Raw genomic sequence first — 57268 nt, 5'->3', positions numbered from 1 at the left:
ATGTGTAATAAGAATCAATACTATTAACGCCCCTTTGCTTTCAGGTGTCTTTCCATGTTGTTGCACATTCCCGGCGTGTTCACGAAAGAAGAAGTGCAGCGCATTCGGGAGGCCCTGGCGCGGGCGGATTGGGCCGATGGCAAAATTACCGCCGGTTATCAGTCGGCGAAGGCCAAGCACAATCTGCAACTGCCTGAAGGACATCCGTTGACCAAGGAAATCGGTGCGGCGATGCTCGAACGGTTGTGGAAAAATCCGCAGTTCATGTCAGCGGCATTACCGCACAAGGTCTTCCCTCCGTTACTGAACTGTTACACGGCCGGTGGCAGTTTCGACTTCCACATCGACAACGCCGTGCGTCAGCCCAAGGGCAGCATCGAGCGGGTGCGCACCGACCTGTCGGCGACGCTGTTCTTCAGTGAGCCGGAGGATTACGACGGTGGCGAACTGGAAATCCAGGACACCTTCGGCACTCAGTGCGTGAAATTGCCGGCCGGCGATATGGTCCTGTATCCCGGCACCAGCCTGCACAAGGTCAACGCCGTCACGCGTGGAACCCGCTACGCATCGTTTTTCTGGACGCAAAGCCTGGTGCGTGAAGACAGCCAGCGCGCTTTGCTGTTCGAGATGGACGGGGCAATTCAGCAGCTGACCCAGGACTTGCCCGACCATCCTTCATTGATCCGCCTGACCGGTACTTACCACAACCTGTTGCGTCGCTGGGTCGAGGTATGAGTTATCAATTGCGCCGCGAGGAAGTCCTCGACGGTGATCGCCTCAAGGCCATGCTGGAGGAAAGCCCGGCGCGCGCAGCCCAGGCGATTCTGATCGCCGCCCGTGAAGGTGTGCTGGATGCCCAGGCCTTGCTGGGACAGATTTTGCTGGACGGGCGGGGTATCGAGCGGGATCAGCCGCTGGCGCGGCGCTGGTTCGAGATTGCGGCTCAGCGCGGGCACTTGATGGCGCGCAATATGCTCGGTCGTTGTCATGAGCATGGTTGGGGCTGTGTTGCCGATGCCTCGATAGCCGCGCGACATTATTGGATCGCAGCCGAAGCCGGGCTGGATTGGGCGATGTACAACTACGCCAACCTGCTGGCGACGGGGCGTGGGGTGATGGAAGATCAGTTGCAAGCGCTGAGGCTGTATCGGCAGGCGGCCGAACTGGGGCACGCGAAGTCTATGAATTTACTCGGCCGTTATTTGGAAGAAGGGCAGTTTTGTGAGGCCAGCCTTGTCGATGCTTTCGATTGGTATCGTCGTTCCGCAGAAGGTGGCGACTTCCGTGGACAATTCAGCTATGGCACTTGTTTGGTCGAAAGGGGGCAAATCGACCAAGCCTTGGTCTGGTTATATAAGGCGATATTGGCGGGTAATCCGAGTTTTCTACGAGGCGCAGCACAAACGTTGCGACAGTTCGGATTAACTGAACTGGCTGCAGCTTATCTGGACAAGTCCGAGAGTTCGAGCGACGGCTGTTGATCCAGAGTCTTTAAATCAAGGCAGTGTTTTCCGAGTTTGGTTCAACCCTCACGGCGCTTCGGCGTGTGAGGCTTTTGTCGTTTTTCTAATAAGCTGTTATTGGATTGTGCTGGATTTGTAAACTCTGATTGGTATTGTTTTTAATTGGTTTGCTGATGTGAATATTTTGACAGTCGTTCGGTAGTTGAATTAGTCTTTTTTCAGGCCATTGGAAGGCCTGATGTCAGGTGCATGTCACGTGTAAGTGAGTGCGTAGCTAGTAATCAAAGGAATGAATTCATGAGTTATGAGAAGTTACGAGATGAAGCGTTAAAAAATGCCGACTATGAAAAAGTTTCCGAGTTGGCTGTAGCGTTACCGAAAGCGTTCGCACTTGCCTCGATAGGGGGAGTGGATAATATGACTCGCAGTACCGGTTTGATATTAACCAAAGAGCAAATTATCAGCCTTAAAGAATACGTAGCCATCGGGTTGGCGTTTCCGGAAACCCTGGATGCTGTTATCGATTATCTGAATTATGGGCCTAACGATGATGGGGGGCGTGGGCTGAAGGCACAGGATTTTCTGTTGACGTTCCAGAATATACGCAGGCATGCCAGTTCATGGACACCACTGCGGCATCGAATCATGCTAACAGGCGAAGACCTGAAAAAGTTTGGCTCCAATATGCAGAGCTGGCGCAGCGGCATGGAGGCCGAGTGCAATAATGAGGCCGCCGTAAAATTGATTAAGGAGAACAATGTTAAAACGCTGGAGGATTTTAATAAGTTGAAACTTGGTTGGGAGGGTGTCTTTCCTGGTATTGAATTGGACCCGGGTACTGTCTCGGAGCTGGGTGAGTACCTGAAAGACATTCGTGACAGGATTGACGCTTATAAGAAGACAGCCAATGATATTAAGGCTGATTTGGATACCTTTGGCGATCAGCTTGAAAGTGTAGTGATTCCTGAAGTCAAGCGGAAACTGGTGTTGATCGGAAACAATAAGTACACCGGTGAGGTTGAAGCGCTTAATAAAAAAATTACCGAACGAGCACTGCGCATCGACGAGTTGGACTCCCAATATAAGGCGTTGGTGGTCAAATCCCTGGAGGCTGCGGCCGGCTTGAACATTTTTGGTCTGGGTATGGCCATCTATCACGGTGTGGAAGCTGAGAACATAAGGGCTACAAGACGTGCGGAAAATGAAGCACAAGATGCTGACCTTTTCAGTCTCAATAGCAAGGACAGAACGCTGGCTTCGTTGAAAGAGGTCGAGAAGGATTTACAGAATACCAAGCTGGTTGCTATTGATGCCGAAGTAGCAACAAATAATCTGAGGTATGTGTGGAACGTCATCGATTCGTACGTCAATGATTCCGAAGAAACCATGTCTGGAATAAAAGATGCCTTACGACTTGCGAGATTTATGACGAAGTTTGGACAGGTAGCCGATTCCTGGAAAGAAGTGGAGAGTGTGGCGGGCCAGCTGATTGATGTATTCGATCAAGCGGACAAGGAGTATCAGGCGAAATATGGAGTGAAAGTTATGGCTCGAAGGGTTGAGAGTTTTGCAGGTGTGTTTGAGCGTTATCCGCTCATCGATCTTAAGTTGTTGTCGCAGACCAAGAGCCAAATGCGTGACGATCGTGCGATTGCTGATGCCTTGTTTATTGTTTGGCAGTACCTTCCTAATGTGCATAAAAGTTTCGCGAGTTTGGTCGATAACGTGTTTATCAGTGCGCGTGCGTTACAATCATCGGCGTTCAATAGTAAGAATGAACTTGAGAAAGCCCGTAAGACGCTGAGCGAGCTAAAATCCGAGTTAGAAGGCGAAGTCAGTGATGGGGGGGATCAAGAGACGATTAATTCCATCATGGAAGAGATTGACGGAACGATGAAAGAGGCGTCTGAGTCAGTCAAGAAAAACGCCAATAAGAGCAAAGACAGTCTCCGTAATATCTCGATTGTTTTTGATAGGCGCGTGATGCTCGATTTTGTTTCTGGTCTAAATAAGGACATTCAAACTGCCGAGCAGCGCCAGACAGATCTGCAGGTGGAACTGGCCAAGCGACGTGCTGACCTGAAAGTCGTCTCTGACGCTATTAGCGCAATCGAAAAAAACGGACTGGATGATCTGAGTAAAAATATCAATCTGACGATCGATAAACTGAAAGCTCTGGGCATGGCGCCTTCGGAAATTCAATTGGTCATGTTTGCCGTCGAGCAGTTACAAAAGTCTATCGGTGATATTGCTAAAGGCATCAGCTTTTCTTTTATGCTGGCGGAGAGCAAGAAGCTAAGCGCGAAAATTGCGGAGGTACTCGGCAAGATTGCTATTGAAGTTACGCTTATTGAAGCGTCGAAAAAGAATGTTGAATTCATCGAAACTGTCAATTTAATTGATGATCAGAACAAGCTGTACTGTGCTGAATATGAGAAGGCGGTGGTGGCGTTTGATAAGTTCAATGCGGCGGTCGATAACAACTCTATTCCTGCTGATGAGCGCGTGTTGCAGTTTTTAGACGAGGTTAAAGCCTTCACGCTATTTCTTGCTCCGCTTTGCGAACCTAATCCTTGAATCAACCGGCCACAATGATAACGCCAAGCTATCGTTGATTGAAGTTCGGCTGTGTGATGTTGGCAAGCCGCGGCTTGCTGGCATCTTTATTTAATGTATTAAGGATTTTTTTTCGGTGCGCGATTATCTGTTGGAAGAGAGGAACTTTACCGCTCTCAAAGAGTACATAGATTTTTTAGACAATCTCCCGCCAGTGCTAAGGGAAATTCAAGGCTTTACCGAATCTTACAGTCGGCAGCATGCGATATTGACACCGCCCAATTCCAGGATGCTGATACAAACAGCCAAGGGGAATACGAATGCCTGGCAGGGCATTAGAATCGCGATACCGACGATGGGTGAGGTGAGTGGGAAGGCGGTACTCGATACTCGGACGTTTATTGAGGAGTTTCACAGCTTGAGCAAAACCTTCGTGGATCGTCGACTCAAGATCAATTCACTCGATATCAAAGGGTTCAGTCTGACCCGTTCCTCGGGGTGGGGGAATGCACCTCCCAAGGACGTGATTGACCTGATGCGTGAACTCTGGAATCGGCTGAATCAATGTGAAAGCGCAATCATGAGGTTTAGGAGTGCGGTCACAGCAATTGGTGAAACATTGCACAGCATTTTTGTTCGGTTTATCGAGTCCTTGACGTTGGCCTTGTGCAGTTGTGACGCTCCGATACCGAAAATCGAGGCGTATTACACGATTCGAAAGTTAGGGCTGCCAGGCATGCAATACGATCCTGAACTTGGACATTCTGAACAGGCGCGGCTAGAGCAAGCGCGCGACCACGTTACTCGATTGAAGAACATGCGTATCAGAGCTAACAGTGCCGTGGATAATCTCACTGACTTTTGCTATCGACTTCAATATTTTCTCGCCGACGCGCGATCCGAGTTACAGGCTAACCACCCTGCGCGGTCCCTTTCTCGTTCAGGGACGGGGCTGACAATGACTGACAGGTCGCTTGTGGAGGTCAAGGAGATGTCTGGACAGCTAATGAAGATGTCGCGCAAGCTCAACCAATAAAAAAAAGCCCATGACTCGTCATGGGCTTTTTAGTTGTCACGCTGGCAGGTTAAATCCTGCAAAGGCCTTTAAACGTAAAACGACTTCAGCGGCGGGAAGCCATTGAACTCAACGGCGCTGTAGCTGGTGGTGTACGCGCCGGTCGACAGCCAGTACAAACGATCACCGATCGCCAGGTTCAGCGGCAAACCGTACTTGTAGTTTTCGTACATGATGTCGGCGCTGTCGCAGGTCGGGCCGGCGATGACCACTTCTTCCATCTCGCCTTTCTTCTCGGTCCAGATCGGGAACTTGATGGCTTCGTCCATGGTTTCGATCAGGCCGGAGAACTTGCCCACATCCGTGTACACCCAACGCTCTACAGCGGTACGGGATTTACGCGCCACCAGTACCACTTCGCTGACCAGAATGCCGGCGTTGGCAATCAGCGAACGGCCCGGCTCCAGGATGATTTCCGGCAGGTCGTCGCCGAAGTCTTCCTTCAGGAAACGGATGATTTCTTCAGCGTAGGTTTCCAGGCTGTTGGTACGGGTGATGTAGTTGGCCGGGAAGCCGCCACCCATGTTGATCAGCTTCAGGTGGATGCCGTCTTCTTCTTTCAGGCGTTCGAAGATCACTTTGACCTTGGCGATTGCCGCGTCCCAGACGCTGATGTCGCGCTGTTGCGAACCGACGTGGAACGAGATGCCGTATGGCACCAGGCCCAGGTCACGAGCGAGGATCAGCAGGTCCATGGCCATGTCGGTCTGGCAGCCGAACTTGCGCGACAAAGGCCAGTCGGCAGTGGTCGAGCCTTCAGTCAGGATACGCACGTAGACTTTCGAGCCCGGAGCGGCCTTGGCGATGTTGCGCAGGTCGGCTTCGGAGTCGGTGGCGTACAGGCGAACGCCTTTTTCGTAGAAGTAACGAATGTCTTTGGACTTCTTGATGGTGTTGCCGTAGCTGATCTGGTCGGCGCTGACGCCACGGCTCAGCACTTTGTCCAGCTCATAGATCGAGGCGATGTCGAAGCTCGAGCCTTTCTCTTTGAGCAGGTCGATGATTTCCACGGCCGGGTTGGCCTTGACCGCGTAGTAGACCTTGGCAAATTCGAAACCGGCACGCAGGTCGTCATAAGCCTGGGCGATCATCGCGGTGTCGATCACCACGAACGGGGTTTCTTGTTTGTCGGCGAAGGCCTTCATTTTCTGGAAGGTTTCGCGCGCGAAATAGTCTTCGACGTTGATCGACATGCTGGGAACTCCTACTGGCAAACTGAAATTATCAATGGGTGCAAATGAACGCCCTCCGTATCCCCACTTTGGTTCGCCTACTTCCCAAGGCATGTCGCCGAAAGCAAAAAGGCCATGGGAGGCGGTGCTTCCCTTGGCCTTGCTGTCTCGTCGTCAGTACTTGAGCCGGATGGATCGTTTCCAGCATGGACGTTCGGCGCGAACTTTAGGGCGTGAGGGGCTTGAGATCAACAAAAAATGTCGCGTTTTTGCACGCTTCCGTCGTGCGGTCCCTGACAGCTACTGATGTAACCGACCTGCGTGACAGTGTGATGTTCCCCGAATGAGGAGTTTTGGAGGGATTTGCATTGCCTTTGTGGCGAGGGGGCTTGCCCCCGTTCGGCTGCGTAGCAGTCGTAGAACCAAAGTACTCGGTATATCAGAACAATTATGTTCTCTGGTTTCAGGGCCGCTTCGCGGCCCAACGGGGGCAAGCCCCCTCGCCACAGGGTCAGATCAGGCGACAGCAGTCTCGGCCGGTGAAACAATGCTGGTCTTGCCCCCACGGGACTTGCCGGAGCTCAAATATTCCGCAATCGATTCCTGAGTCACTTCCCCCAGAAACACCCGCTCCGCATCCATTACCGGCAGCCACGAGCGGTTGAACTCGTACATGCGTGACAGCAGGATGCGCAAATGCTCGTCGTACGCCGCGGTGGCGTTGAACTCGCGCAGGTATTGCGCGCAGGTGCCTGTCTGGCGATGCAGGTCGCGACGGCGCACGTAGCCCAAGGCCTTGTTCTCGGCACAGGTCACCACTACGTAGCGCCGGTCCAGTTCGTCCATCAATTCCAAGGCTTCGGCCACCGGGGTTTCCGGGCTCACCGACGGCGCGTTGTCCGCCGCATCTTCAGCCTTCACCAGCAGCAAGCGTTTGAGCGTGCTGTCCTGGCCGACGAAGTTGCTGACAAAATCGTCCGCCGGATGCGCGAGCAAGGTGTCCGGGTGGTCGATCTGCAACAGCTTGCCGGCGCGGAAAATCGCGATTTTGTCACCGAGCTTGATGGCTTCGTCGATGTCATGGCTGACCATGATCACGGTCTTGTTCAGCGCCCGTTGCATTTCGAAGAACTCGTTCTGGATCATTTCGCGGTTGATCGGGTCGACCGCGCCGAACGGTTCGTCCATCAACAACAGCGGCGCATCCGCCGCCAACGCACGAATCACACCGATCCGCTGTTGTTGGCCGCCGGACAATTCACGGGGGTAGCGAGTCAGGTATTGCTTGGGTTCAAGCTTGATCATGCTCATCAACTCGCGGGCGCGGTCGTGGCATTTCTGTTTGTCCCAGCCGAGCAGGCGCGGAACGATGGTGATGTTTTCCTCGATGGTCATGTTCGGGAACAGACCGATCTGCTGGATCACATAACCGATGTTGCGGCGCAGGGTCACTTCGTCGAGGTCGGTGGTGTCTTCGCCGTTGATCAGGATCTTGCCCGAAGTCGGTTTGATCAACCGGTTGATCATTTTCAGCGTGGTGCTCTTGCCGCAGCCCGATGGCCCGAGGAACACGCAGATCTCGCCTTCATTGACGGTCAGACTCACCGAGTCCACGGCTTTCACATCTTTGCCGTTGCTTTGGAAGGTCTTGCTGAGGTTTTGAAGCTCGATCATTTCAAGAGTCCTTTTGGGGTCAGCGTGCGTTGCAGCCATTGCAGAAGCAGGTCGGCGAAGATGGCCAGGAGACTGACCAGCACCGCGCCGACGATCAGCATCGACATGTCGCTGCGGCTGATGGAAGCGAGGATGAGTACACCGAGGCCACCGGCGCCGATGGTGGCGGCGATGGTCATCACGCCGATGTTCATTACTACGGCGGTGCGGACACCGGCGAGGATCACCGGCACGGCAATCGGCAGTTCGACCATGCGCAGGCGCTGACCGAAGGTCATGCCGATACCCCGGGCGGCTTCGCGAATGCCGGGTTCCACGCCGGTCAGCGCCAGGTAGGTGTTACGCATGATCGGCAGCAGCGAATAGAGAAACACGGCGGTGATTGCCGGCATCGGGCCCAGGCCCTGGCCGAACCTGGAATAGAACGGCAACAGCAGGCCGAATAGCGCAATCGACGGCACGGTCAGCAAAACCGTGGCGCTGGCTTGCAACGGGCCGGCCAATGTCGGGAAGCGGGTCATCAAGATGCCCAGCGGCACGCCGACCAGAATCGCCAGCGTTACCGCGATGCCAACCAGGGTGATGTGCTGCCAAGTCAGGTGCAGCACTAGCGGCCAATCGAGATGGGAAAAGGCGTTGAGAAATTCCATGTCTTTTTCTCCTCTGCCTTATTGAACAGACAGCAGTGGATGCTGGCGCAGGAAATCGGCGGCAACGGATGAAGGGCTTTCGTGATCGACATCGACCCGTGCGTTGAGCTGGCGCATGGTGGTGTCGTCGAACAGTTCGGCCAGTGGCTTGAGCTCTTCGGCGAGTTTCGGGTGGGCATCGAGGTAGGCCTGGCGCACCACCGGCGCGGCGGTGTAATCGGGGAAGTAATGCTTGTCGTCGTCGAGCAACTTGAGTTTGAAGGCGTTCAAGCGACCGTCGGTGGTGTAGACCAGGCCGGCGAACACCTGGCCGTTGCGCAGGGCGGTGTAGACCAGCCCGGCATCCATCTGGCGAATGTTATTGCGGGTCAGGTTCATGCCATAGAGATCAACCATGCCGCCCAGACCGTCGGAACGGTTGGCGAATTCGGTGTCCAAAGCGACGAGGTGATTAGTCTTCGCCTCGGCTTGCAACACCTCGTTCAACTGGCTGATGGTGTTGATCTGCGGGTAAGCCTTCGCGGTTTTTTCCGGCAGGGCCAGGGCGTAGGTGTTGCTGAATTTCGACGGAGTCAGCCAGATCAGGCCTTTTTTCTCGTCGAGTTCTTTCACCCGGGCGTAGGACTGCGCGCTGTCGAGTTTTTCAGTGACATGGTTGTAAGCCACCAGCGAGACGCCGGTGTATTCCCAGAGCATGTCCAGTTGGCCGCTTTCGTGAGCACTGCGGGCCAGATTGCTGCCCAGGCCGCCGGTTACCTGGGTGTCGTAACCCTTGGTGCGCAGGTATTGGGAGGTGATTTCCGCCAGCAGGGTTTGTTCGGTGAACACCCGGGCGCCAATGCGGATCACGGGTTTTTCAGCGGCTTGGGCGATTCCTGCGAACAGCAGAACGCAGCCTAGTAAAAAGCTTGATGTCTTCATGAGAATTCCTTTGCCGAGGCTTAAGACGGGCGCAGGCCGCGTTCGAGCCAGAGGCGGCTGGCGAGTGTCACCAGACCGTCGAGCAGCAAGGCCAGCAGGGCGGTGCAGGCCGCGCCGAGCAGCAGTTGCGGCTGATTGTTCAGGGCGATGCCGGGGAAAATCAGGCTGCCCAGACTGTTGGCGCCTATCAGGAACGCCAGCGGTGCGGTCCCGACGTTGATCGCCAGCGCCACACGCACGCCACCGATGATGATCGGCACGGCGTTCGGCAGTTCGACCCGGCATAGCACCTGAGTCGGGGTCATGCCGATGCCGACGGCGGCTTCCTTGAGCGAACCCTGAACGTTTTTCAGCCCTTCATAGGTGTTGCGCACGATCGGCAACAGCGAAGCCAGGAACAGAGCGAAGATTGCCGGACCGCTGCCGATGCCGAGGATGCCCAGGGCGATGGCCAGTACGGCGAGCGGCGGCACGGTATTGCCGATGTTGAAGATCTGCATGAAGCGTTCGGCGCGTCCAACCATGGTCGGGCGACTGAGGAAGATACCGGCGGGTATGCCCACAACAAGGGCGGCCAGCATGGAAGCGAGGACAAGAATCAGATGAGCTTGCAGGTAAAACAACAAATCGTCGCGGTACTGTTCGATCGTGTTGATGCCAATCCAGTGGACCAGCAGGGCCAGAAGAGCGACGACAACCGCACCTCCTGTCAGCCCTTTGCCATAGCGAATAGCCACAGGCAGACTCCTTTTTTCAGTCGGCGAACGCAGTCCCGTGTGGCATGCCATTCCTGGCTGCCGGGAAAATAACGTTCGCGAGAAGCAGCTCTTCATGCTGATAAAACCGCATGAAATCGAGCCATAAGCGCAGCCTCGTCAGGCTAACTTGCTGATTTTTCAGCCCCTGACGATGGGTCGTAACAGGGGAGTGGACGTCTCCAGCTTTTAAAAGGTTCCATAATCAGCAGCATTTAGCCACCCCGCATCTCGGTTTGCCCCTGTAGCAGCTGCCGAGCCTGCGAGGCTGCGTCCGGCGGCGCAGCCGTCGTCGAGTCGACGCACAGGGGCAGTCTGATGGACCGCAGAGGCTGGTTTTACGACGGCTTTGCCGCCGGACGCAGCCTCGCAGGCTCGGCAGCTGCCACACGGGTGAACGGTGGTCCGTAGATCACTTTTTAAGCTATACTCGCCGCCCTTTTTTGAATCACCGCCAGGCGATTTCCCATGACCAAACAGGCCGCCGAAGTCGCGAAACGCCGCACTTTCGCCATTATTTCCCACCCCGATGCCGGTAAGACCACCATCACCGAGAAGCTCTTGCTGATGGGCAAGGCGATTGCGGTTGCCGGCACGGTGAAATCTCGCAAGTCCGACCGCCATGCCACCTCCGACTGGATGGAAATGGAAAAACAACGGGGTATTTCCATTACCACGTCGGTCATGCAGTTCCCGTATCGCGACCACATGATCAACCTGCTCGACACCCCGGGCCACGAAGACTTCTCCGAAGATACTTACCGCACCCTGACTGCGGTGGACTCGGCATTGATGGTCCTCGACGGCGGTAAGGGTGTAGAACCACGGACCATCGCCCTGATGGACGTCTGCCGTCTGCGTGACACGCCGATCGTCAGCTTCATCAACAAACTGGACCGTGACATCCGCGACCCGATCGAACTGCTCGACGAAATCGAAGCGGTCCTGAAGATCAAGGCCGCGCCGATCACCTGGCCGATCGGTTGCTACCGCGACTTCAAGGGTGTTTATCACCTCGCCGACGACTACATCATCGTCTACACCGCCGGCCACGGTCATGAGCGCACCGAAACCAAAATCATCGAGAAGCTCGATTCCGATGAAGCGCGCGCGCACTTGGGTGACGAGTACGAGCGTTTCATCGAACAGCTGGAACTGGTGCAGGGCGCCTGCCACGAATTCAATCAACAGGAATTCCTCGACGGCCAACTGACCCCGGTATTCTTCGGTACCGCGCTGGGCAACTTCGGTGTCGATCACGTGCTCGACGCTGTGGTCGACTGGGCACCGCAACCACTGGCCCGTGTCGCCAACGAGCGCACCGTCGAGCCGGTGGAAGAGAAGTTCAGTGGCTTCGTGTTCAAGATCCAGGCGAACATGGACCCCAAACACCGCGACCGCATCGCCTTCATGCGCATTTGCTCCGGCAAGTACGAAAAAGGCATGAAGATGCGCCATGTGCGCACCGGCAAGGACGTGCGGATCGGCGACGCGCTGACCTTCTTCTCCTCCGAGCGTGAGCAACTGGAAGAAGCGTTCGCCGGCGACATCATCGGCCTGCACAACCACGGCACCATCCAGATCGGCGACACCTTCACCGAAGGCGAAGCCCTGGGTTTCACCGGCATCCCGCACTTCGCCCCGGAACTGTTCCGTCGCGTACGCCTGCGCGATCCACTGAAATCCAAGCAACTGCGTCAAGGCTTGCAGCAACTGGCCGAAGAAGGCGCCACCCAGGTGTTCTTCCCCGAGCGCAGCAACGACATCATTCTCGGCGCCGTCGGTGTGCTGCAGTTCGATGTGGTCGCCAGCCGTTTGAAAGAGGAATACAAGGTCGAGTGCTCCTACGAGCCGATCACCGTGTATTCCGCGCGCTGGATCGAGTCCGGCGACAAGAAGAAGCTTGAGGAATTCACCAACAAGGCCGTGGAAAACCTCGCCCTCGACGGCGGCGGTCACCTGACCTACCTGGCCCCGACCCGGGTCAACCTGGCACTGATGGAAGAACGCTGGCCGGACGTGAAATTCCGTGCGACGCGTGAGCATCACTAAGCGCTGAGTTACAAACCCCAAAGCCCCGATGCGCGAGTCTCGGGGCTTTTTATTGGCCGGGCTGTGTGCTGCACCGAAGCGACTCGGTTGTCCGGGCGCAACAGGGTTCTTCCTTCCGGGCTCGGCGAGCCCGCATCACTTAGTTGATCTGGTTATAGGCATTATTCGAAACCAATCTCCCTTCTCACGGCATTTCCCGACCTTCGTTAGCGTCCTGTCTGGAGAATCGCGCTAAATTTCTCTCTGCGCCATTCCGGCACCCATGCTTCACCCAAGAAAGGATGGAATCGGCTATGAGCATTATTCAACGCATAGTGTTGCTGCTGAAGGTTTTGGTGATGCTATCCCTCGGCACGTCAGCGGCGTGGGCGGAGTGCACGAACCATGATGAGCAGGCCTGGAGCGGGCAAGGCGTGCACAGCGAGCTGATGCTCGCCGCATCGGAATCGGGTAGCTCGAACGATGACGACTCGACCGACGACCCAGACAGCAACGAAGACGACACTTGAGTCTGAATGACAGGCAAAAGAAAACCCCGTCTGCCTGACTGATGCGCAATCGAGGCAGAAGGGGTTTGGTTAACTCAGCAAAAGCGCGCCCCGGCATCCGGGGCGCGTTTTTTTATGCCGCGCCGTCGAGGAATTGCTCGGCGTAGTGGCAAGCTACCTGGCGGGTGTCGAGCAGGCGCAGGAGCGGTTCTTCGATGGCACAGCGCTCGGTCGCGTACGGGCAACGCTTGTGGAAGGCGCAGCCGGACGGCGGGTTCAACGGGTTTGGCAGTTCGCCGACGATCTTGATTTTCGGCTTGTCCGGATCCGGGTGAATGGTCGGCGTCGCCGACAACAACGCCTGGGTGTACGGGTGCAGGGGACGGGTGTAGATGTCCTCTTTCGGGCCCATTTCCACTGGACGGCCGAGGTACATCACCATCACGTGATCGGCAACGTGGCGTACCACCGCCAGGTTGTGGGAGATGAACACGTAGGCGGTGTTGAACTCTTGCTGCAAATCCATGAACAGGTTGAGTACCTGCGCCTGAATCGACACGTCCAGCGCCGAGGTCGGTTCGTCCGCCACCAGCACTTTCGGTTGCAGCATCATCGCGCGGGCCAGGGCGATCCGTTGGCGCTGACCGCCGGAGAACATGTGCGGATAGCGCTGGTAGTGCTCGGGGCGCAAGCCCACCTGCTTCATCATCGCCTGGACTTTCTCGCGACGTTCGGCGGCGGATAGGTTGGTGTTGATCAATAGCGGTTCAGCCAGTTGATCACCGATTTTCTGCCGTGGATTCAACGACGCGTACGGGCTCTGGAACACCATCTGCACATCTTTGCGCAGTTGCTTGCGCTGAGCCTTGTCGGCGCCGGCGACTTCCTGCCCGGCGATTTTCAATGAGCCGGAGGATGGCTCTTCGATCAACGTCAGGGCACGGGCCAGGGTGGATTTGCCGCAACCGGACTCACCCACGACAGCGAGGGTCTTGCCGGCTTCCAGTTCGAACGACACACCGTTGAGGGCGCGTACGGTCGCATGACCCTTGAACAGGCCGCGAGACACTTCGTAGTGACGGGTCAGGTTGCGGGCGGTAAGTACGACGGCCATTACGCCACCTCCTGGTTCAACGGGTAGAAGCAGCGGGCGAGGCTGTTGCTTTTCTGGTCAAGGGCTGGACGCTGGGTGCGGCAATTGTCTTGCACGTACGGGCAGCGCGGCGACAGCAGGCAACCTTGCGGACGGTCGTAACGACCGGGAACGATGCCCGGTAGCGTCGACAGGCGCGCAGCACCCAGGCTGTGTTCTGGAATGGCCTTGAGCAGCGCTTCGCTGTACGGGTGCGCCGGAATGTCGAACAGTTGTGGCACCTGACCGACTTCAACCGCTTGGCCGGCGTACATCACGCACACGCGCTGGGCGGTTTCGGCCACGACCGCGAGGTCGTGGGTAATCAGCACCAGGCCCATGTTCTGTTCTTTCTGCAGGGCCAGCAGCAGGTCCATGATCTGCGCCTGGATCGTGACGTCGAGCGCGGTGGTCGGTTCGTCGGCGATCAGCAGTTTCGGTTCGCCGGCAATCGCCATGGCGATTGCAACACGCTGGCTCATACCGCCGGAGAGTTGATGCGGGTAGGCATCCATACGGCTGGCGGCGCCTGGGATTTCCACTTTTTCCAGCAGTTCGATGGCGCGAGCGCGGGCTTGCTTGCCGGACATTTTCAGGTGCAGGCGCAGCACTTCTTCGATCTGGAAGCCCACGGTGTAGCTCGGGTTCAGCGCGGTCATCGGGTCCTGGAAGACCATGGCCAGGTCTTTGCCGACGATTTGCCGACGCTGACGGTTGCTGAGCGCGAGCATGTTCTTGCCGTCGAAATTCAGGGCGTCAGCGGTGACGATCCCCGGATGCTCGATCAGGCCCATCAGCGCCATCATGGTCACGGACTTGCCGGAACCCGACTCGCCAACGATGGCCAGCACTTCGCCCTTTTCCACGGTAATGTCGAGACCATCGACCACCGGAACGGCATTGGCGTCGCCGAAGCGAACGTTGAGATTCTTGATTTCTAACAGTGACATTTGAATCTCCTCAGGCGGCGTTCTTGAGTTTCGGGTCCAGCGCATCGCGCAGGCCGTCGCCCATCAAGTTGATTGCCAGCACGCTGAGCAAAATGGTCAAACCAGGCAAGCTCACCACCCACCAGGCGCGTTCGATGTAGTCGCGAGCCGAAGCCAGCATGGTGCCCCATTCAGGGGTTGGCGGTTGTACGCCAAGGCCGAGGAAGCCCAGTGCCGCGGCATCGAGAATCGCCGAGGAGAAACTCAAGGTGGCCTGAACAATCAGCGGCGCCATGCAGTTGGGCAGCACGGTGACGAACATCAGGCGAGGCAGACCGGCACCGGCCAGGCGCGCGGCGGTCACGTAGTCGCGGTTCAATTCGCCCATCACCGCGGCGCGGGTCAGACGAACATAGGACGGCAACGAAACCACGGCGATGGCAATAATGGTGTTGATCAGGCCAGGGCCGAGGATGGCGACAATTGCCACCGCCAGCAGCAGGGACGGCAGGGCCAGCATGATGTCCATCAGACGCATGATGGTCGGGCCGAGCACGCGCGGGAAGAACCCGGCGAACAGTCCCATCAGGATGCCTGGAATCAGCGACATCACCACCGATGACAAGCCGATCAGCAGGGACAGGCGCGAGCCGTGAATCAAACGCGACAGCAGGTCACGACCGAGTTCATCGGTACCCAGCAGGAACTGGATATGCCCGCTTTCCAGCCAGGAGGGCGGGGTCAGCAGGAAGTCGCGGTACTGTTCGCTCGGGTTATGCGGTGCGACCCATGGGGCGAAGATCGCGCAGAAAATCACCAGCAGCATGAACAACAGGCCGGCGACGGCCCCTTTGTTCCTGGAAAACGCATGCCAGAATTCTTTGTAGGGCGACGGATACAGCAGGCTTTGATCGACTGCTACCGGTGTAGTGAGAGTGGTCATGGTCATTGATCTCAGCGCTGATGACGGATGCGTGGGTTGGCAAAGCCGTAGAGGATGTCCACTACGAAGTTGACCAGAATCACCAGGCAGGCGATTAACAGGATGCCGTTCTGCACCACGGGATAGTCCCGTGCGCCAATGGCTTCGATCAGCCATTTGCCGATGCCGGGCCAGGAGAAGATGGTTTCGGTCAGGACCGCGCCGGCCAGCAGCGTGCCGACTTGCAGGCCGACCACCGTCAGTACCGGAATCAGCGCATTGCGCAGACCGTGCACGAATACCACGCGCGATGGCGACAGGCCTTTGGCGCGGGCGGTGCGGATGTAGTCTTCACGCAGCACTTCGAGCATCGACGAACGGGTCATCCGCGCAATCACCGCCAGCGGGATGGTGCCGAGCACGATGGCTGGCAGGATCAGGTGATGCAGGGCATCGAAGAACGCTCCGACGTCATCGGCCAGCAACGTATCGATGAGCATGAAGCCGGTGCGTGGCTCGATGTCGTAGAGCAGGTCGATCCGCCCGGATACCGGGGTCCAGCCCAGGCTCACCGAGAAGAACATGATCAGGATCAGGCCCCACCAGAAGATCGGCATCGAGTATCCCGCCAGGGAGACACCCATTACCCCATGGTCGAACAGGGACCCTCGCTTGAGTGCCGCGATCACCCCGGCCAGAAGGCCCAGGATGCCGGCGAACAACATGGCGGCCGAGGCCAGTTCCAGGGTCGCGGGGAATAGAGAGCTGAACTCGGTCCAGACGCTTTCACGGGTACGCAGGGATTCGCCGAGATCGCCGTGGGCCAGTTTGCCAATGTAATCCAGGTATTGGGCATACAGCGGTTTGTTCAGACCTAGGCGTTCCATTGCCTGAGCATGCATTTCGGGGTCGACCCGACGTTCGCCCATCATCACTTCCACGGGGTCGCCAGGAATCATGCGGATCAACGCGAAAGTCAACAAGGTGATGCCGAAGAACGTGGGGATCAATAACCCCAATCGGCGGGCAATAAAACTAAACATCTTGTGTGGTACCTCATCAGCCGGTTAGGCGTACCCGGCATCGCTGGGGTCAGCGATGCCGGGCGTTTCTTATCTACTTCACCTGGGTGGTGGCGAAGTTGTTAGTGGTGAGGGGGCTAATGTGATAGCCCTCTACGTTGGTGCGCATTGCAGTGAACATGCGGGTGTGCGCCATGCTGATCCATGGCTGGTCCTGATTGAAAACGTCCTGGGCCTGTTCGTAGAGCGCCGTGCGTTCAGCCGGGTTCACTTTGGCCCGTGCTTCGTCGATCAGCGTCTGGAACTTTTTATTGCACCAGCGAGCGTAGTTTTCGCCGTTCTTGGCCGCCTCACAACTGAGCATAGGCGTCAGGAAGTTATCCGGGTCGCCGTTATCGCCTGCCCAACCGGCGGACACCATATCGTGCTCGCCGTTCTTCGCGCGCTTGAGCATTTCGCCCCATTCCATGACACGAATATCGACCTTGATTCCGACCTTGGCCAGATCTGCCTGCATCATTTGTGCGCCGAGCATCGGATTAGGGTTGGTCGGGCCGCCGCCGTTACGGGTGAACAGGGTGAACACGGTACCCTCCGGCACCCCGGCTTCCTTGAGCAGGGCACGAGCCTTGTCGAGGTCGTGAGGCGGGTTGGTCAGTTTATGGTTGTAGCCCAGGAGGGTGTCCGGGTACGGGTTGACCGCCACCGTCGCATTGCCCTTGCCGAACAGCGCGTTGACATAGGCCTCTTTGTCGAACGCGATGTCGATGGCTTTGCGCACCCGCACGTCGCTCATGTATTTGCGGGAGGTGTTCATGGCGACATAGGAGACGGTCATCGCGTTCAGCTCATCAACCTTCAGGTTGGTGTCTTTCTTGATGCTCGGGATGTCATCCGGTTTTGGATACAGCGCGATCTGGCACTCATTGGCCTTGAGCTTTTGCAGGCGCACGTTGTTGTCGGTGGCAATCGCCAGGACCAGAGCATCAGCCGGTGGCTTGCCACGGAAGTAGTCCGGGTTGGCCTTGAAGCGCACCTGGGCGTCCTTGGCGTAACGCTGGAAGATGAAGGGGCCGGTACCGACCGGTTTGTTGTTCAGGTCGCCGGTCTTGTTGGCCTTGAGCAACTGGTCGGCGTATTCGGCCGGGTAGATCGAGGAGAAGGCCATGGCGATGTCTGCCAGGAACGGTGCTTCGCGGCGGGTCAGGGTGAACTTGACCGTGTTGTCGTCGACTTTTTCTACGCTTTTGAGCAGTTCCTTGAAGCCCATGCTCTCAAAGTACGGGAAGCCCACGCTCGACAGCTTGTGCCATGGGTGATTCGGGTCCAGCTGGCGCTGGAAGCTCCAGACCACATCGTCGGCGTTCATGTCGCGGGTCGGCTTGAAGTAATCGGTGGTGTGAAACTTGACGCCTTTGCGCAGGTGGAACGTGTAGGTCAGGCCGTCTTCACTGATGTCCCAGGATTCGGCCAGCGCCGGAATCACTTCAGTGGTGCCGGGCTTGAAGTCCGCCAGGCGATTGAAGATGGTTTCGGCCACTGCGTCGGCTGTGACTGCAGTCGTGTACTGGGCCATATCGAAGCCTTCCGGGCTGGCTTCGGTACAGACCACCAAGGGTTTGGCCGAGACGCCAACAGCGACACTCAGCAATGCGGCAGCGATGGCCGCTCGTAGGGGAAGCATTTTCATCAAGAACCCTCTGCAATCGGTTGAACAGGAAAAAACCGGACGGCCGACTCGTCATGAGTCAGCCGCCGGCGTGCGTTTTACAAAATGTTGAACGGGATGGTGGTCACGAGACGGAACTCGTTGATGCTGCCATCCGCCTGGTTTTCGCTGGCACGGTGCGCGGTGTAGGTTGCGCGAACAGTGGTGGCCTTGAGCGGGCCGCTCTGTACCGCATACGAAGTACCAATGCCGTATTCGTAATGGTGCTCGCCGTCCATCGATTGAACGCTGGAGTAGGCGCCGCCTTTATTGTGAGTACCGTCGATGCCCCAGCCGCGAGCCTGATAGATGTTGAATTTCAGGCCTGGCACACCGTATTCGGCCATGTTCAGGCCGTAGGCGATCTGGAAGGACTTCTCGTTCGGGCCGTTGAAGTCCGAGAGCAGGGAGTTGGCCAGATAGATGCCGTTGGTTTCGTGCAGGTAGTCGAAGTACTCGTTACCGTTCACTTCCTGGTACGAGAAAGTCACGCTGTGGGCCTGGTGGGTCAGGCCGAACGACAGGGAGTAGGTGTCGTTGTCGATTTCGCCGAGCTTGGCTTTACCTTCGTCCACGGTTTTGTAGTAGTTCAGGCCGGTGGTCAGGCTCAGTACCGAGCTGTCGCCCAAGACGTGGCTGGCGCCGAAGTAGTACTGGTTCCACAAGTCTTCAGCCTGGGTGCCCCACAGGCTGGTGGTCAGGCTGGCGAACGGCTGGTAAGTGATACCTGCGGTGTTCACGTGATCGGTTTCCACGACGGTGTCAGCGTATTCGGACCGGAATTTGCGCTGGCTTTCTTCTGTACGCGGCGAGTTGCGATCGAACGTGGCCACGTCGAACGACAGGTTCTCCAGCTCCTCGCTGTGCAGGCTCACACCTTCGAAGCTTGAGGGCAGGGCACGGTTACCGATGACATCGACCATCGGGCTGCTGAAGTTTTGCCGGCCGGCAGTCAGCGTGGTGTTGGAGAAACGTGCCTTGACGTTAGCCAGTCCCAATTTGCTCCACTGACCCTCGGCGTCGCCGCCGTTTTTGGTCAGGGTACGGTTGTTGCCAAGGCCGCCAACGCCATTCAATGGTGCACCACCATTGGCAGACGCAAGGTCCTTACGGTCACGTTCCAACGCGATGGCGTTGTAAGCCGCAACTTCAGTGCTGAAACCGACAGTACCCTCTGTGAAGCCCGAGTTGTACTTGAGGATTGTGCCCTGGACCCAGTTGATACGACGATCAGTGTTGGTCGGTACACCGTTTTTGTTGTACTTGAAATGAGCACCACGTTTGAGTTGCTCATTGGCATACCAGTTACGCGTGCTGCCGGTGATCGACTGCCCTTCGACGAAGCCAGTGGCTTCACTCTGAGCATTTTTCTCATTCACGGTAACCGGCGTAAAAGCCTGGCTCTGGGATTCTGCGTACGCCGTGGCGGTCACGCTGCTGATGGCCAAGGCCAATAACGCGGTGCTGCTCAGTTTCATGTGTGAAGCTCCTTACTTTCTTTTTTTAATGCCGGTCTTTTTTGGTGATCCGGCTATTTGGTTTAGAACTCATTCAGGCTTCGCAAACGTTTGCTGCAGGCCGATTTGACGAATTACGGCAATACGCTTGCGTGAGGGCGGAATCCGCCCCCCAGCGTTTCTGGCTAATTGGTTATTGGTCGATACTGACGCCCGAGAACACGTTGCGACCGAAGGGGCTGACCTTGAACCCTTCGACTTTGGCGCTCAACGGCTGGTTGACCGTCGAGTGGGCGACCGGCGTGATCGGCACCTGCTGCTTGAGGTACTGCTGCGCCTGTTTGTAGAGCACGGTGCGCTGGTCGCGATCGGTGACGACCTTGGCCTGCTTGATCAGCTTGTCGTAAGCCGGATCGCACCACATGGAGTAGTTGTTGCCGCCAATGGCGTCGCAGCTGTACAGCGTGCCGAGCCAGTTGTCCGGGTCGCCGTTGTCACCGGTCCAGCCGATCAGGCTGATGTCGTGCTCGCCGTTCTTGGTGCGCTTGATGTACTCGCCCCATTCGTAGCTGACGATCTTGACCTTGAGGCCGATCTTCGCCCAGTCCGCCTGGAGCATTTCGGCCATCAGTTTGGCGTTGGGGTTGTACGGACGCTGGACCGGCATCGCCCAGAGGGTGATTTCGGTGCCTTCCTTCACGCCGGCAGCCTTGAGCAGTTCCTTGGCTTTTTCCGGGTTGTAGGAGGCGTCCTTTATGGTGTCGTCATAGGACCACTGGGTCGGTGGCATGGCATTGACCGCCAGTTGACCGGCACCTTGATAGACGGCATTGAGAATGCCTTGCTTGTTCACCGCCATGTCCAGCGCCTGGCGCACTTCGAGCTGGTCGAAAGGCTTGTGCCGGACGTTATAGGCGATGTAGCCGAGGTTGAAGCCGGGTTTCTCGATCAGTTGCAGTTTCGGATCATTCTTCAGGGCGGTTACGTCGGCGGGGCGCGGGTGCAGGGTGATCTGGCATTCGTTGGCCTTGAGCTTCTGCACGCGCACCGAGGCGTCGGTGTTGATGGCAAAAATCAGGTTGTCGAGTTTGACCCGGCTCGGGTCCCAGTACTGCTTGTTGCCGCTGTAACGGATGTTGGAGTCTTTCTGGTAGCTCTTGAACACGAACGGCCCGGTGCCGATCGGCTTCTGGTTGATCTCGCTCGGCTTGCCGGCCGCCAGCAACTGGTCGGCGTATTCGGCCGAAAGGATGGCGGCGAAGCTCATGGCGATGTTCTGGATGAACGCGGCATCGACGTTGTTGAGCGTCATCACCACGGTCAGCGGCCCGGTCTTTTCGACCTTGGCAATATTCTTGTTCAGGCTCATCCCGTTGAAATACGGGAACTCGGTCGGATAAGCCTTACGGAACGGGTGCTGCGGATCGAGCATGCGATTAAACGTGAACAGCACGTCGTCGGCGTTGAAATCGCGGGTCGGCGTGAAGTATTTGGTCGTGTGAAATTTCACCCCCTCGCGCAGATGGAACGTGTACTTGAGGCCGTCCTCGGAAATATCCCAGCGGGTTGCCAGGCCTGGCACGACATTGGTGGCGCCTTTTTCAAACTCTGCCAAACGGTTGTACAGCGGCTCGGCGGCGTCGTTATCGGTCGCAGTGGTGTACTGCGCGGTGTCGAAACCGGCGGGGCTGCCTTCGGAGCAGAACACCAGGCTGTTATTGGCGGCCTGGCTGATGGAAGTGGCGGCCAGCAGGCCGGTGCCCAGCAATGCGGATAAAACCAAGGTATGGCGCATGACGCTCCCTCACTTTTTAGTGTTATTCAATGCGCCGCGATCCCGTCCGGGGACGTTGTGGCTGCATTGAGCTCAAACCAATACGGGCAACAAACCGATAGCCCACACAGTCACTGGTCAGAACCCGACGGTAGGTGCCGTGGGTCTGGCAGTAAATGCGCTGAGTCCTAAAGACTCGTAGGAAAAGGCAACGCGTCCTAACCCCTGGCTGCGTCAGACAGCGGATTTGGATGTAGGCAAATTCCTAACTTCTCGGCAGAAAAAAGCAGCGGCGACACTGAAAACGTCGCCGCTGCCTTTTCTTATTTGCTGACGCTGACGCCGTAGAAGGAGTTCAAGCCAAATGGGCTGATCTTGAAGTCCTGCACGTTGGCGCGCATGGGTTGGAACACCGTCGAGTGAGCGATAGGTGTCATTGGAACAGCATCTTTGAGGACGTGTTGCGCCTGTTTGTACAGTTCGGTGCGCTTGGCCTGATCGGTGGTGCGTTTGGCTTCCTTGACGAGGCCATCGAATTTCTTGTCGCACCATTTGGAGAAGTTGTTGCCACTCAGCGAGTCGCAGCCGAACAGCACGTTGAGCCAGTTGTCCGGGTCACCGTTGTCGCCGCTCCAGCCGATGATCATCGCCTGGTTCTCGCCGCCTTTGGAGCGTTTGATGTACTCGCCCCATTCGTAGCTGGTGATCTTCACGTTCAGGCCGATCTTCTTCCAGTCGGACTGCAGCATTTCAGCCATCAGCTTGGCGTTCGGGTTGTACGGACGTTGTACCGGCATCGCCCACAGAACGATTTCGGTGCCTTCCTTGACGCCGGCTTCCTTGAGCAGCTGCTTGGCTTTCTCAGGATCGTACTTGGCATCCTTGATGGTGGTGTCGTAGGACCATTGGGTCGGCGGCATGGCGTTGACGGCCAGTTGGCCTGCGCCCTGATAAACCGAGTCGATGATCTGCGGCTTGTTGACGGCCATGTCCAGCGCCTGACGAACGCGCAGATCGGCCAGCGGGTTCGGTTCGTTGCTGCCCTTGACCTTGTCCATCACGTTGTAGGCGATGTAACCCAGGTTGAAACCAGCCTGCTCAGGCATCTTCAAAGTTTTATCTTCTTTGAGCGCCTTCAGGTCGGCTGGACGCGGGAACAGAGTGATCTGGCACTCGTTCTTCTTCAGCTTCTGGATGCGTACCGACGGGTCGGTGGTGATGGCGAAGATCAGGTTGTCGATCTTCACGTCGTCAGGCTTCCAGTAGTCCTTGTTCCCGGTGTAGCGGATGTTGGAGTCTTTCTGGTAGCTCTTGAACACGAACGGGCCGGTGCCGATCGGTTTCTGGTTGATGTCGGCAGCCTTGCCTTCCTTGAGCAGCTGGGCAGCGTACTCGGCGGACTGGATCGAGGCGAAGCTCATGGCCATGTTCTGGATGAACGCGGCGTCTACATCTTTGAGGGTGAACTTGACGGTATGGTCGTCGACTTTATCGATCTTGGTGATGTTGGTGTCCATCCCCATGTCGGTGAAGTACGGGAATTCGGTCGGGTATGCCTTACGGAACGGGTCATCCTTGTTAATCATGCGATTGAAGGTGAACAGCACGTCGTCGGCGTTGAACTCACGCGTCGGCTTGAAATACGGGGTGGTGTGGAACTTGACGCCTTCACGCAGGTGGAAAGTGTAAGTCAGGCCGTCACTGGAAATATCCCACTTGGTCGCCAGGCCAGGAATCACGGCGGTGCCGCCGCGCTCGAACTGGGTCAGGCGGTTGAACATGGTTTCTGCAGAGGCGTCGAAGTCGGTTCCGGTGGTGTACTGACCTGGGTCGAAACCGGCCGGGCTTCCTTCGGAGCAGAACACCAGGTTAGACGCCGCTTGGGCGAAAGATGCACTGGCTAACAGGCTTGCGCCGACTAAAAACGGAATGACCGCGTGTTTAAGCATGGTGGCCTCATGATTTGTTGTCATTTTTGGAATTAGAGGACGACCTCGTGAGTCGACCTGCGGATACTTATGCAGGGGCCGTACCCAATGCAAGATCCTGAATGGCCACAAGTCCTAAAGAGTGGCACGAACGTACCTTAATGTCGCATATGTATAAATAGTGACGTATTTGACCGTTTGCGCAGGTTTTTTACGGTGCAAAACGTGCACCGATAAGGGGCGACCGGGGCGTTTGACGCACCCGGTTGGAGCCCGGTGTTACTTATTTATACCTACGCCATAGAACGGTGTGAGGCCAAACGGACTGATCTTGAAGTCGGTGACTTCCTTGCGCAGTGGCTGGAACACCGTCGAGTTGGCAATCGGTGTGATAGGTACTTGTTGTTTAAGGATTTGCTGTGCCTGTTGGTACAGTTTGACCCGCTGTTGTTTGTCCGTGGACACCTTGGCTTGCTGCACCAGTTTGTCGTAGGCCGGGTCACACCATTTGGCGTAGTTGCTACCTTTCACCGCAGCGCAGCTGTAGAGCACGCCGAGCCAGTTATCCGGGTCACCGTTGTCGCCGGTCCAGCCGTAGATCATTGCGTCATGCTCACCGTTCTTGGCGCGCTTGATGTATTCGCCCCATTCATAGCTGACGATGTTGGCCTTGATCCCGACTTTCTCCCAATCCTGCTGGATCATCTGTGCCGACATCCGCGCATTGGGGTTGGAGGCGCGCTGCACGGTCATGGCCCACAGATTAATTGTGGTGCCGGGGGCAACCCCTGCTTCTTTCAGTAGCGCGCGGGCTTTGGCCGGGTCGTGCGGGGCGTCCTTGATGCTCGGGTCATACGACCATTGCGCCGGTGGCAAGGCGTTTTGCGCCAGTTGCCCGGCACTCTGGTAAACAGCCTTGATGATCGCCGGCTTGTCGATGGCCATGTCCAGCGCCTGACGCACCTTGAGCTGGTCCAGCGGTGGGTGGGTCACGTTGTAGGCAAGGAAGCCGAGGTTGAAACCGGCTTGCTTGAGCACGGTCAGGTTCGGATCTTTCTCCATCACTTCAATGTCTGCCGGGCGCGGGTAGCCGCTGACCTGGCACTCGCCGGCCTTGAGCTTCTGCAAGCGCACGGCGGCGTCCGGGGTGATCGAGAAAATCAGGTTGTCGAGTTTTACGTCCTCGGGTTTCCAGTAAGCCTTGTTGGCGGCGTAGCGGATCTGCGAGTCCTTCTGATAGCGCTTGAACACGAACGGGCCGGTGCCGACCGGTTTCTGGTTGAGGTCGGCGGCTTTGCCTGCCTTTAACAGTTGGGCGGCGTATTCGGCGGATTGCACCGAGGCGAAGCTCATGGCGAGGTTTTGCACGAACGCGGCGTCGACGTTGTTCAGGCTGAAGCGCACGGTGTGGTCGTCGATCTTGTCGATGCTTTTGATCGTGGTGTTCAGGCCCATGTCGGTGAAGTACGGCGACTCGGCGGGGTAGGCCTTGCGGAAGGCGTTGTCCGGGTCGAGCAGGCGCTGGAAGGTGAACAGCACGTCGTCGGCGTTGAAGTCGCGGGTGGGGGTGAAGTAGTCGGTGGTGTGGAATTTCACGCCGTCGCGCAGGTGGAAGGTGTAGGTGAGGCCGTCCTCGGATACGTCCCATTTTGTTGCCAGGCCGGGTTCGATTTCGGTGCCGCCGCGTTTGAATTGGGTGAGGCGGTTGAAGACGGTTTCGGCGGAGGCATCGAAGTCGGTGCCGCTGGTGTATTGGCTGGGGTCGAAGCCGGCGGGGCTGGCTTCGGAGCAGTAGACCAGGGTGGTGGCGGCTTGGGCGGTTTGTGCGAGTGATGCGGTTGTGGCGAGGGCGAGTGCGAGCAGGAGTGGTTTGACGGTGGTTCTTTCCATGGAGTCCCCGAGGGCTTTGCGGCGATGTTTTCCTGAGGGTAGCGTTGTTGGCGGGGAGGGTGGAAATATCGTTTTTTGAGGGGGACCCCTCTATCTGGGCATAGTTGACCGGGGCGAGGCTTGCCCGCGAAGGCGGCGGATCAGCCAGCATATATCCTTAGACAGGAACTGAAATCCCACAGGGAAGATTTGGAATGACTCGAATTGTTGAAATCCTGATGTACACCTTGAAACCGGGATCAGGATTGGATTTCCATCGAATAATGCGGGAAGTAAGCGTTCCGCTTCACTTAAAGGCGGGTATGGATGTTGTTTCTTATGGCGGCTCTTTGTATGACGATGACAGTTATCACTTAATTCGCTCCTACGAGAGCGAGAATCATCGCCAAGTCTCTCAAGATCTTTTTTACTCAAGTACTGAATGGAAGCAAGGTCCGAGGGCAGACATCATCAGTCGGATTGAAGTAAGCACAACGACCGTTATGACGCTCACTCAAGAGGCGATTGATGCCATCAGAGCTTCCCATAAATCTATCCAGAGCTGATGCTCAATGATCGTTCCCACGCTCCCGCGTGGGAACGCCGCCAGGGACGCTCCGCGCTCCGCTTTTGAATGTTTAATCGATGTGTCAGAGCGCAGACCTTTCCCACGCATCTTTCAGGTTGTCCGTCGGAAGCGGGCTCTCTAGTCTTTGGCTGTCGCTGCGAAATCAGCGACCAGGAGTGGAAACCTGAAATCAGTAGGGCGAAAGCCCTCACGACCATAATGGCAAGTGATGGCTCCAATTGTGATTAGGAGCTGCAAATGGACGATGATAATTCTGATTCGAACTTTAAAAAAACCAACCCAATCGCCGAAGCCTTGCGCGCCGAAGAGCTACTCAAAGACCGCGAAGCGATAAAGCGTGCGCTCGACTACTACCTCGATCCGCCCAAACCTTACGCCGCAAAACCTCGTCGCCCCAGCACGATGTACTTGGTTGCCCCTGACATGGGCACCGAGAGTCTCCTGGCACAAGCCTGCGAGTCATTGGCCTCGGCCAGTGTCCTGGCCAGCGATTTCGCCACGAACCTGATCGGCCCGCAGCGCAATACAGTGTTGGCGATTCAACAGATCATCATGCTGGCGGAATTGGCGGTGAATCGGGCGTTGGATAACGTCGATCCGCAGACTTAAGTCTGAATCACTGCGATGACGTCCGTGCTTTCACCACCAAGATGACGATCACAACCAGATTCTTCTGGTACAAAAAAAGGCGACCACTTCTGTGATCGCCGTTTTCGTGTCCGGGTTATCGCATCAAGGCATCAACACTTCAATCGCCCCATCCGCTGTCATGCTGACCTGGCTGGTGCCGGCTTCAACTTCTGGCGTCACCGGTGCCGAATCCATGCCGGCGGCGGCTTTCATCATCATCGGCCCGCGCATGTACGGTTGTGGATAGCCGTTGCTGTTGAGGTTCAGGTTGACGATTTTGTAGCTCTTGCCGCCCAGGGCGTCGGTGGCCAGTTGGGCGCGGGACTTGAAGGCAGTCACGGCTTCTTTGAGCAGGGCGTCTTCGCTGGCTTTGCGGGTTGGCGTCGCGATGGCGAAGTCCATGCCGCCCATTTTCAGGTCGGTGAGCAATTCGCCGGTGAGTTTGGAGAGGGCGGCGAAGTCCGAGCTTTCCAGGCGCAGTTCGGCGCGTTCACGCCAGCCGGTGATTTTCTGGCCCTTGGTGTCGTAGATCGGGTAGCTGTTGCGGCTGCCCTGACGCAGGGTGATGTCCTTGACCTGCTTGGCCTGGGCCAGTGCCTTGTTCATGGTGGTGCTGACGTCGGCGGCGAGTTTGGCCGGGTCGGTGTTTTGTTCTTCGGTGTAGAGGGTCACGATCATCAGGTCGCGGGCCACTTCCTGGCTGACCTCGGCGCGCAGGGAGATCTGGTTGTAATGCAGTTCGTCGACGGCCAGGGCCGGGAGGCTGGCGGCGGTGCCAATGCTTAAGGCAAGAAGGGCGGCGCTGCGGCGCAATGTGTGCATGAAAAGCTCCTTGGACGATGCGCAGGGGTTAGGGTCCGAACCTGCGTGAAACCATCAGACTCTAGCTTCAATGGTCCGTTTCGCACAGTTACAACTTCTATACAGATGGAATGCTGGTGATCCTGTGGCGAGGGGGCTTGCCCCCGTTCGGCTGCGCAGCAGTCGCCATTCGGCAGATACAGTATGCAGGATCAAAACGCGGTGGCAGGTTTGGGACTGCTTCGCAGTCCAACGGGGGCAAGCCCCCTCGCCACAGGGGCACTCGTCACAAAAGAGCCTGTGGTCGTTTGCCGCACTTTCGCCTCTCATGCCCGTGGCTTGGTTATACTCCGTGCGATCCGCCTGGAGCGCTCATCAGGAGAGCTCATGCTCGCCCCCGTACAATTGACTTCCGCCACTCGCCAGAACCTCTGGCGGCTGACTTTCATCCGGATTCTGGTGCTCGCCGCCCAGGCCGGCTCCGTGGGCCTGGCCTACTGGCTCCAACTGCTGCCGTTGCCGTGGGTGCCACTGGCGATGACCCTGGGCTGTTCGACGCTGTTGTGTGTGTTCACCGCCGTGCGCCTGCGCACTTCGTGGCCGGTTACCGAGCTTGAATACGCCCTGCAACTGGCCTGCGACCTGTTTATCCACAGTGCCTTGTTGTATTTCTCCGGTGGTTCGACCAACCCGTTCGTCTCTTATTACCTGGTGCCGCTGACCATCGCCGCCGTGACGCTGCCGTGGCGCTATTCGGTGATTCTGTCCGGCATCGCTTTGGCGCTGTATACGTTGCTGCTGGCGCGGTTCTATCCGCTGGAAACCTTCCCGATCGCCCGGGAGAACCTGCAGATCTATGGCATGTGGCTGAGCTTCGCCCTGGCGGCGGCGGTCATTACGTTCTTCGCCGCGCGCATGGCGGAAGAGCTGCGCCGTCAGGAAGAGCTGCGTGCCATTCGCCGCGAAGAAGGCCTGCGCGATCAGCAATTACTGGCCGTCGCGACTCAGGCTGCCGGTGCCGCCCATGAACTGGGTACGCCGCTGGCGACCATGAGCGTGTTGCTCAAAGAGATGCAGCAGGATCACCCCGATCCGATGTTGCAGGACGATCTGAAGGTTTTGCAGGATCAGGTCAAGTTGTGCAAGGAAACCTTGCAGCAACTGGTGCGCGCCGCCGAGGCCAACCGTCGTATGGCGGTGGAGATGCAGGATGTCACCGACTGGCTCGACGAAGCGCTCAACCGCTGGCACCTGATGCGTCCTGAGGCCAGTTATCGCTTCCAGCGTCTGGGCCAGGGCACGGTGCCGCGCATGGCGCCGCCGCCGGATTTGACTCAAGCGCTGTTGAACCTGCTGAACAACGCCGCCGATGCCTGCCCTGAAGGCTTGCAAGTGACCCTGGACTGGACCGCCGAAGACCTGACCATCAGCATTCGCGACCATGGCGCCGGTGTGCCACTGGCTATCGCCGAGCAGATCGGCAAACCGTTTTTTACCACCAAGGGCAAAGGTTTCGGCCTGGGCCTGTTTTTGAGCAAGGCCAGCGTGACACGCGCCGGCGGCTCAGTGAAACTCTACAGTCATGAGGAAGGTGGCACGCTCACCGAGCTGCGCCTGCCCCGTGTCGCCCGAGGAGACGAACATGAGTGACGAGATCCAAGTTGAAGGCGAAGAACTGCCGCATTTGCTGCTGGTAGACGATGATGCAACCTTCACCCGCGTGATGGCCCGCGCCATGGCCCGTCGTGGTTTTCGCGTCAGCACCGCAGGTTCCGCCGAAGAGGGCCTGACCATCGCCCAGGCCGATATACCTGATTACGCCGCGCTGGACCTGAAAATGGACGGCGATTCGGGCCTGGTGTTGCTGCCCAAGCTGCTCGAACTCGACCCGGACATGCGCGTGGTGATCCTCACCGGTTACTCGAGCATTGCCACCGCCGTCGAGGCGATCAAGCGCGGCGCCTGCAATTACCTGTGCAAGCCGGCGGATGCCGATGATGTGCTGGCCGCGCTGCTCTCCGAGCACGCCGACCTCGACAGCCTGGTGCCGGAAAACCCGATGTCCGTGGACCGTCTCCAGTGGGAGCACATCCAGCGCGTCCTGACCGAGCACGAAGGCAACATCTCCGCCACCGCCCGTGCCCTGGGCATGCACCGCCGCACGCTGCAGCGCAAACTGCAGAAGCGCCCGGTCCGTCGCTGAACGAGCGCTGAACGGTTATCGCCAGCCCTCGCGATCACACGAGCCGATCATTTATGATCGGTTCTTGTGTGTTCTTTTCTTTATTGAGCCTTATTCATGAATCAGAGCGCTGAATATTCCGCGGTCAACGATGCTGTGCGCGGGCAGTTTTTTCGCAAAGTGTGGGCGATGACCACGCCTTACTGGCACAGCGAAGAGAAGGGCAAGGCCTGGACGCTGTTGATCGCCGTGATCGCGCTGTCGCTGTTCAGCGTGGGGCTTTCGGTGTGGTTCAACACTTGGTACAAGGATTTTTACAACGCCCTGCAACAAAAGGATGAAGCGGCGTTCTGGCGGCTGATTCTGTATTTTTGCGGGATCGCGGCGGTGGCGATTGTCGGCGCAGTGTACCGGCTCTATCTGACCCAGATGCTGACCATTCGCTGGCGGGCCTGGCTCACCGAAAAGCACTTCGCCCGTTGGCTCGAAAACAAGAATTACTACCAGCTGGAGCAGGGCGGTTACACCGATAACCCGGACCAGCGGATTTCCGAAGACCTCAATAAATTCACCACTAACACGTTGGGCCTGGGCCTGGGCTTGATCCGTAACGTCGTCAGCCTGGTGTCGTTCTCGATCATTTTGTGGGGTGTGTCGGGCAGCATCGAAGTATTGGGCTTCACGATTCCCGGCTACATGTTCTGGTGCGCGCTGGTTTATGCCGCCGTCGGCAGCTGGCTGACGCATGTGATTGGTCGTCGCTTGATCGGCCTCAACAACAACCAGCAACGTTTCGAAGCCGACTTGCGTTTCTCCATGGTGCGGGTCCGCGAAAATGCCGAAAGCATTGCGCTGTACAACGGCGAACCCAACGAGAACCGTCGTCTGAGCAGCCGTTTCGGCCTGGTCTGGCATAACTTTTGGGACATCATGAAAGTGTCCAAACGCCTGACTTTTTTCACCTCCGGTTATGCCCAGATCGCAATCATTTTCCCGTTCATGGTCGCGGCACCGCGCTATTTCGCCGGTAAGATCGAGCTCGGTGAACTGATGCAAATCAATTCGGCATTCGGCAACGTGCAGGAGAGTTTCAGCTGGTTCATCACTGCATACCAGGACCTCGCCGAGTGGCGCGCCACCTGTGATCGTCTGCTGAGTTTCCGTCAGGCCATGACCGACAACGAAGAGCGCGCGCCGGCCATCGACGTGCAGAATCAGGGTTCGGCACTACGGGTGCATAACCTTGGTCTTGACCTCGCTGACGGTCGTCATTTGCTGACCAATGCCGACATGACCGTGGAGGAGGGCGAGCGCGTCATGCTCAGCGGTCGTTCCGGCAGCGGCAAATCGACCTTGCTGCGAGCCATGGGGCACCTTTGGCCTACTGGCCACGGCAGCATCCGCCTGCCGACGGCGCATTGTCTGTTCCTGCCGCAAAAGCCCTATCTGCCGATTGGCAGCCTGCGCGAGGCGTTGAGTTATCCACAGCCGGGCGACACCTACCCGCACGAGCGCTACGTCCACGTGCTGGAAACCTGCCGCTTGCCGCACCTGGTTTCGCGTTTGGATGAAGCCAATCACTGGCAGCGCATGCTTTCGCCGGGTGAACAGCAACGCCTGGCCTTCGCCCGTGCGCTGCTGTATGCGCCGCTATGGCTGTACATGGACGAAGCCACCTCGGCGATGGATGAAGAGGATGAAGCGTCGCTGTATCAGGCGTTGATCGATGAGTTGCCGGGGTTGAGCATTGTCAGCGTCGGCCATCGCAGCAGCCTGAAACGTTTCCATCCACGGCATGTGCGCATCGAGAATGGCCACCTGGTGGACCAGGCCGTCACTGCCTGAACACCACTAACCCCTGTGGGAGCGTGGCTTGCCCGCGATGAACGATAATGCGGTCCTTAATCGGAACCGCGTGATGGCCATCGCGGGCAAGCCATGCACCCACAGGTCACCGGTGATCGTACAACCCGCATGCGCTATGATGCGGGTTCAGCCGTTTTTTCGAGACAGATGTTCACCATGGAAAACCCGATTGACGCACCTCGCCTCCCTCGCAAGCGCCGCAGCCTCGCACAGGAATTGGTGACGGTGTTGTCCGAGCAGATCCGCGACGGTCAGCTCAAGCGTGGCGACAAGTTGCCCACCGAGTCGGCGATCATGAATGCCCATGGCGTCAGCCGCACCGTGGTGCGTGAAGCGATCTCCCGTTTGCAGGCCGCAGGACAAGTGGAAACCCGTCACGGCATCGGCACCTTCGTGCTCGACACCCCGAGCCCGAGCGGTTTTCGCATCGACCCGGCGACCGTGGTGACCTTGCGCGATGTATTGGCGATTCTGGAACTGCGCATCAGCCTGGAAGTGGAGTCCGCCGGCCTTGCCGCGCAACGTCGCAGCCCGGAGCAGTTAGCGGCGATGCGTGAGGCGCTGGACGCCTTAAACGAAAGTGCCGCTCACGCCGGCGATGCCGTGGCGTCGGACTTCCAGTTCCACCTGCAAATCGCCCTGGCCACCGGCAACCGCTACTTCACCGACATCATGACCCACCTGGGCACCAGCATCATTCCGCGCACACGCCTCAACTCCGCGCGCCTGGCCCATGACGACCAGCAGCACTACATGAGTCGCCTGAGCCGTGAACACGAAGAGATTTACGATGCGATTGCCCGCCAGGATTCCGATGCAGCGCGGGCGGCGATGCGCTTGCACTTGACCAATAGCCGTGAGCGGCTGCGTCAGGCGCATGAAGAGGCGCAGGCGCAGCGCAGCTAGGCGTATGGATCTTCTACCTCGACCGTTTTGTAATCGACATACTCAACGGAGTTGTTCAGCAATACCTTGAATATCTTCAGGGTGATTTTCCAGTACTGACGGGGCAGTGTTTCAAACTCGACGATGTCGCCTTCGCTTACATGCAGGTCAAAATCTGATGACAGCTCTTGAGCTGCATGTTTGGTTTCGACAGGAAAGTAAAACCTGTGGATTGTGCTCATGAGGTATTCGCCTATGCAGTGATTGACTGCCCGATTAGGCCTCGGAGGCAGAAGGTTCGAAACTGTAAGAAATAACAGTACCGACGAGCGGATTGTCGGCATTCACCAATCTTCCGATGCGTAATCTGCGCTTAACCCTCTATGCGAAACAACAGTGGTTCCGAACACGGCTCCATACTGGACTCATCCGCGAACTTGTAACGTAATTCGACTTGTTTGTTCAGGTACTTTTTCAGCTCTGCCTTGGGGATCTGCAGTTCAATCCCCGTCAGTTTCACCGCATCGTCGCTGGCGTCGTCCCAGACGCCGGTGGGTTCTTCTGGACCTGTCCAGTCAGGGCTTTGCGCATCTACCCCGAGGATCAGATAGACATACCAGCTCGGGGGGATTTCGGCTGAATCCGGGATGCTGACGTTCAGTGTGTCGCTCACGCTCGATAACTTCACGGTTGCTTTCTCAGGTTCGTGAGTCAGGCGCTGAGGAAGAATGGGCGGGGCAAAAGTCATGAGGGTTCGCTCTCCGTGCGAGATTGGCCATGATTCATTCACGGCGATCCTTTCACTGTAGGAGCCTCTTGCGAGGTGTGTTGAAAACGATCATGACCAACCGTTTCCGGTTGTGACGGCTGACATTCCCACACCATGGCGCGGGAATGCCGGCTGTGGAGGGCTTAGCCTTTTGTCAGGATTGAGCGATCCACTCTCACCGCCAACTCAATGGCCCCCGGCCTCGCGTCGAACGTTACGTTCCCGCGCTCATCCGCAACCGCCCGGGAGATCGTTACGCCCTTCGATAGTAACTCCAGCGGCGCACCCTTGAGCGATTGGCCCGAGACCAGTTCCAGTTTCAATTTGATTGTCATCAGTGATGTCCTTATCTGTTATTGGCTGGCGAATTAACAGCGCCGGTCGGGTGATAGTCCTTGAGCAGCAGATACGTGCTCCAGCCCCACCAATCATCCACGGTGGCGGTGTCGTTCAGGTTGTTGACGTCCTTGCGCCGCAACACCTTGTTGCCCTCGACCCTGAACAGCGGCGAGAAATTGTCTGCCGGATTCAACACCGCTTGCAGGTCAGGCAGATTTTTCAAAGCAGCAAAGCTGCCGGGCGACGGCGCAACGCCACTTAGATACGCCGCGAACACCTCATCCGCAGACACTTGAACCGCTTGATTCACCTGCGTGCGGTTAGCACTGTCGATCGCATCGAAATAGCGCTTGTCGCCATAGGAGCGCCAGCGATCACCGTTGCCATTGCGCACATTGAGGCCGAACTTGCTGTCTTCGTCGTGCATGAAACGGGTGATCAACGAGCCCAGATCACTCGGCGTGACCGCCGCCGCCAACTGTTTGCGCGGTACTCGCAAATGCCCGGCGGAGAATAGGTCGGTGAGGGAATGATCGGCAAAAGCGTTCATCGCATAGGCCAGTTCCAGCTGCTTTTCATCGCCACTGTTGTGGGCCAGCACGGCTTGTTGCAACGCGGCCGTATGCCCGGCGACGTAAGCCAACAACGCCCATTCGCCAAAGTGGTCGGCATTGTTGGCGGCCAGTTTCAGGTAACGCCCCAAAGGGAACAGCGCCGAGACGAAACTGCCGCCGCCGGTGATCTTGTTCCACTCTTCCGACAACGTATCTCCGAGGGCCTCATAAGCCTCATGAGGCTGTTTACCGTCCTTGATCGCCTGATTGACCGCGGCGATTTCCTTTTGCATCACACCGAGAATCAGCTTCGCCTCAGCGTTTGAGGTCGGCAGCACCGCCAGAGAGTTGAAGGCGTTGGTAAAGCGCTGGATTCGCTCTTGGGCTGTTGCGCCTTCGTTGATCGGTTGCTCGGGAATTCCATAAAAATCACCCCCCAGCGCGATCACCTGACCATAGGTCAATGCCAGGCCATTGGGCAGATGCAATTCCACCTGCCAGGCCGGCAGCGCGGGTGCATCCTTGACGAAACGCAGCAGGGTGCTGTCGCCGATTGCAGTATGTTCTGCCCCCTCGAACCTCAACCGGGGCAGGTCTTTGCGTGGATCTTTCGGTGCTACGGGCAGCAGGCCACGGCGCTGATGTTTGGGGTGGTGATGACTTCCAGCGGTGAGTTTAAGCGCGTCGCCGTCACCGGAAATGGCGATACCGTGCGCGGTAAAAAGATCATCCAGATCGGCAATGACCTGTCGGGTATTTTCCTTCGGTTGTGCGTGTAGACCTGACATTTCTAGCTCCTTGATATGTCATGGGCAAAGTTCAATTTAACTGTATGTATATACAGTTGTCTGAATCATAGATGAGAAATTTCCTACGTCAAGGAATTACCTTTTCTGACTCAAATGCTGAGAGCGGCGATGAAATGCAGTTGACGGTTGTATTTTAAGTTGTACGATGACCTACAACTTCGGCGAAGGCTGAACGGTTTTCTCACACAACGTTGCTACCCAGGGTGTTCGAATAATGAATCCACAAGAACTGAAGTCCATCCTCTCTTCCGGCTTGCTGTCGTTCCCGGTCACCGACTTCAATGCCCAGGGCGATTTCCATCGCGCGGGCTATATCAAGCGTCTCGAGTGGCTGGCCCCATACGGCGCCTCGGCGTTGTTCGCCGCAGGCGGTACCGGTGAGTTCTTCTCTCTGGCGGCCAGCGAATATTCGGAAATCATCAAGACTGCGGTCGACACCTGCGCCAGCAGCGTGCCAATCCTCGCCGGTGTCGGTGGTTCGACCCGCCAGGCTATCGAGTACGCTCAGGAAGCCGAGCGCCTGGGCGCCAAAGGCCTGTTGCTGTTGCCGCACTACCTGACCGAAGCCAGCCAGGACGGCGTTGCCGCGCACGTTGAAGCCGTGTGCAAATCGGTAAAAATCGGTGTGGTGGTCTACAACCGCAACGTCTGCCGCCTGACCGCGCCGCTGCTGGAACGACTGGCCGAGCGCTGCCCGAACCTGATCGGCTACAAGGATGGCCTGGGCGATATCGAGCTGATGGTGTCGATCCGTCGCCGCCTCGGCGATCGTTTCAGCTACTTGGGTGGCTTGCCGACTGCTGAAGTCTACGCCGCGGCCTACAAGGCTTTGGGCGTACCGGTTTACTCCTCGGCGGTGTTCAACTTCATCCCGAAAACCGCGATGGATTTCTATCACGCCATTGCCCGCGAAGATCACGCCACCGTCGGCAAGATCATCGATGACTTCTTCCTGCCGTACCTGGATATCCGCAACCGCAAGGCCGGTTACGCGGTGAGCATCGTCAAGGCCGGGGCAAAAATCGCAGGCTTCGACGCAGGCCCGGTGCGTGCACCGCTGACCGATCTGACGGGCGAAGAGTACGAAATGCTCGCCGCGCTGATCGACAAGCAGGGCGCGCAGTAAATACCCGACAAACCCAAGGCCGCTGAGCAATCAGCGGCTTTTTGTGTGAGGACTTCTTTTAAAAGGTGCAAGCCGTGGCTGATTTGAAGCGTTACGACAATTACATCGGTGGCCAATGGGTCGCCGGCGCCGACTATTCCAGCAACATCAACCCGTCGGAATTGACCGACACCATAGGTGACTACGCCAAGGCCGATCTGGCTCAGGTCAATGCCGCCATCGATGCCGCCCGCGCTGCGTTCCCGGCGTGGTCCACTTCCGGCATTCAGGCTCGGCACGATGCACTGGATAAAGTCGGCAGCGAGATCCTCGCCCGTCGCGAAGAGCTCGGCACGTTGCTGGCCCGGGAAGAGGGCAAGACCCTGCCCGAAGCCATCGGCGAAGTGACCCGCGCCGGCAACATCTTCAAGTTCTTCGCCGGTGAATGCCTGCGCCTGTCGGGTGACTACGTGCCGTCGGTGCGTCCGGGCGTCAATGTCGAAGTCACTCGCGAAGCGCTGGGCGTGGTCGGCCTGATCACGCCATGGAACTTCCCGATCGCGATCCCGGCGTGGAAAATCGCTCCAGCTTTGGCTTACGGCAACTGCGTGGTGCTGAAACCTGCCGATCTGGTACCGGGCTGTGCCTGGGCACTGGCGGAAATCATCTCCCGCGCCGGTTTCCCGGCTGGCGTGTTTAACCTGGTGATGGGCAGCGGTCGAGTGGTCGGCGAGGCGCTGGTCAACAGCCCGAAAGTCGATGGCATCAGCTTCACCGGTTCGGTCGGCGTAGGCCGACAGATCGCGGTCAATTGCGTGTCGCGCCAAGCCAAGGTGCAGCTGGAGATGGGCGGCAAGAACCCGCAGATCATTCTCGACGATGCCGACCTCAAGCACGCGGTCGAACTGTCGGTGCAGAGTGCGTTCTACTCCACCGGTCAGCGTTGCACCGCGTCGAGCCGTCTCATCGTCACCGCCGGGATTCACGACAAATTCGTCGAAGCCATGGCCGAGCGCATGAAGTCGATCAAGGTCGGTCATGCGTTGAAGTCCGGCACCGACATCGGTCCAGTGGTCTCGCAAGCGCAGCTGGAACAGGACTTGAAGTACATCGACATCGGCCAGTCCGAAGGTGCGCGTCTGGTCAGCGGCGGTGGTCTGGTGACGTGCGACACCGAGGGCTACTTCCTCGCCCCGACGCTGTTTGCCGACAGCGAAGCCGCCATGCGCATCAGCCGTGAAGAGATCTTCGGCCCGGTGGCCAATATCGTGCGTGTAGCCGATTACGAAGCAGCGCTGGAGATGGCCAACGACACCGAATTCGGTCTGTCGGCGGGCATCGCCACCACGTCGCTGAAGTATGCCAACCACTTCAAGCGCCATTCCCAGGCCGGGATGGTGATGGTCAACCTGCCGACCGCCGGCGTGGATTACCACGTTCCGTTCGGTGGGCGTAAAGGTTCATCCTATGGTTCACGTGAGCAAGGTCGCTATGCGCAAGAGTTTTACACGGTCGTAAAAACTGCCTACGTCGGTTCCTGATACACCGCAATACCTGTAGGCGTCGGCTCCCATAAAAGCCGGCGCCTACAAATAAATCGATATTACCCGCATAAAAATAATCAGTGGGAGTACATCTACAATGCAATCGACCAAGCCGACTCACGTCCGCTATTTGATTTTGCTCATGCTGTTTCTGGTGACCACGATCAACTACGCCGACCGGGCGACCATCGCAATCGCCGGCTCCAGCTTGCAAAAAGACCTCGGCATCGACGCGGTCACTCTCGGTTATATTTTCTCCGCATTCGGTTGGGCCTACGTGGCCGGGCAAATTCCCGGTGGCTGGTTGCTGGACCGGTTCGGTTCGAAAAAAGTCTATGCCCTGAGCATCTTTACCTGGTCGCTGTTCACCGTACTGCAAGGCTATGTCGGTGAGTTCGGGCTTTCCACCGCCGTTGTCGCGCTGTTCATGCTGCGCTTTCTGGTGGGCCTGGCCGAAGCGCCATCTTTCCCCGGTAACGCACGCATCGTAGCGGCGTGGTTCCCGACCGCAGAGCGCGGCACCGCCTCGGCGATCTTCAACTCGGCGCAATACTTCGCCACCGTACTGTTTGCACCGCTGATGGGCTGGATCGTCTACAGCTTCGGCTGGCAGCACGTGTTCATCGTCATGGGTGTGATCGGCATCATCTTCTCGGGGATCTGGCTGAAAGTTATCCACAGTCCGCGCCAGCACCCGATGATCAACGACGCCGAGTTCAAGCACATCGCCGACAACGGCGGCATGGTCGACATGGACCAGGACAAGGGCAAAGGCAAAAAGGTCGACGGTCCGAAGTGGGACTACATCCGCCAGTTGCTGACCAACCGCATGATGCTCGGCGTGTACCTGGGCCAATACTGCATCAACGGCATCACCTACTTCTTCCTGACCTGGTTCCCGGTGTACCTGGTGCAAGAACGCGGCATGACCATCCTCAAGGCCGGTTTCATTGCCTCGCTGCCGGCGATCTGCGGGTTTATCGGTGGCGTGCTCGGCGGGGTGATTTCTGACTATCTACTGCGCAAGGGCCACTCGCTGACCTTCGCTCGCAAGGCGCCGATCATCGCCGGTCTGCTGGTTTCCAGCAGTATCGTGGCTTGCAACTACGTGGATGTTGAATGGATGGTGGTCGGCTTCATGGCCCTGGCCTTCTTCGGCAAAGGTGTGGGCGCATTGGGCTGGGCGGTGGTGTCCGATACCTCGCCGAAACAGATCGCCGGTTTGAGTGGTGGCCTGTTCAACACCTTCGGCAACATTGCGTCGATCACCACGCCGATCGTCATTGGCTACATCATCAGCTCCACCGGCTCGTTCAAGTGGGCGCTGGTGTTCGTCGGTTGCAACGCGTTGGTCGCGGTATTCAGCTACTTGGTGATCGTTGGCCCGATCAAACGCGTTGTGCTCAAAGAGCCGCCGGCCAGCGGTCCTGAAACGAACAGCAAGTTATCTGAAGCGCATTCCTGAGGAGCGGCGTCATGCAGTTGATTGAACATTCCGACTCGCCGCGCTACATCCGCCTGCACGAGCGGGACAACGTAGTGATCGTGGTCAATGACCAAGGCGTGCCGGCCGGTACCGAATTTCCGGACGGCCTGGTCACCGTGGACTTCGTGCCACAGAGCCACAAGGTCACCCTGGAAGACATTCCCGTGGGCGGCCAGGTGATTCGTTACGGCCAGACCATTGGCTACGCGTTGCAGCCGATACCGCGCGGCAGTTGGGTCAAGGAAGATCAACTGCGCATGCCTACCGCGCCACCGCTGGACAGCTTGCCGCTGTCCACCGAAGTGCCGGCTGCGCAGGCACCGCTGGAAGGCTTCACCTTCGAGGGCTATCGCAACGCCGACGGCACCGTCGGCACGCGCAACATTCTCGGCATCACCACCACCGTGCAGTGCGTCACCGGCGTGCTGGATCACGCGGTAAAACGCATCAAGGACGAGTTGCTGCCCAAGTACCCGAACGTCGATGACGTGGTGGCGTTGACCCACAGTTACGGCTGTGGCGTGGCGATCACCGCCACCGACGCGTACATCCCGATCCGCACCGTGCGCAACCTGGCGCGCAACCCGAACCTGGGGGGCGAGGCGCTGGTGATCAGCCTGGGCTGCGAGAAATTGCAGGCCGGGCAGGTGATGCATGAGAACGACAGCTCGGTGGATTTGAGCGAGCCGTGGTTGTATCGCTTGCAGGATTCAAGTCACGGTTTCACCGAGATGATCGAGCAGATCATGGCGCTTGCCGAAACCCGTTTGAAGAAGCTCGATCAGCGCCGCCGGGAAACTGTGCCTGCGTCCGAGCTGATCCTCGGCATGCAGTGCGGTGGCAGCGATGCGTTCTCCGGGATCACTGCCAATCCGGCCTTGGGCTATGCTTCGGACCTGTTGCTGCGGGCCGGTGCGACAGTGATGTTTTCCGAAGTCACCGAAGTGCGCGATGCGATTTATCTACTGACGTCCCGGGCGGAAACCGAAGAAGTCGCTCAGGAACTGGTGCGGGAAATGGACTGGTACGACCGTTACCTGGCCAAGGGTGAAGCGGATCGCAGCGCCAACACCACGCCGGGGAACAAGAAGGGCGGGTTGTCGAACATTGTCGAGAAGTCCTTGGGCTCGATCGTCAAATCCGGCAGCAGTGCGATCAACGGGGTGCTTGGCCCTGGGGAACGGTTCAAGCGCAAAGGGCTGATTTTCTGTGCGACCCCGGCCAGTGATTTTGTCTGCGGGACGTTGCAGTTGGCGGCGGGGATGAACCTGCATGTGTTCACCACCGGCCGTGGTACGCCTTATGGATTGGCGATGGCGCCAGTGGTGAAGGTGTCGACTCGCACAGAACTGGCGCAGCGCTGGCCGGACCTGATCGACATTGATGCCGGGCGGATTGCCACCGGGCGGGCGTCGATCGAAGACCTCGGCTGGGAGTTGTTCCACTACTACCTGGACGTGGCCAGCGGCAAGAAACAGACGTGGGCGGAGCAGCACAAGCTGCATAACGACATCACCTTGTTCAACCCGGCGCCGATCACGTAAGGCCGCGTCCCGCGAAGGGGCCATGGAGCTCACCGAAGGTTTCAAGAATGTACCCATAAATAAAAAGGCCGCGATCCATATTGGATCGCGGCCTTTTTATTGGCTTCGATTCAGGCGTCAGACCGCATCCAGCTCCGGTTCGTCCGCCTGGATGTTAACGGTTGCTTTTACTTCATCGTGACGACGGATGAACTTCCAGTCCGCCTCGTCGATGTAGATACCGTTCGGGCCGCTGCCGCCTTCCAGGTCGATGGCGACGCTGGCGCAGACTTGCGGCTTCACACTCGCCAGGATCGGCACGAAGCCCAGTTGCAGGCTGGTTTCCAACAGCGCTGCCTGGTTCTTCTCGTCGATGTCCGCTGCTTCGTCGAGGTAGTACGGCAGGCGCACGCGACCAGCCTGGTCGCGGTCCATCAAGTGCAGCAACAAGTACATGTTGGTCAGCGCCTTGATGGTCATGGTGGTGCCGTTGGACGCCGCGCCGTCGATGTCGGTGTGGATCACCGGTTGGCCATTGACCTTGGTGATCTCGAACGCCAGCTCGAACAGATCCTTGAGACCGAGCTGGTTGTGGTTGGCCGCCACCAGCCGTGCCAGGTATTCCTTGGCTTCTTCGTTCTTGTTGTCCTGCTCGGCGCTTTGGCTCAAGTCGAAGACGGAGAGGGTTTCGCCTTCTTCGTACTGACCGGCGCTGTGGATGATCTGGTCAATGTGCTTGAGCGCTTCCTTGTTCGGCGCGAGCACGATACGGAAGCTCTGCAGGTTGGAGACCTGACGTTTGTTGATCTCGCGGTTGAACAGCGCCAGTTGATGTTCGAGGCTGTCGTAGTCACTGCGGATGTTGCGCAGGGTCCGGGCGATGTCGGTAACCGCCGCGCGGCGCGCCTTGCCGAGGGTCAGGGCTTCATCGGTGCGGTGTGCGTACGCGTTGATCAGCAGTTGCAGGCGACGCTCCATATCGTCTTCGCTGTCGAACTTGGCCACGCCCTTCAGGCGAACCTGCGCGTAGAGTGCGTCGATCTGCCCGTCAGCCCGCAGCAGGCCTTGCCAGCTGTCCTGATAGTCATTGAGCAATGGCAGCAGGTTGTCCATGGAGTCGTCGACCGGGTCCATGAACGGCGTGCCGAACGGCAGGTCGGCCGGCAGCAGCTGACGGCGGCGCAGTGCATCGTCGAGGGTGCGTTGCTTGGCTTCCATGTCGCCGATCTGCCGGCCAACCAATTGCAGCTTGGCCGACAGCTGCTGGACGCGTTCGGTGAAGGCATCGCTGGAGCGTTTCAACTCGTCCTGGGCGGCTTCCATCTGCGCCAGTTGCTCAAGCTTGTCGCCTTCCTCGGCGCTCAGGGTTTGCGCGCGGCGGAAGTCTTCCAGGGCTTTCTGCGCATCCAGCACCTGTTGGTACAGCGCCTCGGTCTGGGTCTTGCTCGCGGCACGGTCGGCGGCTACGGCTTGTTGGGTCTTCAGTTGCTTGAGTTCTTTGTCCAGACGCTCTTTCTGATCGCGCAGTGCCGCACGGTCGGCCAGGGCTTGCAGGGCCGGCGGCTCGATGTGCGACAGGTCGATGGACAGGCCCGGCACTTCGAAGCGCTCGCCTTTGAAGCCATCGAGGATCAGCTCCATGGATTTGACCCATTCACCGTCCTCATCCAGCGCGATGCCGTGTTCGCCCAATGGCAGGCTGAACAGCGCGCTGTTGAACAGCCGCATCAGGCGCTCGACGTCCTGCTGCGAGAACTCTTCGCGCAGACGGGCGTAGCTGTTGTTGTCGGCGTGATCGAGTTGTTGCTTCACCGATTTCAGGCGTTTTTCCAGATCCCGCAGACGCTCTTCCAGGTCTTCGGCCGAGAACTGCCGCGACTGGGCCAGCGCACCGGCCAGTTCATCGTGCGCGTCCTTGGCGGCGAGCAATTGCTGTTCGAGGACTTTGACGTCATCGACCAGGGCGAAGCGATGCTTGAGCACCGACAATTCGCCGAGCCAGCGCTGGATGCCGGTGATTTCCCGTTCCAGGCGCATCAGCTCTTGAGTGCCACCGCGTTGATCGTTTTGCAGGGCGTCCTGCTCGTTGCGGTAGTGCTCGGCCTGAATCGTCAGTTCTTCTTTGCGCGCACTGGCGTAGTCCGACCAGGTGCCGAGCAGGGAGTCGAGCAGTGGCGACAGGCGATGCAGTTTGCCGCGCAAGATATCCCGCTGTTTCACGCCGTTGGCCAAGGCCTCGACCAAGGGACCGGCCGCGACCAGCGAGTTGTAGTCCTGCTCCATGCGGCGGACATCGCGGAACGCTTCTTCGCACGCGGCGATGTAATCGACGCTGCCGGAACGCAGGCTGTGTTCGAAGGCATCGAGGAACAGCTGCTTGAGCTTGGCCGCGGTGATTTCACGCATGTGCAGCAGGTTGATGAACAGGGCGCGGAAGGTCTTCAGGCTCTGCTCACTGGTGGAGCGCAGCGGGATCAGCGTCAGGTCGAGCGGAATCGAGGTGTGGCCGCCCACCAGCAAACGACGCAGTTCATCCGGCTTGAGTTCGTAGGCTTTCAGGCCTTCGCGCTCAAGATTGGTGAACAGCTCTTTCTGCCGCAGGCAGGTGTCGTCTTTCTGATAATGAGCCAGGTCGAGTTTGCCGGCGTAGGCAAAGAACTGGTGACCGAAACCACCACCCGGGCCGCGACCGACCACGCCGATCACGTGCGGGCCGTGGGGCAGGGAGACTTCGACGAGGATGTAACTGGTGTCCGAGGCGAAGTAGAAACGCCGGGATTGTTCCAGGCTGTACTTGCCGAAACTCATGTCCGACATACGCGCCAGGATCGGGAATTGCAAGGCGTTGATCGAAGCGGACTTACCAAGGTTGTTCGCACCGTAGACCGACAGCGGCTCTTCCAGCGGGAACAGGCCGAGGCTGTAACCGGCGGTGTTCAAAAGGGCAAAGCGGCGAATGCCGTAGCGTTCCTTGCTCATGCGTCGGTCTCCTGTTCTTCGGCAATGGCGCGGGCCAGGGCGTCTTCTTCGCTTTCTTCTGCAAAGTCACTCAAGTCGAGCGGGTCGTCGGTCTGCAGCAGCTTTTCATCGCTGTCTTCGTCGATCAGCACCGGCGCTGGCAACGGCAGCACGCTGTGCAGGCTGGCGGCCAGGTCGCGGTCCTGCTGGACCGACAGGCAGACATCGAGGAAGCGGTGCATTGGCGGCAGGAAACGGTAGACACCGTTTTCTTCGCCGGCGAAACCGAGCTGAGTCATGCGGCGCATGATCTTTTCTTCGAGTTCTTCGACGGTCTGCACTTCGGCCTGAATAAACAGGTCGCGGTACTTCTCCAGCAGCGATGGCAATTCATCGCGACCGAGGCTGCCACCGTCGAGCACCGCGATCGGGTCGCGGCCCTGATCGGCCAGGTGTTCGACGAGGATGAAGGTGAACAGCGCCAGACGTTGCGCCGTCTTGTTTACCGCCGCCGCGGCCAGGTCCGGCACGAAGTAGTAGAAACCACGGGTATCGCAGACCAGTTCAAAGCCCAATGCCTTGAACAGCGTGCGGTACTGGTCCTGGAAGTTCGACAGTTGGGCGTACAGCTCCGGGTCGCGGCGGCTGACGTGGTAGCCCTTGAACAGCTCGCGAAAGATCGGCGCCAGCTGGGACAGTTCGGATAGATCAAGATGCATTTGGGATGCTCGCAGAATCCTCGGCGGCGGTGTCGCGGGCCGAGAGCAGGGCGAAGGAGCGCAGGCTGACCTGGTGCTCGTGAGTGTGGTAATCGCGGCGTTCCAGACGCTCGCGCTTGAAGCGTTTTTCCCGCGACAGGCGCGAGAACCAGTAGAGCAATTCGTCGGTGGCGCCGTCCGGCTCCTGCTCCAGCAGCCAGCTCATCAGGTCCGGCATCGGCAGGGCATCTTCGCAACGTTCGAGCATTTCCCGAACCGTGCGTGGCGCGCGCGGGGCTTCGCCTTTCTGGGTCTTGTGGGCCTTGGGGAAACGCGCCGGTTTCGGCTCGAAACGGGCCAGGGCGTAGACATAGGCTTCGACCTGGCTGGCACTGCCGAGGAAGGTGCTTTGCGGGCGGGTGAACAGCGGCATCGCGGCTTGCGGCACCGCATCGATGCCTTTACGACGAATGGCCGACAACGCCAGGGCTGCGCCACGGGTCACGGCGTTATGCCGGCGCGCTTCTTCGCGCAGCGGCAGCAGCAGTTCGCGGGCGTGACGCAGGGTCAACTGGGCGCTGGTCTGCATTTCGAGGATGCGTGCGTGGGTGCGCAGCAGCATGTCGTCGTCGACCAGATGGCCGAGGCGCTGCTGTTCGGTGAGCATGCGCAACAACACGTTCTCAACCTTGCGCACGCCTTGTTCGAAGGCGCCGTCGGCATTCACCAGCTGAATCATCGGTTCGACGTATTCGTCCCAGGTCGCCAGCACTTCAGCATAACGCTGGCGCAGCGGAATCTGCCGGTCGCTGGTCTTGGCCCGTTCGGCGACGGCCACCAGGGCCTGTTCGTCGTTGGCGAGTTTCTTCAGCACGTCCCGCACGCGCATGTCGAGCAGGCGCAACTGGCGCGCCAGATCGTTGCCGTCGCGAATGTCGAAGGCGTCCTGGATGTAACCGGCCAGGCGTTCGAGGTGGCGCAGATAGGCTTCGATTTCCAGGCACAGGCCCAGACGGTGCTCACGGCGCAGGTAAGCGAGGAAGTCATGGATCTGCGCGTTGAGCTCGAAACGGTTCGGGCTTTTCGCCACGGGAACCAGAATGTCGAGGCGAATCCACACGTCCAGCAGGCTGGTGATGTCCTGCGGTGTGCTGTCCAGTTGCTGGGCGGCCAACTGTGAACGCAGTTCGTTGAGGCTCAGGGTGCCTTGGTCGAAGTGCTCGCACAGTGGCTCCAGAAGTGCCCAGTGTTCAGCGAGGGCGCGCAAGACGCGCTTGGGTTCGATCATCGGAATGGCCGGCTGGTTGGCAATTAAAAGCCGCGATTGTACTTCATCGCAGCCGTGTCGATTCACTCTCGGGATGGGCTGTCGCTTCTTCTATCGGTGAAGTCTATCGATCAAGCGTGGGCGATCTTGAGCGAAGGGCGGTAGAATCACCGCACTTTAGTTATCCACAAGTGGCCGACCTTTGCTTATCGAGTCCCGTCGCCGCGCTTATTTGACCGCCATGCAGGTGGTCAACTGGCTGCCGCGCACTGAATTGCCCTTTGCTGCGCCATCGCGGCCCGAATTGCTGGAGATGCCCGAGCCAGTGGTCGTCGCCCCGGTTGCACCTGCTCCGGTAGCGCAAACGCCCGTGGAACCCGCGGCCAAACCGGCCGAGCGGGTGAAAATCGAGGTGCCACGGCCAACGCCATCGGCTGGAAAACCAGCAGGCAAAGCGACGCAAGAGAGCGAAGAGGCACCGCTCGTCGCCAAGGCTGCGCCAGTGCCGCCGCCGCGTTTCGCTCTGCAATTGCTGCGAGCCGGTCGCTGCCTGTTGCTGGTGGAGTTACCCACAGGCGAAACGTTCCAGACCCGCGATCCCGCTTATCTGTTGCTCAAAGACATGCTGCGCGCCGCCGGTCTGCCGGACAGCCCGCAGATCGTCGGCGAGCCGGTGCGCTGGCCGCTGCTGGCTCGCGGCACCATGGACCAAGGGCCGGAAGCGGCTCGAGATTTCGTACAAGGTTTTCTGTCGGCCCGCCTGGAAGACGCACCGTGCGTCTGCCTGTGGCTGATCGGCCTGCCGGCGGTGCGTTTTGCCGGTGAGGCCAACGCCGAATCCTTCAACCGTGAACTTCAGGTCGAAGGCCTGGGGTCGGTCTGGGCCTTGCCGGGCCTGGAGTTATTAATGGAAGAGCCACAGCGTAAGGCTGATGTCTGGCAAGCCATGCGTCGGCTGATGGCGCGTTGGAAAGAATCGAATGAGTGACGCTGTATCGTTCCGCCCGATGACCGAGGCGGACCTGGACGCTGTACTGAAAATCGAATACGCGGCCTACAGCCATCCCTGGACCCGCGGGATTTTTCTCGATGGCCTGGGCAAGTACCAGATCTGGCTGATGTTCGAAGGGCAGCAGCAGGTCGGTCATGGCGTAGTGCAGATCATCCTTGATGAGGCGCATCTGCTGAACATCACCGTCAAACCGGAAAATCAGGGCCGCGGCCTGGGCTTGACGCTGCTGGAGCATTTGATGTCGATTGCCTACAAGGCTGAGGCGCGGGAATGTTTCCTGGAAGTGCGCGACAGCAACCGGGCGGCGTTTCGGCTGTATGAGCGGTATGGGTTTAACGAGATCGGGCGTCGGCGGGATTACTACCCGGCGGTTGGCGGGCGAGAAGATGCCGTGGTGATGGCCTGCACCTTGGTCGATTGATCGTTTCTAAAGGCTTCGCGGGCAAGGCTCGCCCGCGAAGGCGTCTTCACGGACGTCAACGATCAAGGCTTGCCGTCCAATGGATCCTGCCGGGCCAGTTCGGCTTCATCCAGCCCATCGCCCCCACCGATGTCGTCCTCGTCGACAATGCGCAACTCCCAATCCGCCTGGCCGTCTTCACCCGCTTCGTGGGCATCCCGTGCGCCGTCTTCACGGATCAGGGTTTCCGGGCTCAAATCATCGTCGGTGACGTCATTGTCATTGGTCGCGCCGGTCATACCGGCTTTACGGGCGCGCTGGTCGGGAATCTTCTGCGCAAGTTCGTGTTCGGGGGTCAGGTCGCCGATTCTGGTGCCGGGTTCTTCCTCGTCGAAATCCAGCTCATGCACCGAGCCCATGCGGTCTTCATCGTCGTCGATGGGCTCGGGTTGCTCCTTATCGAACGGACGTCGTGAATCAGTCATGGCTATTCCTCATACTGTAGGCCCTACTACAATTGACCCACTGGGCTGCCGGGAATTCCCGCGGGCATGGAGCGCCGACTAATCGTTTATACCTCAGGGCGTCAGGGGGATCTGCATCGCGCGCGTGACCCCGACGGGCGGTTGTCTGTCAAAGCAGCGCATCATTCTCGAGGCTTCATTGCATGAACGACTTACAAGATCTGATTGATAACAACGAGCGCTGGGCCGATGCGATCACTCGCGAAGATCCTGATTTCTTCGCCAAGCTGGCCCGCCAGCAAACCCCGGAATACCTGTGGATCGGCTGTTCCGATGCCCGCGTACCAGCCAACGAAATCGTCGGCATGCTGCCGGGTGATCTGTTCGTGCACCGCAACGTGGCCAACGTGGTGCTGCACACCGACCTCAACTGCCTGTCGGTGATTCAGTATGCGGTGGATGTACTCAAGGTCAAACACATCCTGGTGACCGGCCACTATGGCTGCGGCGGTGTACGCGCCTCGATGCAGGATCGTCAGTTGGGCCTGATCGACGGTTGGCTGCGCTCGATTCGCGATCTCTACTATGAAAAACGCGACGAACTGGCCAAGTTGCCCACCGAAGAAGAGCGGGTCGACCGCCTCTGTGAGCTCAATGTGATCCAGCAGGTGGCCAACGTCGGTCACACCAGCATTGTGCAAAACGCCTGGCACCGCGGGCAGAGCCTGTCGATCCACGGCTGCATCTATGGCATCAAGGACGGTCGCTGGAAGAGTCTGAACGCCACCATCAGCGGTTTCGAGCAGTTGCCGCCGCAGTACCGTTTGCGCCCGGTCGAGGCGTTGTAAAACCGCTCGAGACTCTGTTCAGCAGAGGCTGCGCCGATACCAGTGCTGAAAAAACAGCTGGCCGTCGGCGTTCGGCGACTCGTCGTAACCGGTGATCCAGCCGCGGCAGTCGACAGCACCGCAGCGGCAGGCGAACTGACGCCGCAGCCGGTTTTCAGTGGTGGCGTAATCCATCGTCAGATAATCGCCCTTGGCGATGTCCTTCAGCGCCCATACCCATAGTTCACTCATGTCGACGAAGACATTCGGGTCGCATGAGTGGCGCAGCAGCCCGCAAAAATACGGATCGTACATATGAATACCGGGCGCCAGCTGCAAGGTCTGCGTACTGCGGGCATGCAGCAGTTGCCCCGAGATCCGGCAGATCCGGCTGATGCGTGGGAAATCGCGCAGGGCAGCAATGTTCGTCCCGCAGCCTTTTGCGGTAATGACCGTGAATTGGGTTTTCGCGGGATAACCTTGGCCAGGCGATAAATCGTGAGAGGGATAAATACAGTCGGCCGGCAGAGCTCTGGCCGAATTCCGGTTATCGGTTTTCATAACGATCCTTGTCCGTTCCAGGCTGCGACTACCGGAAGCTGACGATCCTGTCAGCTCTGCAGCACGGCTTATGGCTCAAGACTCTACCAAAGCGGATCAAGGGTCTACTGTCAGATATGACAGGCGAAAAAAGCTCTTTCCCGCGTCAGCCATGGCTCACGCGGGAAAGACTTCCATCGTTTTACAAGTGCGGGGCAGATGCGGAGGTCACAAGGGCCGGAGTCTGCAGCTGTTTCAGCTCGGATTTGACCGGCGCTGTCGAGCATTTGGCCACCGCTTGCTCAGGCGTCAGGTTGCGAATCGAGGTGTAGAACAGTTCGCAGGTTTTTTCTTTCTGGGTCACTTGCCAGGTCTGAGTGCAGCTTTTCAGCTGAGCGGTTGGGTCAGTGCCCGGTTTGCTGCCCATTCCGGCCTGCCAGCACGCGGCACTCAAATCCTGCCCCATGACTTTCAGCCCCGCGGCGTCGGCCTTGGCCTGCGCATCGTCGCCGCTATAGGCTTCGGGGTCGGCGGCGTACCAGATGTAGCTCGGGTGGTTGGAACCCAATACGGGTACCGCCACACCCTTGCTCGGGATGATGGTTGCCAGGTCCAGCACGTCCACGGTCTGCCCGTATTGTTGCTTGATCCAGTTACGTACCGGTGAACCAAAGGCGACCATTGGCAATGCTGCACCTTTGGCATTCTGGCTGACTTCCTTGACCATGGTGGTCTGGTAGTCCGTGAAGTAGTTGTAGACGCCTTCCAGATCCTTGCCGGCGGTGGACGGTGCGGCAATCGGCGCGATGTCGATGATGGTCTGATAGGCCGGCGTCTGGTCGGCGGGAATGTTGTTGGCGGTCAGCAGCGCGGCCCAGCGGTCGGTGGTCTTGGACTCCAGATAGTCCTGGGCCTGGGTCAGGGAATAATCCGGCGGGAAGTGCAGCAGTTCGACGCTTTTGCGGTTTTCCAGCGCCATGCCCAGCGGCAGGAACAGGTACCAGTTATAGGTCCATTTGCCATCGGCACTCAGCTTGTTGGCGCCGTTGTAGGCCAAATCCCCAGCATTGAGCAGCGCGGTCAGTGGCTTGTCATAGCCTTTGGGCACACCGCTGATATGGGCGTGGAGCTGCTTGTTTTCGGTTTTGACCAGCACTTTTGCAGTTTTGTAACCATCGCGCTGTACGCTTTGGGTCAGGTAATGCTCGACGGTCTGCTCCAGTGTCCAGTTGCGGAAGCAGATGACATTACAGTTGTTGGGGTAGGCGAACAGCCGAGTGACGCGTTCGGTACTGCCCAGATTCAGATCGACATCGGCGTGAGCGGCGGCGCTCAGGGTGAGCGCGGCGAGGGTGAATCCTGCGAGTTTGAACATGCTCAGATCCTTTTCAGCGTGAGCCCTCGGAGGAGGGGTGGGTACATACTGGAACTAGTTGTGTCGAACGGTCTAGTACACAAGTGAAAAGATCGCCAGTCAGAGCCCCTTTTTCATCAGGCAAAGTGCAGTGTATTGCTCAAATCGCCCATGGGTTTCTGGCCACGGGCAATCATTGCATCGTCCCGCTGCCTGAGGCCATCGAGCTTTTCAAGCTGAAACACCCGGGTGATCAACCGCAGAATCGAGCCAGTGTCATAGACCGTGTGATCCACCATGCCCTTGCGCGCAAACGGCGAAACCACCAGCGTCGGTACCCGCGAGCCCGGCCCCCAGCGGTCTCCCTTGGGCGGTGCGACGTGATCCCACCAACCGCCGTTCTCATCGACCGTGACCACGACCACCATGTTTTTCCACTGCGGGCTTTCCCGCAGCACTTTCAGTGCGCGGACGATGTGCCGGTCGCCGGACGCTACATCGGCGTAACCGGCGTGCATGTTCAGGTTGCCCTGGGGTTTATAGAAACTCACCGCCGGCAGCGTGCCCGCCTCGGCATCGGCAAAGAACTTGTTGGTATGCGACTCATCGCCCAACCCCGCATCCCGTAGACGTTTACCGCGCTCCAGCGGGTTTTCCGGCCCCTGCTGCCTGAAGTAGTTGAACGGCTGGTGGTGATACTGGAAGTTCGGGATTTTCGGAATGCCGCCAGAGTCCTTGTACTGATCCAGCGTCGCCTGCCAACCTCCGGCATACCAGGCCCAGTCGATATTTTTCTTCGAGAGCTTGTCGCCTATGTGCTCGTGGGTCTGGGGGACCATGACGTTCGGCAGGTCTGGTTTGGCGTACGCCGGACGCTCGGGGTCGCGAATCCAGGTCGGCCAGTACGGCGGAGCGAGCGTGTTGACCCCATAGCCGTCCGGCGTCAGCGCGCTGGGGCCGAATTGGGGTGGGCCGGTCATGGCACTGGCCGGGGATTGTTCCAGAGGCTTGAGGCGTGGGTCGGCCGGATCATCGCTTTGCAGCGTGGCGATCTGTGTCTTGGCTACCGAGTTGACGGCGTCCGGATAGAACGGCGCGGTGGCGCTGATCAGGTATTGATGGTTGAGAAACGAGCCGCCGAAAGCCCCCTGGAAAAAGTTATCGCAGAGCACAAATTCTTGGGCAACGTCCCACAACCGCAGGGAGTATCGACTCTGGGCGTAATGCCCCATGGGCAGGCCACCGGAGTCGGCCCAGGCGACAAAGCCGTCATTTTTGCCACCATTGATCTGCATCTGGTTCTGATAGAACGCATGCCACAGATCGCGCGTCACCAGGCCGAACGGCAAGTCTTCTGCGTTCGGACCTTTGAGGGCAAAGGGCGCGTTAGGCAGGTGTTCCTGGAACTGGGTTGCGCTGGGGTAAGTCACGCCATCGAGGGTTTGCGGGCCGATCTGCAGCACGCCGCCCCAGACTGGCGGCAGGGTCTGCAACAGGCTGCCATCGCGATCGCGCTGCTGATATTCGACAGGTTTGAGGCCCGAGAGCGGTTTCTCGACGCCAGGGAAGTCGCCGAACAGGTTATTGAAACTACGGTTCTCGGCGTAGATCACCACTACGGTTTTCACTTGGTCGCGTAGGGCTTTGTCCAATTCGACAGGTGAAAGCAGGCGTTCGAGCGGTTTACCCGACTCATCGCCATGACTGCCACAAGCGCTGAGGGTCGCGCCGACACCGAGTACCGCCACGCCACCCAGGAAGCGACGGCGACTGGTGTCGGTGGGCGTATCAGTTTGCGGGGAGGAGGCGTCGTTGCGGTTTTCTTCATCGTTCATGGCGAGTTCCGTCTTGCTAAGTTGTTTCAATATGTTTCGGCGGGACGCTAGCAGCGAGGTGTGACAGAGGGGTTACGTTTGTGAAAACAATGAGTCGCCAGTGTGGAAGCAGCCCGCTTCCACACTGGATCGGTGGTGGATTGAAGGTCGGCGTCAAGGCATCACCGGCGCCATATACGTAAGCGTCGTCCCTAGCGCCCACAGCAGAAACAGCACCAGTGGCGTGTGCACCAGCAACTGCACGAACGAAAACCCGATCAGATCCCGGGCCTTCAACCCGAGCACGCCCAGTAGCGGCAGCATATAGAACGGGTTGATCAGGTTCGGCAGGGCTTCGGCAGCGTTGTAGATCTGCACGGCCCAGCCCAGGTGATAGTTCAGGTCGTTGGCCACTTGCATGACATACGGCGCTTCAATGATCCATTTGCCACCACCGGACGGGATGAAGAAACCGAGGATGGCCGAGTACACGCCCATCAGCAGGGCGTAGGTGTCGTGGGACGCAATTTGTACGAAAAAGGTCGAGATGTGGTGGGCCAATGATTGTCCGTCGGTGCCCTTGACCACCGTCATCAGGGCAGCGATCGAGCCGTACAGCGGGAACTGGATCAGCACGCCGGTGGTGGTCGGCACCGCACGGGCCACCGCATCGAGGAAGCTGCGCGGGCGCCAGTGCAGTAGCGCGCCGAGCATCAGGAACAGGAAGTTGTAGGTGTTCAGTCCGGAAATCGCGCTGATCGTCGGTTTGGTCGCAAACTCATGGAACAGCCATCCGGCCGCCAGCAATGCCAGCAGAATCGTCAGCAGCGGGCTGTATTCCAGCCATTCACCTGGGCGGGTACGCGGTGCTGGCGCCGGCAGACTGAAACCCGGATCGATACCGCAGGCTTTGGCGTCACGGGCTGTCGCGGGGCCGGGCGCGGTGGCGTAAGCAACGATTAGCGAGACCACGGTCAGTGCCAGCAACAGCACACCCGACTGCCAGAGAAAGATCGTTTGAGTGAAGGGAATGACGCCCGTGATCGACAGAATCGATGGCGGCAAACTGGCGGGGTTGGCCTGCAATTGTGCCGCGGACGACGACAGACCCAAGGCCCAAACCGCGCCCAGACCAAGATAGGCGGCGGCACCGGCGGCTCGGTAATCCATTTTCAGATCGGTACGGCGGGCGAGGGCACGTACCAGCAGCCCGCCGAATACCAGTGACAGCCCCCAGTTCAGCAACGACGCGACCATGGAAATCAGCGCCACCCAGGCCACGGCGGAACGGCCGTTTTTCGGGATCCGTGCCAGGCGATCGATCAGTTTCACCGCCGGTGGCGAACTGGCGACCACGTAACCGCCGATCACCACGAATGCCATCTGCATGGTGAACGGAATCAGGCTCCAGAAACCGTCACCGAAGGCCATGGCGGCGTCGGTGGGTTTGGCGCCCATGGCCATGGTCGCCACAGCGACGATGATCACTGCCAGCGCGGCGAATACCCAGGAGTCGGGAAACCAGCGTTCGGCAAAATTTGAACAATGCAGGGCAAAGCGCGCATAGCGGCTATCTTCGATATCAGCGGCCACGGGAGTACCTCGTTTTTATGTTTATTGTGGGGTTCAGGGCGCAATGGCCCATCCGGTCGGTGCCAACAGTAAATCAATCGGTCCGTTGCGGGGACGCTGTTTGGGGCGTTTGGGACTATGGTCTAACGGGTTGTCCACAACCGCATTTGCGTAGACCATGGGCGCCTTGGTTTTTTGCCTGCCAGAGTTCTTTTACATGACTGCCAACATCAATGCGCGCCCGGCGCCCTTCACTCGCTCGGACTATAAGACCCTGGGGCTTGCAGCCTTGGGCGGTGCGCTGGAAATCTACGACTTCATTATTTTCGTATTCTTCGCGTTGACCCTCAGCCAGCTGTTCTTCCCGCCGGAAATGCCCGAGTGGCTGCGTCTGCTGCAAAGCTTCGGGATCTTCGTCACTGGCTACCTCGCGCGTCCGTTGGGCGGGATCCTGATGGCGCATTTCGCTGACCGGTTGGGACGCAAGAAGGTGTTCAGCCTGAGCATTCTGATGATGGCGTTGCCATGCTTGCTGATCGGGATCATGCCGACCTACGCCCAGATCGGCTATTTCGCACCACTGCTGCTGTTGGTCCTGAGGGTCCTGCAAGGCGCGGCGGTGGGCGGTGAAGTGCCGAGCGCCTGGGTGTTCGTCGCTGAGCACGCGCCGGTCGGGCATCGCGGTTATGCCCTCGGTTTCCTGCAGGCGGGGCTGACCTTCGGTTACCTGATCGGCGCCTTGACGGCGACTTTTCTGGCTCAGGCGTTTACCCCGGAGCAAATCCTCGATTACGCCTGGCGTTACCCGTTTCTGCTGGGCGGTGTGTTTGGCGTGATCGGTGTCTGGCTGCGCCGCTGGCTCAGCGAAACCCCGGTGTTCATGGCGATGCAGGCCCAGCGCGAGGCCGCTGTCGAACTGCCGCTGCGCACGGTCCTGCGTGAACACCGTCTGGCGATGCTGCCGGCGATGATTCTCACCTGCGTGCTGACCTCGGCCGTGGTGGTGTTTGTGGTCATCACCCCGACCATGATGCAGAAAACCTTCGGCATGACCGCCAGCCATACCTTCGCGCTGAGTGCCTTGGGCATCGTCTTTCTGAATATTGGCTGTGTGCTCGCCGGGCTGCTCGTCGATCGTATCGGCGCCTGGCGCACGGTGATGCTGTATAGCCTGCTGCTGCCTCTAGGCATCGGCGTGCTCTATACCTGTCTGATCATTGAGGGCCAGTGGATCGGCCTGGCCTATGCGGTGGCCGGCCTTGGTTGTGGGGTGGTCGGCGTAGTGCCGTCAGTGATGGTCAGCCTGTTTCCGGCGCGGATTCGCGTCTCGGGGATTTCCTTCACCTACAACATTGCCTACGCCGCCTGGGCGAGTGTCACACCGCTGCTGTTGATCGGTCTGATGCCGTGGAGTCCGTGGATTTGTGTGATTTTCTGCGCGGTGATGGGGGCCGTGGGCATCAGCAGCGCGGTGTATTTCGGTGCGCGAATGCCGCGAGTCGGACGCTGTTCGGTGGCTGGCGCGGCATGAGGCTGTTTGTGCCGCGACTATTTTTGTAGGACAACCCTGCAACACTCTTCAGAAAATACCCGCAAAGCCGATGGCTAGGCTGTAAGCCGCTTTTTATCTCTGTCCATCGGTGCTTCCCATGTTCAATAAACGCTTGAAGCAGGAGCTCTCGGCTCTTCGCGAAGAACTCTCCAGCCTTCTGCAAATCAAGGAGAGTCTGGAAAGCGAGATGCTGGTCCTGACCCTCGACTCCGATGGGCGAATTCAATCGGTTAACCAAAACTTCGTCAGTGAGATGCTCTACAAAAGCAATGATCTGATCGGCCGGCACATCGAAGACCTTGTTCCGGTCCATGTGAAATCGGATGAATTCCATAACCGTTTCAAGGCCGCGCTGACCCGTGGCGAGCACTTTGCCGGCGCGGTCCGTTTGCTACGCGGCAACGGTGCCGAAGCCTGGTTGCGTTCGATCATGCAGCCGGTGCGGTCCTCGGATGGTCGTATCAAGAACTTCTCGATTTACTCCAGCGACCTGACCCGTACCATCGAGGCGTCCCGTGAGCATGAAAACCTGATTGGCGCGCTGGTGCGTTCGACGGCAGTGATCGAGTTCGACCTCAATGGCAACGTGCTGATGGCCAACGAGCGTTTCCTCAGCGGCATGGGTTACAGCCTGGCGCAGATCCAGGGTAAACATCATCGTATCTTCTGTGAGCCAGAGGAATACAACAGCGCTGAGTATCAGAACTTCTGGCGCCGTCTGAACGCTGGCGAGTTCGTCGCTGATCGTTTCAAGCGTGTCGATAGCCACGGTCGCGTGGTCTGGCTGGAGGCTTCCTACAACCCGGTGGTCGATGCCAACAACAAACTCTACAAAGTGGTGAAGTTCGCCACGGTGATTACCGATCAGGTCAATCAGGAGCAGGCTGTCGCCGAGGCGGCCAACATTGCCTACAGCACTTCTCAGCAAACCGATCAGAGTGCACAACGCGGAACTGCCGTGGTGACTCAAGCTGTAGACGTGATGCGTGACCTGGCCAAACACATGCAAACCGCAGGGGAAGGCATCGAAGCACTGAACGAGCAATCGCTGGTGATCGGCACCATCGTCAAAACCATCAGTGGCATCGCCGAGCAGACCAACCTGCTGGCGCTCAACGCGGCCATCGAAGCGGCTCGTGCCGGTGAACAGGGGCGCGGGTTTGCCGTGGTGGCGGACGAGGTTCGGCAATTGGCCTCGCGCACCAGCCAGGCGACCGATGAAATTGTCGGCGTCGTGCGTCAGAACCAGGACATGGCGCGCAACGCCGTGGCGCTGATGACTGACGGCAAGCTCCAGGCTGAACAAGGTCTGGCGCTGGCGGCGGAGGCGGGCACGGTGATCGTCGAGATCCAGGACGGTGCGCAGAAAGTGGTGAACGCGGTCGGGCAGTTTGCCAATCAATTATCGACTTGATGCTATCTATCCGGCGCGGGTAGTCCTCAAAAAGGCCTACCTCCCGGTAAGCCTTTCCTCATTCCTGCGTAAGACTCAATCCCCCAATGCTTCCCCCTCACGCCGTGGATCGGCCCCGCCGGCCAACGCGGCTTTCCCCTGCGCATCCTTGATTCGAACAATCGCCTGAGTCCCGCTGGTCATGTCGATCTCGCCCACGCTGTGCCCTTTGTCCTTCAGCGCCTGAATCAGTGCCGGGCTGAACTGACCCTGTTCCAGTTCGGTCGGGCCGTTGCGGCTGCCGAAGTTGGGCAGGTTGATGGCGGCCTGTGGGTCGAGGTTCCAGTCGAGCAGGCCAATGGTGGATTTGGCCACGTACTCGATGATCTGCGAGCCGCCGGGTGAGCCGACGGTGGCCAGGAACTCACCGCTCTGGCGGTCGAAGATCAGCGTTGGCGCCATGGACGAGCGCGGGCGTTTGCCGGGTTCGACGCGGTTGGCGACTTTTTGCCCTTGCTCTTCGGGGATGAACGAGAAGTCGGTCATCTGGTTGTTGAGCAGAAAGCCCTGGACCATCAAGTGTGAGCCGAATGCCGCTTCCACGGTGGTGGTCATGGACACGGCATCGCCCTCGTCATCGACTGCCACCACCTGCGAGGTGGAGATGCGCAGCGGCGAGCGGTCCGGCGCGTAGGCGACCTGAATGCCCGGCGGGGTGCCGGGTTTGGCCTGGCCCATGCTGCGATCACCTATCAAGGCGGCGCGGCTGGCCAGGTAAGTCGGGTCGA

At 58.5% G+C, this 57268-nt stretch carries 49 protein-coding genes and 1 pseudogene (1 of these 50 only partly in view); 22 read left to right on the top strand and 28 right to left on the bottom strand.

Translation table 11 applies throughout. From position 1 onward, the window contains the following. Positions 1-54 precede the first annotated feature (54 nt). From AC1RL4_RS14300 to AC1RL4_RS14285, 4 genes are all read left to right on the top strand, one after another. Entirely contained in the window at positions 55-735 is a 681-nt protein-coding gene (locus AC1RL4_RS14300; protein WP_096481131.1) for a Fe2+-dependent dioxygenase, read from the top strand. Then, on the top strand, positions 732-1481 hold the full coding sequence (locus AC1RL4_RS14295; protein WP_096481129.1) for a tetratricopeptide repeat protein: 750 nt from the start codon (positions 732-734) through the stop codon (positions 1479-1481). The genes AC1RL4_RS14300 and AC1RL4_RS14295 overlap by 4 nt, the downstream gene beginning before the upstream one ends. A 279-nt stretch (positions 1482-1760) precedes the next feature. Further along, the gene (locus tag AC1RL4_RS14290) at positions 1761-4040 is read left to right on the top strand and encodes an alpha-xenorhabdolysin family binary toxin subunit A (RefSeq protein ID WP_493119608.1); all 2280 of its coding nucleotides are present in this window, start codon (positions 1761-1763) and stop codon (positions 4038-4040) included. A gap of 115 nt (positions 4041-4155) precedes the next feature. After that, complete coding sequence (locus AC1RL4_RS14285; protein ID WP_019582432.1) at positions 4156-5055, top strand: hypothetical protein; 900 nt, start codon at positions 4156-4158, stop codon at positions 5053-5055. Between the two features lie 68 nt (positions 5056-5123). Here AC1RL4_RS14285 and AC1RL4_RS14280 read toward each other — a convergent pair whose 3' ends face one another. The 5 genes from AC1RL4_RS14280 to AC1RL4_RS14260 all read right to left on the bottom strand — a co-directional run bounded on the left by AC1RL4_RS14280 (position 5124) and on the right by AC1RL4_RS14260 (position 10248). Further along, on the bottom strand, positions 5124-6287 hold the full coding sequence (locus AC1RL4_RS14280; RefSeq protein ID WP_019582431.1) for a type III PLP-dependent enzyme: 1164 nt from the start codon (positions 6285-6287) through the stop codon (positions 5124-5126). Between the two features lie 495 nt (positions 6288-6782). Further along, the gene (locus AC1RL4_RS14275) at positions 6783-7940 is read right to left on the bottom strand and encodes an osmoprotectant ABC transporter ATP-binding protein OsmV (RefSeq protein WP_019582430.1); all 1158 of its coding nucleotides are present in this window, start codon (positions 7938-7940) and stop codon (positions 6783-6785) included. Next, positions 7937-8590: an ABC transporter permease gene (locus AC1RL4_RS14270; RefSeq protein WP_018929509.1), complete on the bottom strand. Its 654-nt coding sequence runs from the start codon at positions 8588-8590 to the stop codon at positions 7937-7939. Before AC1RL4_RS14270 ends, AC1RL4_RS14275 begins: the two co-directional genes overlap by 4 nt. A gap of 18 nt (positions 8591-8608) precedes the next feature. Further along, positions 8609-9511, bottom strand: a complete 903-nt coding sequence (locus AC1RL4_RS14265) for a glycine betaine ABC transporter substrate-binding protein (protein WP_019582429.1) — start codon at positions 9509-9511, stop codon at positions 8609-8611. Positions 9512-9531: 20 nt separating this feature from the next. Next, positions 9532-10248, bottom strand: coding sequence for an ABC transporter permease (locus AC1RL4_RS14260; RefSeq protein WP_018929511.1), 717 nt, complete (start codon positions 10246-10248; stop codon positions 9532-9534). A 486-nt stretch (positions 10249-10734) separates the two neighbouring features. On the opposite strand from AC1RL4_RS14260, the gene AC1RL4_RS14255 reads away from it, so the two are divergent. Both AC1RL4_RS14255 and AC1RL4_RS14250 read left to right on the top strand, forming a co-directional pair. Further along, positions 10735-12318: a peptide chain release factor 3 gene (locus tag AC1RL4_RS14255; protein ID WP_018929512.1), complete on the top strand. Its 1584-nt coding sequence runs from the start codon at positions 10735-10737 to the stop codon at positions 12316-12318. Positions 12319-12611: 293 nt separating this feature from the next. Then, a complete protein-coding gene (locus AC1RL4_RS14250) occupies positions 12612-12827 on the top strand; it encodes a hypothetical protein (RefSeq protein ID WP_018929513.1) in 216 nt (71 codons plus the stop codon). A 112-nt stretch (positions 12828-12939) separates the two neighbouring features. Here the strand turns inward: AC1RL4_RS14250 and AC1RL4_RS14245 are convergent, their stop codons facing one another. From AC1RL4_RS14245 to AC1RL4_RS14205, 9 genes are all read right to left on the bottom strand, one after another. After that, entirely contained in the window at positions 12940-13920 is a 981-nt protein-coding gene (locus AC1RL4_RS14245) for a peptide ABC transporter ATP-binding protein (RefSeq protein ID WP_018929514.1), read from the bottom strand. Beyond that, positions 13920-14888: an ABC transporter ATP-binding protein gene (locus tag AC1RL4_RS14240; RefSeq protein WP_019582426.1), complete on the bottom strand. Its 969-nt coding sequence runs from the start codon at positions 14886-14888 to the stop codon at positions 13920-13922. The genes AC1RL4_RS14245 and AC1RL4_RS14240 overlap by 1 nt, the downstream gene beginning before the upstream one ends. Positions 14889-14898: 10 nt before the next feature. Continuing rightward, complete coding sequence (locus AC1RL4_RS14235; protein WP_028939886.1) at positions 14899-15810, bottom strand: ABC transporter permease subunit; 912 nt, start codon at positions 15808-15810, stop codon at positions 14899-14901. An 11-nt stretch (positions 15811-15821) separates the two neighbouring features. Then, a complete protein-coding gene (locus tag AC1RL4_RS14230) occupies positions 15822-16832 on the bottom strand; it encodes an ABC transporter permease subunit (RefSeq protein WP_018929516.1) in 1011 nt (336 codons plus the stop codon). A gap of 73 nt (positions 16833-16905) precedes the next feature. Beyond that, positions 16906-18501, bottom strand: a complete 1596-nt coding sequence (locus tag AC1RL4_RS14225; RefSeq protein WP_019582424.1) for an ABC transporter substrate-binding protein — start codon at positions 18499-18501, stop codon at positions 16906-16908. Positions 18502-18578: 77 nt separating this feature from the next. After that, positions 18579-19997: an OprD family porin gene (locus tag AC1RL4_RS14220; RefSeq protein WP_230173875.1), complete on the bottom strand. Its 1419-nt coding sequence runs from the start codon at positions 19995-19997 to the stop codon at positions 18579-18581. Positions 19998-20169: 172 nt separating this feature from the next. Continuing rightward, positions 20170-21771 (bottom strand): ABC transporter substrate-binding protein, encoded by a 1602-nt coding sequence (locus AC1RL4_RS14215; protein WP_019582422.1) that lies wholly within the window; start codon positions 21769-21771, stop codon positions 20170-20172. Between the two features lie 302 nt (positions 21772-22073). Further along, a complete protein-coding gene (locus AC1RL4_RS14210) occupies positions 22074-23699 on the bottom strand; it encodes an ABC transporter substrate-binding protein (protein WP_230173877.1) in 1626 nt (541 codons plus the stop codon). A 258-nt stretch (positions 23700-23957) separates the two neighbouring features. Beyond that, the gene (locus tag AC1RL4_RS14205; protein ID WP_230173879.1) at positions 23958-25568 is read right to left on the bottom strand and encodes an ABC transporter substrate-binding protein; all 1611 of its coding nucleotides are present in this window, start codon (positions 25566-25568) and stop codon (positions 23958-23960) included. A gap of 194 nt (positions 25569-25762) precedes the next feature. Here AC1RL4_RS14205 and AC1RL4_RS14200 point away from each other — a divergent pair, with 194 nt between their 5' ends. After that, complete coding sequence (locus AC1RL4_RS14200) at positions 25763-26113, top strand: NIPSNAP family protein (RefSeq protein ID WP_493119607.1); 351 nt, start codon at positions 25763-25765, stop codon at positions 26111-26113. 260 nt (positions 26114-26373) lie between these two features. Then, the gene (locus AC1RL4_RS14195) at positions 26374-26745 is read left to right on the top strand and encodes a DUF6124 family protein (protein ID WP_230173883.1); all 372 of its coding nucleotides are present in this window, start codon (positions 26374-26376) and stop codon (positions 26743-26745) included. A 123-nt stretch (positions 26746-26868) separates the two neighbouring features. Here AC1RL4_RS14195 and AC1RL4_RS14190 read toward each other — a convergent pair whose 3' ends face one another. After that, positions 26869-27588: an SIMPL domain-containing protein gene (locus tag AC1RL4_RS14190; RefSeq protein ID WP_028939882.1), complete on the bottom strand. Its 720-nt coding sequence runs from the start codon at positions 27586-27588 to the stop codon at positions 26869-26871. A 366-nt stretch (positions 27589-27954) separates the two neighbouring features. Between AC1RL4_RS14190 and AC1RL4_RS14185 the strand changes: the two genes are divergently transcribed. The 4 genes from AC1RL4_RS14185 (at position 27955) to AC1RL4_RS14170 (ending at position 32521) form a co-directional block, all read left to right on the top strand. Next, positions 27955-29217 (top strand): ATP-binding protein, encoded by a 1263-nt coding sequence (locus AC1RL4_RS14185; RefSeq protein ID WP_019582419.1) that lies wholly within the window; start codon positions 27955-27957, stop codon positions 29215-29217. Further along, the gene (locus AC1RL4_RS14180) at positions 29210-29770 is read left to right on the top strand and encodes a response regulator transcription factor (RefSeq protein ID WP_007939714.1); all 561 of its coding nucleotides are present in this window, start codon (positions 29210-29212) and stop codon (positions 29768-29770) included. The genes AC1RL4_RS14185 and AC1RL4_RS14180 overlap by 8 nt, the downstream gene beginning before the upstream one ends. Before the next feature lie 96 nt (positions 29771-29866). Further along, positions 29867-31594 carry an ABC transporter ATP-binding protein/permease gene (locus AC1RL4_RS14175; protein ID WP_230173885.1) on the top strand — a complete coding sequence of 576 codons (1728 nt, stop codon included), beginning with the start codon at positions 29867-29869 and terminating at the stop codon, positions 31592-31594. 177 nt (positions 31595-31771) lie between these two features. Further along, positions 31772-32521, top strand: coding sequence for a FadR/GntR family transcriptional regulator (locus tag AC1RL4_RS14170; RefSeq protein WP_026331943.1), 750 nt, complete (start codon positions 31772-31774; stop codon positions 32519-32521). On the opposite strand, the gene AC1RL4_RS14165 is transcribed toward AC1RL4_RS14170, so the two are convergent. From AC1RL4_RS14165 to AC1RL4_RS14150, 4 genes are all read right to left on the bottom strand, one after another. Further along, positions 32518-32742: a hypothetical protein gene (locus AC1RL4_RS14165; protein WP_019582415.1), complete on the bottom strand. Its 225-nt coding sequence runs from the start codon at positions 32740-32742 to the stop codon at positions 32518-32520. The genes AC1RL4_RS14170 and AC1RL4_RS14165 overlap by 4 nt on opposite strands. A 131-nt stretch (positions 32743-32873) precedes the next feature. Further along, positions 32874-33248, bottom strand: coding sequence for a hypothetical protein (locus AC1RL4_RS14160; RefSeq protein WP_028939880.1), 375 nt, complete (start codon positions 33246-33248; stop codon positions 32874-32876). A 164-nt stretch (positions 33249-33412) separates the two neighbouring features. Beyond that, positions 33413-33604 (bottom strand): hypothetical protein, encoded by a 192-nt coding sequence (locus tag AC1RL4_RS14155; RefSeq protein WP_019582413.1) that lies wholly within the window; start codon positions 33602-33604, stop codon positions 33413-33415. 11 nt (positions 33605-33615) lie between these two features. After that, positions 33616-34950, bottom strand: coding sequence for a hypothetical protein (locus AC1RL4_RS14150; protein WP_019582412.1), 1335 nt, complete (start codon positions 34948-34950; stop codon positions 33616-33618). A gap of 235 nt (positions 34951-35185) precedes the next feature. On the opposite strand from AC1RL4_RS14150, the gene kdgD reads away from it, so the two are divergent. The 4 genes from kdgD (at position 35186) to garD (ending at position 40650) form a co-directional block, all read left to right on the top strand. Continuing rightward, positions 35186-36097 carry a 5-dehydro-4-deoxyglucarate dehydratase gene (gene kdgD, locus AC1RL4_RS14145; RefSeq protein ID WP_019582411.1) on the top strand — a complete coding sequence of 304 codons (912 nt, stop codon included), beginning with the start codon at positions 35186-35188 and terminating at the stop codon, positions 36095-36097. A gap of 74 nt (positions 36098-36171) precedes the next feature. Then, a complete protein-coding gene (locus AC1RL4_RS14140; protein ID WP_096481116.1) occupies positions 36172-37617 on the top strand; it encodes an aldehyde dehydrogenase family protein in 1446 nt (481 codons plus the stop codon). A gap of 100 nt (positions 37618-37717) precedes the next feature. Beyond that, the gene (locus AC1RL4_RS14135; protein WP_096481114.1) at positions 37718-39085 is read left to right on the top strand and encodes an MFS transporter; all 1368 of its coding nucleotides are present in this window, start codon (positions 37718-37720) and stop codon (positions 39083-39085) included. An 11-nt stretch (positions 39086-39096) separates the two neighbouring features. After that, entirely contained in the window at positions 39097-40650 is a 1554-nt protein-coding gene (gene garD, locus AC1RL4_RS14130) for a galactarate dehydratase (protein WP_028939876.1), read from the top strand. 117 nt (positions 40651-40767) lie between these two features. Here the strand turns inward: garD and mksF are convergent, their stop codons facing one another. The 3 genes from mksF to mksB are packed head-to-tail and all read right to left on the bottom strand — an operon-like array spanning position 40768 to position 45573. Continuing rightward, a complete protein-coding gene (gene mksF / locus AC1RL4_RS14125) occupies positions 40768-43608 on the bottom strand; it encodes an Mks condensin complex protein MksF (protein ID WP_018929533.1) in 2841 nt (946 codons plus the stop codon). Next, positions 43605-44306, bottom strand: a complete 702-nt coding sequence (gene mksE / locus AC1RL4_RS14120; RefSeq protein WP_019582408.1) for an Mks condensin complex protein MksE — start codon at positions 44304-44306, stop codon at positions 43605-43607. The genes mksF and mksE overlap by 4 nt, the downstream gene beginning before the upstream one ends. Next, positions 44296-45573, bottom strand: coding sequence for an Mks condensin complex protein MksB (gene mksB / locus AC1RL4_RS14115; RefSeq protein WP_007939726.1), 1278 nt, complete (start codon positions 45571-45573; stop codon positions 44296-44298). The genes mksE and mksB overlap by 11 nt, the downstream gene beginning before the upstream one ends. A gap of 220 nt (positions 45574-45793) precedes the next feature. On the opposite strand from mksB, the gene AC1RL4_RS14110 reads away from it, so the two are divergent. Together AC1RL4_RS14110 and rimI are read left to right on the top strand one after the other, a co-directional pair. Next, positions 45794-46540 carry an energy transducer TonB gene (locus tag AC1RL4_RS14110; RefSeq protein WP_230173934.1) on the top strand — a complete coding sequence of 249 codons (747 nt, stop codon included), beginning with the start codon at positions 45794-45796 and terminating at the stop codon, positions 46538-46540. Next, positions 46533-46985, top strand: a complete 453-nt coding sequence (gene rimI, locus AC1RL4_RS14105) for a ribosomal protein S18-alanine N-acetyltransferase (protein WP_018929537.1) — start codon at positions 46533-46535, stop codon at positions 46983-46985. The genes AC1RL4_RS14110 and rimI overlap by 8 nt, the downstream gene beginning before the upstream one ends. 62 nt (positions 46986-47047) lie before the next feature. Here the strand turns inward: rimI and AC1RL4_RS14100 are convergent, their stop codons facing one another. Beyond that, positions 47048-47449, bottom strand: coding sequence for a hypothetical protein (locus AC1RL4_RS14100; protein ID WP_028939874.1), 402 nt, complete (start codon positions 47447-47449; stop codon positions 47048-47050). Positions 47450-47631: 182 nt separating this feature from the next. Between AC1RL4_RS14100 and can the strand changes: the two genes are divergently transcribed. Beyond that, the gene (gene can / locus AC1RL4_RS14095; RefSeq protein WP_007939732.1) at positions 47632-48276 is read left to right on the top strand and encodes a carbonate dehydratase; all 645 of its coding nucleotides are present in this window, start codon (positions 47632-47634) and stop codon (positions 48274-48276) included. Between the two features lie 18 nt (positions 48277-48294). On the opposite strand, the gene AC1RL4_RS14090 is transcribed toward can, so the two are convergent. The 4 genes from AC1RL4_RS14090 to AC1RL4_RS14075 all read right to left on the bottom strand — a co-directional run bounded on the left by AC1RL4_RS14090 (position 48295) and on the right by AC1RL4_RS14075 (position 53556). Then, positions 48295-48816, bottom strand: a complete 522-nt coding sequence (locus AC1RL4_RS14090) for an SET domain-containing protein-lysine N-methyltransferase (protein WP_019582405.1) — start codon at positions 48814-48816, stop codon at positions 48295-48297. 181 nt (positions 48817-48997) lie between these two features. Further along, positions 48998-50170, bottom strand: coding sequence for a hypothetical protein (locus AC1RL4_RS14085; protein WP_493119606.1), 1173 nt, complete (start codon positions 50168-50170; stop codon positions 48998-49000). Positions 50171-50286: 116 nt separating this feature from the next. Then, positions 50287-51984 carry an acid phosphatase gene (locus tag AC1RL4_RS14080; RefSeq protein ID WP_230173887.1) on the bottom strand — a complete coding sequence of 566 codons (1698 nt, stop codon included), beginning with the start codon at positions 51982-51984 and terminating at the stop codon, positions 50287-50289. A gap of 153 nt (positions 51985-52137) precedes the next feature. Next, entirely contained in the window at positions 52138-53556 is a 1419-nt protein-coding gene (locus AC1RL4_RS14075; RefSeq protein ID WP_230173896.1) for a short-chain fatty acid transporter, read from the bottom strand. Positions 53557-53752: 196 nt separating this feature from the next. On the opposite strand from AC1RL4_RS14075, the gene AC1RL4_RS14070 reads away from it, so the two are divergent. The 3 genes and pseudogenes from AC1RL4_RS14070 (at position 53753) to AC1RL4_RS14060 (ending at position 56501) form a co-directional block, all read left to right on the top strand. Further along, positions 53753-55066: an MFS transporter gene (locus AC1RL4_RS14070; protein ID WP_493119605.1), complete on the top strand. Its 1314-nt coding sequence runs from the start codon at positions 53753-53755 to the stop codon at positions 55064-55066. Between the two features lie 118 nt (positions 55067-55184). Then, positions 55185-55961: pseudogene (locus AC1RL4_RS14065) on the top strand (PAS domain-containing protein); the annotation flags it as partial. Then, complete coding sequence (locus tag AC1RL4_RS14060) at positions 55941-56501, top strand: methyl-accepting chemotaxis protein (protein ID WP_371929210.1); 561 nt, start codon at positions 55941-55943, stop codon at positions 56499-56501. The pseudogene AC1RL4_RS14065 and the gene AC1RL4_RS14060, both read left to right, overlap by 21 nt. Before the next feature lie 75 nt (positions 56502-56576). Here AC1RL4_RS14060 and ggt read toward each other — a convergent pair whose 3' ends face one another. Beyond that, positions 56577-57268, bottom strand: partial view of a gamma-glutamyltransferase gene (ggt, locus tag AC1RL4_RS14055; RefSeq protein WP_096481700.1) — the 3' end only. It continues 1153 nt past the right edge of the window; only the last 692 of its 1845 coding nucleotides appear in the window; its start codon lies beyond the right edge, outside the window; its stop codon occupies positions 56577-56579.

Source organism: Pseudomonas sp. GW822-FHT07A10, assembly GCF_058798795.1.
This window is presented reverse-complemented; position numbering and strand designations above follow the sequence as displayed.

What these genes read in the sequence shown, in the direction of transcription:
- AC1RL4_RS14180 (WP_007939714.1), top strand. Translation starts at nt 29,210, where the DNA reads ATGAGTGACGAGATCCAAGTTGAAGGCGAAGAACTGCCGCATTTGCTG.
- AC1RL4_RS14290 (WP_493119608.1), top strand. Translation starts at nt 1,761, where the DNA reads ATGAGTTATGAGAAGTTACGAGATGAAGCGTTAAAAAATGCCGACTAT.
- AC1RL4_RS14070 (WP_493119605.1), top strand. Translation starts at nt 53,753, where the DNA reads ATGACTGCCAACATCAATGCGCGCCCGGCGCCCTTCACTCGCTCGGAC.
- AC1RL4_RS14235 (WP_028939886.1), bottom strand. Translation starts at nt 15,810, where the DNA reads ATGACCACTCTCACTACACCGGTAGCAGTCGATCAAAGCCTGCTGTAT.
- AC1RL4_RS14250 (WP_018929513.1), top strand. Translation starts at nt 12,612, where the DNA reads ATGAGCATTATTCAACGCATAGTGTTGCTGCTGAAGGTTTTGGTGATG.
- can (WP_007939732.1), top strand. Translation starts at nt 47,632, where the DNA reads ATGAACGACTTACAAGATCTGATTGATAACAACGAGCGCTGGGCCGAT.
- garD (WP_028939876.1), top strand. Translation starts at nt 39,097, where the DNA reads ATGCAGTTGATTGAACATTCCGACTCGCCGCGCTACATCCGCCTGCAC.
- AC1RL4_RS14155 (WP_019582413.1), bottom strand. Translation starts at nt 33,604, where the DNA reads ATGACAATCAAATTGAAACTGGAACTGGTCTCGGGCCAATCGCTCAAG.
- AC1RL4_RS14240 (WP_019582426.1), bottom strand. Translation starts at nt 14,888, where the DNA reads ATGTCACTGTTAGAAATCAAGAATCTCAACGTTCGCTTCGGCGACGCC.
- AC1RL4_RS14220 (WP_230173875.1), bottom strand. Translation starts at nt 19,997, where the DNA reads ATGAAACTGAGCAGCACCGCGTTATTGGCCTTGGCCATCAGCAGCGTG.
- AC1RL4_RS14255 (WP_018929512.1), top strand. Translation starts at nt 10,735, where the DNA reads ATGACCAAACAGGCCGCCGAAGTCGCGAAACGCCGCACTTTCGCCATT.
- kdgD (WP_019582411.1), top strand. Translation starts at nt 35,186, where the DNA reads ATGAATCCACAAGAACTGAAGTCCATCCTCTCTTCCGGCTTGCTGTCG.
- AC1RL4_RS14080 (WP_230173887.1), bottom strand. Translation starts at nt 51,984, where the DNA reads ATGAACGATGAAGAAAACCGCAACGACGCCTCCTCCCCGCAAACTGAT.
- rimI (WP_018929537.1), top strand. Translation starts at nt 46,533, where the DNA reads ATGAGTGACGCTGTATCGTTCCGCCCGATGACCGAGGCGGACCTGGAC.
- AC1RL4_RS14215 (WP_019582422.1), bottom strand. Translation starts at nt 21,771, where the DNA reads ATGCGCCATACCTTGGTTTTATCCGCATTGCTGGGCACCGGCCTGCTG.
- AC1RL4_RS14175 (WP_230173885.1), top strand. Translation starts at nt 29,867, where the DNA reads ATGAATCAGAGCGCTGAATATTCCGCGGTCAACGATGCTGTGCGCGGG.
- AC1RL4_RS14110 (WP_230173934.1), top strand. Translation starts at nt 45,794, where the DNA reads ATGCAGGTGGTCAACTGGCTGCCGCGCACTGAATTGCCCTTTGCTGCG.
- AC1RL4_RS14170 (WP_026331943.1), top strand. Translation starts at nt 31,772, where the DNA reads ATGGAAAACCCGATTGACGCACCTCGCCTCCCTCGCAAGCGCCGCAGC.
- AC1RL4_RS14295 (WP_096481129.1), top strand. Translation starts at nt 732, where the DNA reads ATGAGTTATCAATTGCGCCGCGAGGAAGTCCTCGACGGTGATCGCCTC.
- AC1RL4_RS14185 (WP_019582419.1), top strand. Translation starts at nt 27,955, where the DNA reads ATGCTCGCCCCCGTACAATTGACTTCCGCCACTCGCCAGAACCTCTGG.
- mksE (WP_019582408.1), bottom strand. Translation starts at nt 44,306, where the DNA reads ATGCATCTTGATCTATCCGAACTGTCCCAGCTGGCGCCGATCTTTCGC.
- AC1RL4_RS14160 (WP_028939880.1), bottom strand. Translation starts at nt 33,248, where the DNA reads ATGACTTTTGCCCCGCCCATTCTTCCTCAGCGCCTGACTCACGAACCT.
- AC1RL4_RS14135 (WP_096481114.1), top strand. Translation starts at nt 37,718, where the DNA reads ATGCAATCGACCAAGCCGACTCACGTCCGCTATTTGATTTTGCTCATG.
- AC1RL4_RS14230 (WP_018929516.1), bottom strand. Translation starts at nt 16,832, where the DNA reads ATGTTTAGTTTTATTGCCCGCCGATTGGGGTTATTGATCCCCACGTTC.
- AC1RL4_RS14225 (WP_019582424.1), bottom strand. Translation starts at nt 18,501, where the DNA reads ATGAAAATGCTTCCCCTACGAGCGGCCATCGCTGCCGCATTGCTGAGT.
- AC1RL4_RS14150 (WP_019582412.1), bottom strand. Translation starts at nt 34,950, where the DNA reads ATGTCAGGTCTACACGCACAACCGAAGGAAAATACCCGACAGGTCATT.
- AC1RL4_RS14200 (WP_493119607.1), top strand. Translation starts at nt 25,763, where the DNA reads ATGACTCGAATTGTTGAAATCCTGATGTACACCTTGAAACCGGGATCA.
- AC1RL4_RS14245 (WP_018929514.1), bottom strand. Translation starts at nt 13,920, where the DNA reads ATGGCCGTCGTACTTACCGCCCGCAACCTGACCCGTCACTACGAAGTG.
- AC1RL4_RS14265 (WP_019582429.1), bottom strand. Translation starts at nt 9,511, where the DNA reads ATGAAGACATCAAGCTTTTTACTAGGCTGCGTTCTGCTGTTCGCAGGA.
- AC1RL4_RS14275 (WP_019582430.1), bottom strand. Translation starts at nt 7,940, where the DNA reads ATGATCGAGCTTCAAAACCTCAGCAAGACCTTCCAAAGCAACGGCAAA.
- AC1RL4_RS14190 (WP_028939882.1), bottom strand. Translation starts at nt 27,588, where the DNA reads ATGCACACATTGCGCCGCAGCGCCGCCCTTCTTGCCTTAAGCATTGGC.
- mksB (WP_007939726.1), bottom strand. Translation starts at nt 45,573, where the DNA reads ATGATCGAACCCAAGCGCGTCTTGCGCGCCCTCGCTGAACACTGGGCA.
- AC1RL4_RS14195 (WP_230173883.1), top strand. Translation starts at nt 26,374, where the DNA reads ATGGACGATGATAATTCTGATTCGAACTTTAAAAAAACCAACCCAATC.
- AC1RL4_RS14085 (WP_493119606.1), bottom strand. Translation starts at nt 50,170, where the DNA reads ATGTTCAAACTCGCAGGATTCACCCTCGCCGCGCTCACCCTGAGCGCC.
- AC1RL4_RS14090 (WP_019582405.1), bottom strand. Translation starts at nt 48,816, where the DNA reads ATGAAAACCGATAACCGGAATTCGGCCAGAGCTCTGCCGGCCGACTGT.
- AC1RL4_RS14205 (WP_230173879.1), bottom strand. Translation starts at nt 25,568, where the DNA reads ATGGAAAGAACCACCGTCAAACCACTCCTGCTCGCACTCGCCCTCGCC.
- AC1RL4_RS14280 (WP_019582431.1), bottom strand. Translation starts at nt 6,287, where the DNA reads ATGTCGATCAACGTCGAAGACTATTTCGCGCGCGAAACCTTCCAGAAA.
- AC1RL4_RS14165 (WP_019582415.1), bottom strand. Translation starts at nt 32,742, where the DNA reads ATGAGCACAATCCACAGGTTTTACTTTCCTGTCGAAACCAAACATGCA.
- AC1RL4_RS14210 (WP_230173877.1), bottom strand. Translation starts at nt 23,699, where the DNA reads ATGCTTAAACACGCGGTCATTCCGTTTTTAGTCGGCGCAAGCCTGTTA.
- AC1RL4_RS14270 (WP_018929509.1), bottom strand. Translation starts at nt 8,590, where the DNA reads ATGGAATTTCTCAACGCCTTTTCCCATCTCGATTGGCCGCTAGTGCTG.
- AC1RL4_RS14300 (WP_096481131.1), top strand. Translation starts at nt 55, where the DNA reads ATGTTGTTGCACATTCCCGGCGTGTTCACGAAAGAAGAAGTGCAGCGC.
- AC1RL4_RS14100 (WP_028939874.1), bottom strand. Translation starts at nt 47,449, where the DNA reads ATGACTGATTCACGACGTCCGTTCGATAAGGAGCAACCCGAGCCCATC.
- mksF (WP_018929533.1), bottom strand. Translation starts at nt 43,608, where the DNA reads ATGAGCAAGGAACGCTACGGCATTCGCCGCTTTGCCCTTTTGAACACC.